This is a genomic window from Streptomyces sp. NPDC048521, from assembly GCF_043199855.1.
Lineage (GTDB): Bacteria > Actinomycetota > Actinomycetes > Streptomycetales > Streptomycetaceae > Streptomyces.
The window spans coordinates 1-57,671 of sequence record NZ_JBICWR010000015.1 but is presented as its reverse complement, the minus strand read 5'-3'; the positions used below and the strand labels follow the sequence as shown (position 1 = coordinate 57,671).

37 protein-coding genes and 2 pseudogenes (1 of these 39 running past the window's edge) are annotated in these 57,671 nt (G+C 71.5%); 25 read left to right on the top strand and 14 right to left on the bottom strand.

The features are described 5' to 3' along the window. The 6 genes from ACGFRF_RS29910 to ACGFRF_RS29885 all read left to right on the top strand — a co-directional run. Positions 1–330 carry the final stretch of an MFS transporter gene (locus tag ACGFRF_RS29910; RefSeq protein ID WP_393745206.1) on the top strand. 951 nt of this gene lie to the left of the window's left edge, so only the last 330 of its 1,281 coding nucleotides appear in the window; its start codon lies beyond the left edge, outside the window; its stop codon occupies positions 328–330. Then, a complete protein-coding gene (locus ACGFRF_RS29905; RefSeq protein WP_393745204.1) occupies positions 308–937 on the top strand; it encodes a hypothetical protein in 630 nt (209 codons plus the stop codon). Before ACGFRF_RS29910 ends, ACGFRF_RS29905 begins: the two co-directional genes overlap by 23 nt. Positions 938–975: 38 nt before the next feature. After that, positions 976–1,854, top strand: coding sequence for a hypothetical protein (locus tag ACGFRF_RS29900; protein WP_393745202.1), 879 nt, complete (start codon positions 976–978; stop codon positions 1,852–1,854). Between the two features lie 170 nt (positions 1,855–2,024). Next, positions 2,025–3,011 (top strand): S66 peptidase family protein, encoded by a 987-nt coding sequence (locus tag ACGFRF_RS29895; RefSeq protein ID WP_393745479.1) that lies wholly within the window; start codon positions 2,025–2,027, stop codon positions 3,009–3,011. A 143-nt stretch (positions 3,012–3,154) separates the two neighbouring features. Next, positions 3,155–4,408 (top strand): ParA family protein, encoded by a 1,254-nt coding sequence (locus ACGFRF_RS29890; protein WP_393745200.1) that lies wholly within the window; start codon positions 3,155–3,157, stop codon positions 4,406–4,408. Next, positions 4,405–5,700: a ParB/RepB/Spo0J family partition protein gene (locus ACGFRF_RS29885; RefSeq protein ID WP_393745198.1), complete on the top strand. Its 1,296-nt coding sequence runs from the start codon at positions 4,405–4,407 to the stop codon at positions 5,698–5,700. Before ACGFRF_RS29890 ends, ACGFRF_RS29885 begins: the two co-directional genes overlap by 4 nt. Positions 5,701–6,275: 575 nt before the next feature. Here ACGFRF_RS29885 and ACGFRF_RS29880 read toward each other — a convergent pair. The 5 genes from ACGFRF_RS29880 to ACGFRF_RS29860 are packed head-to-tail and all read right to left on the bottom strand — an operon-like array spanning position 6,276 to position 11,808. Continuing rightward, complete coding sequence (locus ACGFRF_RS29880; protein WP_393745196.1) at positions 6,276–7,310, bottom strand: ABC transporter ATP-binding protein; 1,035 nt, start codon at positions 7,308–7,310, stop codon at positions 6,276–6,278. Continuing rightward, positions 7,303–8,277, bottom strand: coding sequence for an ABC transporter ATP-binding protein (locus ACGFRF_RS29875; RefSeq protein ID WP_393745194.1), 975 nt, complete (start codon positions 8,275–8,277; stop codon positions 7,303–7,305). The genes ACGFRF_RS29880 and ACGFRF_RS29875 overlap by 8 nt, the downstream gene beginning before the upstream one ends. Positions 8,278–8,286: 9 nt before the next feature. After that, positions 8,287–9,255 (bottom strand): ABC transporter permease, encoded by a 969-nt coding sequence (locus ACGFRF_RS29870; protein WP_393745192.1) that lies wholly within the window; start codon positions 9,253–9,255, stop codon positions 8,287–8,289. Continuing rightward, positions 9,248–10,171 carry an ABC transporter permease gene (locus tag ACGFRF_RS29865; protein ID WP_393745190.1) on the bottom strand — a complete coding sequence of 308 codons (924 nt, stop codon included), beginning with the start codon at positions 10,169–10,171 and terminating at the stop codon, positions 9,248–9,250. The genes ACGFRF_RS29870 and ACGFRF_RS29865 overlap by 8 nt, the downstream gene beginning before the upstream one ends. A 5-nt stretch (positions 10,172–10,176) precedes the next feature. Further along, positions 10,177–11,808 carry an ABC transporter substrate-binding protein gene (locus tag ACGFRF_RS29860; RefSeq protein WP_393745188.1) on the bottom strand — a complete coding sequence of 544 codons (1,632 nt, stop codon included), beginning with the start codon at positions 11,806–11,808 and terminating at the stop codon, positions 10,177–10,179. 265 nt (positions 11,809–12,073) lie between these two features. Here ACGFRF_RS29860 and ACGFRF_RS29855 point away from each other — a divergent pair, with 265 nt between their 5' ends. Both ACGFRF_RS29855 and ACGFRF_RS29850 read left to right on the top strand, forming a co-directional pair. Next, positions 12,074–13,018: a phosphatase PAP2 family protein gene (locus ACGFRF_RS29855; protein WP_393745186.1), complete on the top strand. Its 945-nt coding sequence runs from the start codon at positions 12,074–12,076 to the stop codon at positions 13,016–13,018. Positions 13,019–13,185: 167 nt separating this feature from the next. Beyond that, positions 13,186–14,583 (top strand): CHASE3 domain-containing protein, encoded by a 1,398-nt coding sequence (locus ACGFRF_RS29850; protein WP_393745184.1) that lies wholly within the window; start codon positions 13,186–13,188, stop codon positions 14,581–14,583. 233 nt (positions 14,584–14,816) lie between these two features. Here ACGFRF_RS29850 and ACGFRF_RS29845 read toward each other — a convergent pair whose 3' ends face one another. From ACGFRF_RS29845 to ACGFRF_RS29835, 3 genes are all read right to left on the bottom strand, one after another. Next, positions 14,817–16,163, bottom strand: a complete 1,347-nt coding sequence (locus ACGFRF_RS29845; RefSeq protein WP_393745182.1) for a histidine kinase — start codon at positions 16,161–16,163, stop codon at positions 14,817–14,819. 302 nt (positions 16,164–16,465) lie between these two features. Next, positions 16,466–18,424 carry an ATP-dependent zinc metalloprotease FtsH gene (ftsH, locus tag ACGFRF_RS29840; RefSeq protein ID WP_393745180.1) on the bottom strand — a complete coding sequence of 653 codons (1,959 nt, stop codon included), beginning with the start codon at positions 18,422–18,424 and terminating at the stop codon, positions 16,466–16,468. A gap of 72 nt (positions 18,425–18,496) precedes the next feature. Beyond that, complete coding sequence (locus tag ACGFRF_RS29835; RefSeq protein ID WP_393745178.1) at positions 18,497–18,907, bottom strand: SPW repeat protein; 411 nt, start codon at positions 18,905–18,907, stop codon at positions 18,497–18,499. Between the two features lie 714 nt (positions 18,908–19,621). Here ACGFRF_RS29835 and ACGFRF_RS29830 point away from each other — a divergent pair. The 5 genes and pseudogenes from ACGFRF_RS29830 to ACGFRF_RS29810 all read left to right on the top strand — a co-directional run bounded on the left by ACGFRF_RS29830 (position 19,622) and on the right by ACGFRF_RS29810 (position 23,724). After that, a pseudogene (locus tag ACGFRF_RS29830) lies at positions 19,622–20,173 on the top strand (hypothetical protein). A gap of 607 nt (positions 20,174–20,780) precedes the next feature. Continuing rightward, entirely contained in the window at positions 20,781–21,125 is a 345-nt protein-coding gene (locus ACGFRF_RS29825) for a hypothetical protein (protein ID WP_393745176.1), read from the top strand. Between the two features lie 12 nt (positions 21,126–21,137). After that, positions 21,138–21,842 (top strand): alpha/beta hydrolase, encoded by a 705-nt coding sequence (locus tag ACGFRF_RS29820; RefSeq protein ID WP_393745175.1) that lies wholly within the window; start codon positions 21,138–21,140, stop codon positions 21,840–21,842. Between the two features lie 306 nt (positions 21,843–22,148). Next, positions 22,149–22,643: a hypothetical protein gene (locus ACGFRF_RS29815; RefSeq protein WP_393745173.1), complete on the top strand. Its 495-nt coding sequence runs from the start codon at positions 22,149–22,151 to the stop codon at positions 22,641–22,643. A gap of 304 nt (positions 22,644–22,947) precedes the next feature. Further along, a complete protein-coding gene (locus ACGFRF_RS29810) occupies positions 22,948–23,724 on the top strand; it encodes a GNAT family N-acetyltransferase (RefSeq protein ID WP_393745171.1) in 777 nt (258 codons plus the stop codon). A gap of 138 nt (positions 23,725–23,862) precedes the next feature. Here the strand turns inward: ACGFRF_RS29810 and ACGFRF_RS29805 are convergent, their stop codons facing one another. Then, positions 23,863–24,345 (bottom strand): SRPBCC family protein, encoded by a 483-nt coding sequence (locus ACGFRF_RS29805; RefSeq protein ID WP_393745169.1) that lies wholly within the window; start codon positions 24,343–24,345, stop codon positions 23,863–23,865. Positions 24,346–24,901: 556 nt separating this feature from the next. Between ACGFRF_RS29805 and ACGFRF_RS29800 the strand changes: the two genes are divergently transcribed. Next, positions 24,902–26,302, top strand: a complete 1,401-nt coding sequence (locus ACGFRF_RS29800; protein WP_393745167.1) for a hypothetical protein — start codon at positions 24,902–24,904, stop codon at positions 26,300–26,302. A gap of 567 nt (positions 26,303–26,869) precedes the next feature. Then, positions 26,870–29,659 carry an AAA family ATPase gene (locus tag ACGFRF_RS29795; RefSeq protein ID WP_393745165.1) on the top strand — a complete coding sequence of 930 codons (2,790 nt, stop codon included), beginning with the start codon at positions 26,870–26,872 and terminating at the stop codon, positions 29,657–29,659. 139 nt (positions 29,660–29,798) lie between these two features. Here ACGFRF_RS29795 and ACGFRF_RS29790 read toward each other — a convergent pair whose 3' ends face one another. The 3 genes from ACGFRF_RS29790 to ACGFRF_RS29780 form a co-directional block, all read right to left on the bottom strand. Then, on the bottom strand, positions 29,799–33,149 hold the full coding sequence (locus tag ACGFRF_RS29790) for a right-handed parallel beta-helix repeat-containing protein (RefSeq protein ID WP_393745163.1): 3,351 nt from the start codon (positions 33,147–33,149) through the stop codon (positions 29,799–29,801). A gap of 36 nt (positions 33,150–33,185) precedes the next feature. Next, on the bottom strand, positions 33,186–34,916 hold the full coding sequence (locus ACGFRF_RS29785) for a hypothetical protein (protein WP_393745161.1): 1,731 nt from the start codon (positions 34,914–34,916) through the stop codon (positions 33,186–33,188). Between the two features lie 71 nt (positions 34,917–34,987). Continuing rightward, positions 34,988–38,116 carry a hypothetical protein gene (locus ACGFRF_RS29780; RefSeq protein ID WP_393745159.1) on the bottom strand — a complete coding sequence of 1,043 codons (3,129 nt, stop codon included), beginning with the start codon at positions 38,114–38,116 and terminating at the stop codon, positions 34,988–34,990. A 722-nt stretch (positions 38,117–38,838) separates the two neighbouring features. Here ACGFRF_RS29780 and ACGFRF_RS29775 point away from each other — a divergent pair. Continuing rightward, positions 38,839–39,867 carry a S8 family serine peptidase gene (locus ACGFRF_RS29775; RefSeq protein ID WP_393745157.1) on the top strand — a complete coding sequence of 343 codons (1,029 nt, stop codon included), beginning with the start codon at positions 38,839–38,841 and terminating at the stop codon, positions 39,865–39,867. A 415-nt stretch (positions 39,868–40,282) separates the two neighbouring features. On the opposite strand, the gene eccCa is transcribed toward ACGFRF_RS29775, so the two are convergent. Further along, a complete protein-coding gene (eccCa, locus tag ACGFRF_RS29770) occupies positions 40,283–44,314 on the bottom strand; it encodes a type VII secretion protein EccCa (RefSeq protein WP_393745477.1) in 4,032 nt (1,343 codons plus the stop codon). A gap of 301 nt (positions 44,315–44,615) precedes the next feature. Between eccCa and eccD the strand changes: the two genes are divergently transcribed. From eccD to ACGFRF_RS29730, 8 genes are all read left to right on the top strand, one after another. Continuing rightward, positions 44,616–46,016 (top strand): type VII secretion integral membrane protein EccD, encoded by a 1,401-nt coding sequence (gene eccD, locus ACGFRF_RS29765; RefSeq protein ID WP_393745155.1) that lies wholly within the window; start codon positions 44,616–44,618, stop codon positions 46,014–46,016. A gap of 18 nt (positions 46,017–46,034) precedes the next feature. Beyond that, a complete protein-coding gene (gene eccB / locus ACGFRF_RS29760; protein ID WP_393745153.1) occupies positions 46,035–47,555 on the top strand; it encodes a type VII secretion protein EccB in 1,521 nt (506 codons plus the stop codon). 125 nt (positions 47,556–47,680) lie between these two features. Continuing rightward, complete coding sequence (locus ACGFRF_RS29755) at positions 47,681–48,082, top strand: hypothetical protein (RefSeq protein ID WP_393745151.1); 402 nt, start codon at positions 47,681–47,683, stop codon at positions 48,080–48,082. Positions 48,083–48,147: 65 nt separating this feature from the next. Further along, entirely contained in the window at positions 48,148–48,444 is a 297-nt protein-coding gene (locus ACGFRF_RS29750) for a WXG100 family type VII secretion target (RefSeq protein ID WP_393745149.1), read from the top strand. A gap of 42 nt (positions 48,445–48,486) precedes the next feature. After that, positions 48,487–48,954, top strand: a complete 468-nt coding sequence (locus ACGFRF_RS29745) for a type VII secretion system-associated protein (protein WP_393745147.1) — start codon at positions 48,487–48,489, stop codon at positions 48,952–48,954. Between the two features lie 31 nt (positions 48,955–48,985). Continuing rightward, positions 48,986–51,898: an AAWKG family protein gene (locus ACGFRF_RS29740; protein WP_393745145.1), complete on the top strand. Its 2,913-nt coding sequence runs from the start codon at positions 48,986–48,988 to the stop codon at positions 51,896–51,898. A 62-nt stretch (positions 51,899–51,960) separates the two neighbouring features. Continuing rightward, a complete protein-coding gene (locus tag ACGFRF_RS29735) occupies positions 51,961–52,383 on the top strand; it encodes a YbaB/EbfC family nucleoid-associated protein (RefSeq protein WP_393745143.1) in 423 nt (140 codons plus the stop codon). Beyond that, positions 52,376–52,720, top strand: coding sequence for a hypothetical protein (locus tag ACGFRF_RS29730; RefSeq protein ID WP_393745141.1), 345 nt, complete (start codon positions 52,376–52,378; stop codon positions 52,718–52,720). Before ACGFRF_RS29735 ends, ACGFRF_RS29730 begins: the two co-directional genes overlap by 8 nt. Positions 52,721–52,826: 106 nt before the next feature. Here the strand turns inward: ACGFRF_RS29730 and ACGFRF_RS29725 are convergent, their stop codons facing one another. Continuing rightward, on the bottom strand, positions 52,827–53,942 hold the full coding sequence (locus tag ACGFRF_RS29725; protein ID WP_393745139.1) for a ricin-type beta-trefoil lectin domain protein: 1,116 nt from the start codon (positions 53,940–53,942) through the stop codon (positions 52,827–52,829). 757 nt (positions 53,943–54,699) lie between these two features. Here ACGFRF_RS29725 and ACGFRF_RS29720 point away from each other — a divergent pair. Continuing rightward, a pseudogene (locus ACGFRF_RS29720) lies at positions 54,700–57,671 on the top strand (hypothetical protein); the annotation flags it as partial.

The window sequence follows — 57,671 nt, the reverse complement described above, 5'->3', positions numbered from 1 at the left end:
GTCACCAGCACCGCGCTGCTCACTGTGGCCATGACGACCTTCGCCGTCGGCGAGGTCCTGATCGGTGGGGCGTTGCCGGCCATCGTCAACAACCTCGCCGACGACACGAACCGGGGCCGGTACAACGGCGCCCTCTCCCTGGCCACCCAGACCGGTCAGGTCGTCGGCCCGCTGGCCGGTGGGGCACTGCTGGCGGGGGGCCGCGCGGGCGTGCTCGTGGCGCTGCTGGCCGCGGGGTGCCTGCTGTCCGCCCTCGCGGGATGGCGGATGGAGCGAGCCGATTCCACGATCCGCCGATGGGAAGCCCATGTCCCCGAACTCGTCAAGTAGGCGTCTGCTGCGAGCGGGCCGTGCCGCCGCCCGACTCCTGGAACCGTCGTCGGCCGCTGCGGCGCGGGCGGGGATCACACCGCAGTGGGCGGCTGTCGTCGCGAGCGGTCTGCTGTACCTCGGCATGCAGGTGGGGCACACCGTCCGCAATTCCAACCGCTGGCCGTGGTGCTCGTACAACATGTTCAGCTACCGGTCGCGCGACCGCGCCTACCAGGCACGGGTCCGTCTGTTCACCGACCGGTCGACGGTCGTCGGACCGGCGGACCCGTGGGGGCTGCTGCCCCTGGAGTTCTTCCGGGTCGTGTCCCTCGTCGACGATGTCTTCATCGAGATGCGCGAACAGGGCCGGCAGGAACAGTTCTGCCGGTCGGTGATCGAGTTGCTGAACACGTCGTCGTGGTCGAGGTTCGACGAGCGCCGCGCGTCGTTCACCCCACCGCCCGGGGAGAGGTTCGTGGCCATCGAGGTCTATCTCGTCGTCGTGGATTTCCGGGTGTGCGATCCCCAGGACAGGACCGACGTCGTCTCGGCGGAACTTCTCCACCGGCACGACCCCCTCGGCGTGGCGGCCATCGCCGAGGCGCCGAAGTGGACATTGCGTTGACATGCCGGAAGGACCGGCAGGAAAGAGGGCGAACGACGATGCGTTCGAGCAGGTTCCGTGGTGCCGGGCGGCTGCTTCGGCAGATCTTCGTGGAACAGCCGCAGGCGAGTTCCCAGTTGTCCCTCGCGCGGATCGTGACCGCGCTGTCCGCCCTGGAGACCGTGCGGCAGATGCCGCCCGGCAGGGTTGTGGAACAGCTCAGGGAGCCGGAGCCCGAGCAGCGTGCCGGTTCCCGCCCGCGGTTGCGGATGAGCCGGCGCGGATATGAGACGAGCCGGGTGGTGGCCGCGGTGAGCCTGGCGCTGTGGGGCGCCGGCGTCCGGAGCCTGCCCGTGACCGCGTGCGCGAACATCAGTTTCGGCCTGGCCCAGAAGCACGTGGTGGACTTCCACAAAAAGGCCTGGAACTACAACTCCCATCTCAACGCGTTCCTGGCCCTGTTGTCCGCCGTCGGTGAGAAGGGCCGCCGCCCCGACGGCACGCAGGCCGCCAGTACGGCCGACTCCGCCGCTCTGGCGGTGCTCCAGTTGTACTACGCCACCATGTACTTCCAGTCGGGCCTGGCCAAACTGCGCGTCGGGGGCCCCGGATGGGCGGACGGCCGGACCCTGCGCGCCGGCATGGCCGAGCACGGCAACGCGATCGGCAGGCGTATCAGCAGGGCCCCGCAACCGGTGCTCGCCGCCTGTGCCTCGGGAGCACTGGCGTTCGAACTCCTCTTCCCGCTGGCGCTGCTGCTGCTGTGGGACAAGAAGGCCGTGCTGGGCCTGACGTCCGTCGGATTCCACGGCGTCATCAAGGCCACCATGGGCATTTCCTTCTGGCACCACTCGGTCTTCGCGCTCCCGCTGTTCGCCGGCCCGGAGACTCTTCGTCGCCTCCCCGAGGGGCTCCGCAAGCACCTCCGCGCGCTGTGACCGGCACAAGCACCGACGGTGGCGCGGGCCGCACGGGACGGAGCACGGCCGGCCGCGGGTGGCTGCCCGGCGACGTGCCGTCCGCCGGGCCGTCCGGGCGGGACGCGGGCCCTGGGACCATCCGGCACACGCCGCTCCGCCTTCCCCGCGCCCTCCGCCCCGGCGACCGCATCGGCGTCACCGCGCCGTCGAGCGGCGTCGGTGAGCGGCTGGCCGAGCGGCTGCGCATCGCCGTCCGGGAACTCGAGGCGCGCGGGTACGAGGTCGTCGTCGGCCGGTGCATGGACGGCACCGGGCACGTCAGCGCACCCGCTGCCGACCGGGCCGAGGAGCTGATGCGGATGCTGGTCGACCCGGCCGTCCGGGCCGTGGTGCCGCCGTGGGGCGGCGAGACCGGGATCGACCTGCTGCCCCTGCTCGACTGGGACCGGCTCAGGGACGCCGAACCGACCTGGCTCGTCGGCTTCTCCGACATCTCGACCCTCACGGTGCCCCTGACCCTGCTCACCGGGACGGCGACCGTCCACGGCAACAACCTCATGGACACGCCCTACCACGTGCCCGCGGGGCTGGTGTCCTGGCTGGACATCGTCGCGGCGCCTCGGGGTCACCGGTTCACCCAGACCTCGCCCGGCCGTTACCGGTCGACGGGCTGGGACGACTACGCGGCTTTCCCCGAGGTACGGCAGTACAGTCTGGACCGCGCCGGTACGTGGACCCGCCTCGACTCCGACGCCGAAGTGGAAGTCGAGGGACGGCTGATCGGTGGGTGCATCGAGAGCCTGTGCAACCTGACCGGCACGCCCTTCCTCGACGTCTCCTCCTTGTGCCGCGACGAGTCACGCGGCGGCCTGATCGTGTACGTGGAGGCGGCTCGTGCCGACGCCTTCGCGGTCTGCAGGCACTTGCACGGCATGCGCCTCGCGGGCTTCTTCGACCGGGCGAGCGCCGTTCTCGTCGGACGCACCCGAGCGCCCGACGGCGCCTCGCTGACCCAGCACGAGGCGGTGCTCGATGCTCTCGGTCCTCTGGGTGTGCCCATCATCGCCGACGTCGAGTGCGGCCACGTGCCGCCGCACATGCCGATCGTCAACGGCGCTCACGGGCGCGTCGTGTACGCACGGGACCGGAAGGAGCTGACGCAGTTCATGGAGTGACGGCCCCCGGCCCTGCCGGGTACGGCGACGAGGGGTACGGGCGTTGCGTTCGTCGGCCGGCCGGCGCCCACCACGACACGGCAGTCGGCTTAACTAACGTGTCGACGACGCGAACGATCACGAGCGTTAGTAAGGTACCCCCCATGAGTTCTCCAGCCTCCTCCGGCGACCGCGACAAGGTCGTCTCCAAGCTGCCGGGCCAGCTTCGGCAAGACCTGAAGGTCAGAGCCGCCCAGCACGGCCTCGAGATCCAGGCCGCCGTCGAGCAGGGCATCAGGGACTGGTGCGCCCTCGCCTCGGCCACCGAAACCGTCGACACCGCGGGCGCCGACTCCTTCTCCACCTTCCTCCCGCCCGGGCAGTGGGAGACGTTCCGCAAGGTGGCGGCGGACCGCAGCGTCTCCCTCATCCAGGGACTCGCCCAGTCCGTCACGTTGTGGCTCGACTCCAATCCGGCGCCCGACGTCGAGCGGCCCAGCGTCACCCGCCGCGTCATCGTCTGCAACCAGAAGGGCGGGGTGGGCAAGACCGCCATCACGGCCGGCGTCGGCGAGGCGCTCGCCGAGTCCCCCAACGCCCTGCACGCCGTGCGGGTGTCGAAGGCGCTCGCCAAGGCCCTGCGGGCCGGCGACGCCGAGCAGGGCGAGGACGAGCCCCTGGAGATCGAGAACCTGCCCGGCCTCGGCATGCGGGTCCTGCTCGTGGACTTCGATCCCCAGTGCCACCTCACCAACCAGCTCGGCGCCGCTCCCCTGCCGATGAACGGTGACAGCCTCACCAACCACATGGCGGGCGACCCCAAGGGCGACCTGCGCGACCTCGTCGTGCCCATCGACCAGGAGACCTTCGGCGACCGTCTGCACCTGCTGCCCGCGTGCAACGACGCCTTCCTCCTCGACGTGCGGCTGTCCGCCGTACGGGCCCGCGAAGCCGCGCTCGAGCGCGCCCTCGCCCCGCTGGAGCCGGACTACGACGTCATCATCGTCGACTGCCCGCCCAGCCTCGGCCTCAGCATGGACGCCGCCGCCTACTACGGCAGGCGGCGCGACGGCGAGAAGCCCGGTCAGTCCGGTGCGCTCATCGTCGTGCAGGCCGAGGACAGTTCGGCCGACGCCTACGAACTGCTCACCACGCAGATCGACGACCTGCGCGACGACCTCCAGATCGACATCGACTATCTCGGTATCGTCGTCAACCTGTACGACTCGCGCCGCGGTTACATCGCCACCTCCTCGCTCCAGGGCTGGGTCGACATAAAGGATCCGAGGGTGGTGGGACTGATCGGCGACCTGAAGGAACAGAAGGAAGCGGTCCGAATGAAGCAGCCCCTGCTGTCCTACGCCCCCAAGTCGCAGCAGGCCATCGGGATGCGCGCACTGGCCCGGGAGATCTCATGAGCAAGGCCGACCAGCTGGGCGCCGGACGTTTCGGCGGCGCCCGGCCCGTCAGCGCACGCCGGCAGGCCGTGGCCGCCGCGACCGGTGTGCCGACCGAGGGCGTGGCTCCGCCCAGCGAGCTGCCCGTCCACCAGATCAGCCCCAACCCCGACAACCCCCGCTCGCAGCTGGGCGATCTGACCGACCTCGCGGGCAGCCTGAAGACCCACGGTCAGAAGCAGGCCATCACGGTCATGAACCGTGATGCCTATCTCGCGGCCAACCCGGACCGTGCGGGCGACCTCGAACCGAACACCACCCACGTCGTCATCGACGGCAGCAGCCGTCTGGCCGCCGCCCGCGAAGCCGGCCTGGCCACCGTCAAGGTCATGGTGAGCGACGAACAGGGCAGCACGTCTGAGGAGCTCCTCGAATCCGCGCTGGTCGCCAACATCCACCGGCAGGACCTGGAGGAACTCGACGAGGCCCGGGCTCTGCAGCGGCTGCTCGTCATCCACGGCAGCCAGACGGCCCTGGCCAAGCGGCTGCACCGCTCCCAGGGCTGGGTGTCGCAACGGCTGGCGCTGCTCACGCTCACCCCCGAACTGCAGGCGCGGATCGGCCAGGAACCCATCGACCTGCTGCGTGCCGTCGGCAACAAGCCGGCCGACCAGCAGATGGCGGCGCTCGAGGCTCTCAAGGCCGAACGCGCCCGCAGGGATGCGGAGAAGGCGGCCCGCAAGGCCGCTCGCCAGGCGGAACCCGCGGCCGACCCCGGCCCGGCCGAGGACGGCGACGCGGCCGGGACCGATGCCGGACAGGCCACCGTGACCGCGGCAGCGACGGTGCGCGCCGAACCGCCGACGGTACCGGCCCAGGCACCGCCGGCGCAGGCGGACACCACCGGCCCGGCCCAGACACCGCCCACCCCGGCGGACACCACGGACCCGGCCCAGACACCACCCGCCCAGGCGGACACTGCTGACGCGGGCCGGGAAGCGGCCCCGCCCGAGGCTTCACCCGCGGTTTCGCTCCCGGTGCCGCCGAAGCCGGCCCAGCCGATCGCCCCCCCGCGCACGGCCGCGGCCTCCTCCGGCGGCACCGCGCCGACGGCCGCCAACGGGCAGCCCCGGACCCTGCCGTACGACGAGCCCGGTTCCCTCGCGATGCTGCTGGACCGGAAGATCGAAAGCGACGACACGTTCTTCGCCCTCATCGACTTTCTGAGCGTCAGGGCACTGCAGCGCGACCCCGCCCGGCTGGGCGAACTCGCGCAGCGCCTCGTCGACCAGGCCACCGCTCAGATCGACTGAACCGGTGGGCCGAAGACGGCGTGGGGCTCGGGGGCGGCCCATCAGAGCCAGTGACATGGCCAGGGGCACGCCTGAGATGGTCACACGTGTGTCCTGACGGCACCGTACGGGCGGCCGGGGCGGGGGGGGGGGGGGGGGGGGGGCGGCCGGCGGGGCGGCGGCCGGGCGGGGGGGGGGGGGGGGGGGTGGGGGGGGGGGGGGGGGGGGGGGCGGCCGCCGGCCGGCGCCCCCCCCCCCCCCCCCGCCCCCCCCCCCCCCGCCCCCCCCCCCCCCCCCCCCCCCCCCCCCCCCCCCCCCCCCCCCCCCCCCCCCCCCCCCCCGCGGGGAGGGTGGCGCTCAGCCCCCGGGGGACGGGGCCGCTGCACCACGCGTGGTCCGAGGCGGTCAGGTGGTTCCGATCGCCGAGATCTCGCACGGCCCGGAGCATTTTCCGAACCGAACACCTCTACTCTCGCGCCGCACGGCCGCCACCGCCATGGGGCACACCCCATGATCGGGGCGGCGAGACGATGAGGAAGTCCCTACATGTGGGCCGGTGTTCGCGGTCAGGGAGGGCACGCTGGACAGCGTGCCGGTCACCTGGGTGTGTGTACTGGCTTGTCGCGCTCCTCGGCGAAGTGGCAGGCGGAGTCGTGGGCGGCGGGGCCGGCCGTGTGCCGGAACGCCTCCGGCACCGCGAGCACGGGGGCGTCGACGGCGCAGCGTTCGCGGGCCTTCCAGCAGCGGGTGCGGAAACGGCAGCCGGAGGGGATGTTCGTCGGGGAGGGCACGTCTCCGGTGAGGATGATCCGCTCCCGGTGGTCTCTGGCCTCCGGGTCCGGGACGGGCACGGCGGACAGCAGCGCCTGGGTGTAGGGGTGGGTGGGGTGGTCGTAGATCTCCGCGTCGGTGCCGGTCTCCACGATCCGCCCGAGGTACATCACCGCGACCCGGTCGGAGATGTGCCGCACGATCGACAGGTCGTGCGCGATGAAGAGGTACGACAGGTCGAACTCGCTCTGCAACCGGTCGAGGAGGTTGATGACCTGCGCCTGGACGGAGACGTCTAGCGCCGAGACCGGCTCGTCGGCCACGATGACCTCCGGGCGCAGCGCCAGGCCGCGGGCGATGCCGATGCGCTGGCGCTGGCCGCCGGAGAACTGGTGCGGATAGCGGTTGATGTACTCCGGGTTGAGGCCGACGACGTCCAGCAGCTCCTGGACCTTCCGGCGCCGGTCGCCCTTCGGCGCCGCCTCGGGGTGGATCTCGTACGGCTCCCCGATGATGTCGCCCACCGTCATGCGGGGGTTGAGGGAGGTGTACGGGTCCTGGAACACCATCTGGATGTTGCGGCGTACGGCCTTCAGGGCTCGGCCCGAGAGCCTGGTGATGTCCTCGCCCTTGTACCTGATGGCGCCGGCCGTCGGCCGCTCCAGGCTGACCAGCATCTTGGCGACCGTCGACTTGCCGCAGCCCGACTCCCCCACGATGCCGAGGGTCTCCCCCTTGTCGAGGGTGAAGTCGACGCCGTCGACGGCCCTGACGGCACCGACCTGCTTCCTGACCAGGATGCCCTGGGTGAGCGGATAGTGCTTGACGAGCCCGCTGACTTCCAGGATCGGCTCAGACATCGAGGCACTCCCTCCAGAAGTGGCAGGCGCTCACCCGGTGGTCGGCCACCTGGTGCGGGGCGGGTGTGTCGGTGCGGCAGACGTCCCGGGCCATCAGGCACCTCGGGTGGAAGGCGCAGCCCGGCGGGATGTCCATGAGGTTGGGTGGCAGGCCCTTGATGGCGTACAGTTCCCGGCCCTTGGCGTCCAGGCGCGGGATCGATTCCAGCAGGCCCCTGGTGTAGGGGTGGGCGGGCGATGTGTAGATGTCGCGCACCGGTGCCTGCTCCACGATCCGGCCCGCGTACATCACCGCGATCCGGTCCGCCACGTCCGCCACCACCCCCAGGTCGTGCGTGATGAGGATCAGCCCCATCCGGTATTCGCGCTGCAGCTCCGCGAGCAGGTCCATCACCTGGGCCTGCACCGTCACGTCCAGCGCGGTGGTGGGCTCGTCGGCGATGATCAGGGCCGGTTCCAGCGCGAGCGCCATCGCGATCATGATGCGCTGGCGCATGCCGCCGGAGAACTGGTGCGGGTACTGCCTGACCCGCTCCTTCGCCGCCGGGATGCGCACCCGGTCCATCAGCTCGACGGCCTTGGCCCGCGCGTCCTTCTTCGACATCCCCCGGTGCACCACGAACATCTCGCCGAGCTGGTCCCCCACCGGCAGCACCGGGTTGAGGGCCGACAGCGCGTCCTGGAAGATCATCGCCACCTGCGCGCCGCGCACCCGGCGCCGTTCGCTCTCCTTCAGCCGCAGCAGGTCCTTGCCCTGGAAGAGGATCTGGCCGCCGGTGATCCGGCCCGGCGGCGTGTCGAGGATGCCCATCACGGCCTGGGCGGTGACCGACTTGCCCGAACCCGATTCGCCGAGCACCGCCAGGGTCTCGCCCGCGTCGACGCCGTAGGAGACGCCGTTGACCGCCTTGGCGACCCCGTCCCGGGTCCGGAACTCCACGTGCAGGTCACGCACTTCGAGCAGCATGACGACGACTCACCTCAGTTTCGGGTCGAGGGCGTCGCGCACCGCGTCGCCGAGCATGATGAAGGCCAGCACCGTGATCGCCAGCGCGCCCGCCGGCCACAGGAGCATGTGCGGGGCGTCGCGGATGTAGGGCGAGGCCGCGGAGATGTCGATGCCCCAGCTCACGGTCGGTGGCTTGAGCCCCACTCCGAGGTAGGACAAGGTCGCCTCCAGGGAGATGTAGGTGCCCAGGGCGATGGTCGACACGACGATCACCGGGGCCACGGCGTTCGGCGCGATGTGCCGCAGCAGCAGGCGGGAGTTGGAGGCGCCCAGGGCGCGGGCGGCCTGGACGTAGTCGTTCTGTTTGGCGGTGATGACCGAGCCGCGCGCGATCCGGGACACCTGCGGCCAGCCGAGCAGCACCATGAACCCGATCACCGGCCAGACGGTGTTGCTGGTCACCACCGACAGCAGCACCAGACCGCCGAGGATCACCGGGATCGCGAAGAAGACGTCGGTGATCCGGGACAGGATCGCGTCCCCCAGGCCACCGAAGAAGCCCGCGAGGCCGCCGAGCACGGAGCCGAGGACCGCGACTCCGAGGGTGGCCAGGACGCCCACGGTGACCGAGGTGCGGGCGCCGTACACGGTGCGCGTGAAGACGTCGCAGCCCTGGCCGTCGTACCCGAACGGGTGCCCCGGCTGTGAGCCCTGCTGCGCCTTGGCCAGGTCGCACGCGAGGGGGTTGCCCGACGCGATCAGCGACGGCCGGACCGAGATGACCAGGAGGAAGAGGATCACCAGGCCGGAGACGATGAACACCGGGTTGCGGCGCAGGTCGCGCCAGGCGTCCGACCAGAGGCCGCGCGGCTTGCCCTGTGGGTCGGCGGGCGCCGGCTCCAGGGAGCGGGCCTCGCTCGCCGCGAGGTCCATCGCGCCGCCCGTGCCGGTCCCGGCGACGGCGGCCTCGGGTTCGTACGGCGACTGCTCAGGCATAGCGGATCCTCGGGTCGAGAACGGCGTACAGGAGGTCGACGAGCAGGTTGGCCGCCAGGAAGACGAGGACCAGGACGGTGACGAAACCGACCACGGTCTGGGTGTTCTGCCGCAGGATGCCCTGGTAGAGCTGGTAGCCGACGCCGTGGATGTTGAAGATCCGCTCGGTCACGATCGCCCCGCCCATCAGCGCCCCGATGTCCGTGCCTATGAACGTCACCACCGGGATCAGGGAGTTGCGCAGCAGGTGCCGGACGATGACCCGGCGCCGGGGCAGTCCCTTGGCTATCGCGGTCCGCACGTAGTCGGCGCGCAGGTTCTCCGCGAGGGAGGTCCGGGTCAGCCGGGTGACGTAGGCCAGCGACACCGAGGCGAGCACCAGGCCGGGCACGATCAGCTCGCCGAAGGCCGCCTGCGGGGACACCGACGGGGAGATCCAGCGCCACTCGACGCCGAACAGCAGCTGGAGCAGCAGGCCGGTGACGAACGTCGGCACGGAGATGACGATCAGGGTGAGCAGCAGCACGGCCGTGTCGAGCAGGCGGCCCCGGCGCAGACCGGTGAGGACGCCGAGGCCGAGGCCGAGGACGATCTCGAAGAGGATCGCCACGATCGTCAGCCGGACGGTGACCGGGAAGGCGCTGCCCATCAGGTCGATGACCTTCTCGCCGTCGAAGGCGGTGCCGAAGTCACCGGTGAAGACGTGGCCCATGTAGGTCACGTATTGCTCCAGCACCGGCCTGTCGAGGCCGAACTCGCGCTTGAGCCGGGCGGCGGTGGCCGGGTCGCAGGCCTTGTCGCCGCACAGGCCCGCGACCGGGTCGCCCAGCACGTTCACCATCAGGAAGATCAGCAGCGTGGCCCCGATGAACACCGGGATCATCTGGAGCAGCCGCCGGATCACATACCGCCCCACGTGGATCAGCCGACCTTGATCTCGTTGTAGACGGGGACGCTGAACGGGTCGAGCGCCACGTGCGAGAGCCGGTCGGACCAGCCGGCGCTGCCGTTCTGGTACCACAGCGGGACGGCCGCCATGTTGTCCCGCACGACGCCCTCGGCCTGCTGGAACAGTTGGACGGCACGGTGCGGGTCGGTCTGCGCGTTGGCCTCGTCGACGAGCTTGTCGAACTGCTTGTTCGACCACTTGCCGTCGTTGGAGGAGGCGTCCGTGTAGTACAGCGGCTGGAGGAAGTCCTGGATCAGCGGGTAGTCCATCTGCCAGCCGGCCCGGAACGGCCCGGTGAGCTTGTCCTGGCCGATCAGGTTGCGGAAGTCGGCGAAGGTGCCGACCGGGGAGCCGACGCAGGCCTTGTCGTCGCCGAGGACGTTGTTGATGGAGTTGCACACCGCGTCCACCCACTCCTTGTGGGAGCCGGTGTCCGCGTTGTACGTGATCTTGAGCTGGCCGCCGGGGATGCCGCCGCCCTCCTGGATGAGCTTCTTGGCCTCGGCCGGGTTGTAGTCGCAGGCGGCGCCGCAGAGCCCCTTCTGGTAGCCGCCGCTCGCGCCGAGGACCGGGGAGGTCCAGTCGGTGGCGGGGGTGCGGGTGTTGTGGAAGATCGTCTTGGTGATCTGTGCGCGGTTGATCGCCATCGACAGGCCCTTGCGGACCTTCGCGGCGCCGGGGGTGTTCCAGCCCTTGTCGTAGAACGGGAAGGCGAGGGTCTGGATGATGCCGGCGGGGGTGTTCAGGTAGCGGTTGCCCAGGTCCCGGTGCACGTTGCTCAGCTGCTGGGCGGGGACGTCGTCTACGAGGTCGAGGTTGCCGGCCAGCAGGTCGGTGTAGGCCGTGTTGTTGTCGGTGTACACCTTCAGGTCCACACCGTCGTTGCGGGCCTTGTCGGCGCCGGGGTAGGCGTCCCACTTGCGCAGCTGCATCTCGGAGCCCTTGGTGTACGACGTGATGGTGTACGGGCCGTCACCGATCGGCTTGGCCAGCCAGGCGGCGTGGTCGGTGAAGAACGCCTTCGGCAGGGGCGAGAACGCCGCGTAGCCGAGGGTGTCGGGGAACGTCGAGAACCTCTGGCTGAGCCGGACGGTGAAGGTGTGGTCGTCGACGACCTTCAGGCCGCTGAGCGTGTCGGCGGTCTGCTTCCCGCTGTCGGGGTGGACCTTGTCGTAGCCGTCGATGTAGCCGAAGAAGTAGGCGTTCTTCTGGTTGTTCTTCAGGCTCGCGCCGTAATTCCACGCGTCGACGAAGGACTTGGCGGTGACGGGCTCGCCGTTGCTGAACGTCCAGCCCTTCTTGACCTTGATGGTGAAGGTCCGCGAGTCCTTGGTGGTGATGCTCTCGGCCAGCGCGTTCTCGGCCTTGCCGGTCCTGGGGTCGTACTGCTTCAGCCCCCGGAAGATCATGCCGAGCACCTTGCCGCCCTCCACCTCGTTGGTGTCGGCCGGTTCCAGCGGGTTCTGCGGATCGCCCCAGACGGCGCTGAGGACGGCGTCGCCGCTGCCGCCGCCGTCGGATCCGCCACCGCCGCCGCACGCGGTGAGGGCGAGGGCCATGGCTGCGGCGAGGGCGGGCCAGGTGGCATAGGTGACTGCGCGCATGGTTCTCTCCTCGGGGACGGACCGTGGCCGCGAACAGGTATCGGTAGGAAAAGGTAGGCATCGACCGAGTCGTCCGACATCACACGTTTGCGCGATGAGTGGCCCCGGACACCCTGGGCGGCGGGCCGGCCACCGGGTGAGGTGTGCGGCGGACCAGTTCCGACGTGTGCGGCGTGCGCGTCTCGCCGTGTGCGGTAGACGACTCCCCCGTAGCATCACGAAGGTGTCGCGAACCGGAGGAAGTGGTGTCGATCGGAGCTTCGGCGTGCGTGTGTCGGCCCGGCTGGCGACGGCCGGAGGCCTCGCGGCAGGGCTGGGCCTGGTGGTCTACGCCGGGTTCGTACGCACGGCGGCGGGCCAGCGCTGGGAGAACGCGGTGCTGGCGGGGCGGGCGCAGGACGAGACGCCGACCGCCGTCCATCGAGCGGACGGGGTCCTGGCCCACATCACCGTGATGTCCCTGGGCGCCGCCGTGGGTGTGCTCGTCGTGATCGGGGTGGTACGGCGGTGCCCCGCCCTGACCGCGGTCGCCGTCGGCACCGTGGCCGGCTCGCTCGCCCTGAGCGAGGTGCTCAAGCGCCGGGTGCTCGACCGGCCGGACCTCGTCGGTGCCCCGCCGAAACTGCTGGACAACAGCTTTCCCAGCGGGCACACCACCATCGCGATGAGCGTGTTGTTCGGGCTGGCCCTGGTCGTGCCCTACCGGATGCGCGGCGGCGTCGTGGGCGTCTGCTCACTGTGGGCCGCCGGCGTGGGCGCCTACACGGTGGCGGCCGGGTGGCACCGTCCCAGCGACACGATCGGCGCCGACCTGCTGGTCCTCACCGTCGCCTGTGGCCTCACCGCGGTCCTGGCCCGCACCGGCCGGGTCCGGCCCGCCCCGGGGAACCGGCATCCGCTGGGGTCGCTGCTGGTGGTCGGACCGCTGGTGGGCCTGGCGGTGCTGGGGCTCGGCATCGGCGGGCTGCTGGCCGCGGGTTCCCTGTCCCGTGCCGTGCCCGGCTGGTCGGCGCCTGGCGTCGCCTACACGGCCGGACACGCGCTGGCCGCGGGCTGCAGCGCCGCGACCACCCTCGTCCTGCTCGCCCTGCTGCGCCACTGCGACCTGGGGCGTTCACGCAGGTCGCCGGAGCGCCGGAGCGCCGAGCCGGTGCACCGCCGGCCGATACGGCACGAGGCTGACGGCAGCGGGGTGAGCGGTATGGGCTGAGCGGTATGGGCTGAGCGGCACCGGGGTGAGCGGCACCGGGCCGGGCGGCAGCAGGCCGCACACCTCGCGGGCGTACACCCGTGCCTGCCATGTGGACATGTCTTCTGCTCGCCTGCGGATACATTGCAGACTCTAGGGGTCTCAATCCATCCACGGGCAGGCGGAACATGGGCGCACGACAGGAGAACACGGGCCGGCGGCTGGGGCTGACGAGCCTCACGATCGCGGCGAGCGGCCTGCTCGCCTTGTTGATCGGTGTGGCGTTCACCGTCCTGCTGTTCGCGATCTCCGACGCGAACAGCTCCGTCTCGGCCCGACGCGCCTCCCGGACGGCCCTGGTCGAAGCCGGCAGCATGGAGCAGCTGGTCCTCGACCTGGAGACAGGACAGCGCGGTTACGTGATCACGAAGCGGGAGGAGTTCCTCCAGCCGTGGCAGGCGGCGCGCAAGGCGTTGCCCGCGGAGGAGCGGCGGTTCACCGACAGCACCACCTCCCCGGGACAGCGGCGCGCCGCCGAGCGGATCACGCGCGGCGTCAAGTCCTTCCTGAACGACTACTCGGTCCCGCTGGTCGAGATGGTCAGGCGAGGTGATCCCGCAGCGTCCGCCCTGAAAGAGACGGCCGAGGGCAAACAGCGCGTCGATGCCCTGCGGGCCCAGTTCAACGACTACATGACGGACGAACGCGCACAGCTCGCGGAGCGCACGGACGCGGCGGGCACCAACAGCCACCAGGCGGTGCTCGCCGCCGCCGTGGGACTCGCGGCGTCGACCGCGCTCGTGGCCGTCTTCACGGTGCTCCAGCACCGTGCGGTGGTACGGCCGGTGCGCGGGGCGGCGGCCGCGGCGGAGGAGCTCGCGGGCGGGGACCTGAGTGTGCGGGTGCCGCCCAGCAGGGTGGCCGAGATCGGGGCACTGGGCACCTCCTTCAACACCATGGCGGCATCGCTGCAGGACAGCCGCAGACGCATCATGGAGAGCACCGAGGCCGTGCACCGGCGTACGGCCCGGGATCTGCACGACGGGGCACAGCAGCGTCTGGTCAGCCTGATGATCGGCCTCCGGCTGGCACGGGAGCTGATACCGGACACGGAGACGGCCGCGATCGATCTGCTGGACCAGTCGATCGACAACGCGCAGACGGCGATCAACGAGCTGAGGGAACTCGCCTCGGGCATCTATCCGCTCGTGCTGACGGTGAAGGGGCTGGTGGCGGCGGTGCAGGACCTGGCGTCCCGGTGCCCGGTGCCCACCGTCGTCGAGAGCAGGGACGAGCGGCGGATCTCCTCCACCGTCGAGTCGAACGCGTACTTCGTCGTGGCCGAGGCCGTGACGAACGCGGTCAAGCACGCCCAGGCGTCCCGGATCGACGTCACACTCGAATTCGGGGACGTGCTGCGGATCAAGGTCGCCGACGACGGGGTCGGCGGCGTCGGCAAGGCCACCGCCGGCAGCGGGATGACCGGGCTGGCGGACCGTGTGGCGGCCTTCGACGGGAAGCTGGCCATCGACTCCCCGGCCGGCGGCGGCACCACCATCCTGATCCAGATCCCGATACCGGCCTGAACCGACAGACATGTGTGCCGTGCCCGCGCTTTCACACGTGCGTCGCCGGCGGGCGGCGGCGCGGGCCCGCACGGTGCCCCGGGTGCCAGACGCGGGCCCGCACGGTGCCCGGGTGCCAGACGCGGCCCGCACGGTGCCCCGGGTGCCAGACGCGGGACGGCACCGGCCGAGTGACCGTCTTCGTGCGGGACCCGACCGATGCGCGGGTGTGGCTCGAGGGTGCGGCCGCCCGGTCAGAGCGGGACGACCGCCGTGACGGTGGTGCCGGTGCCGGGCGTGTGACGCACCTTCAGCGTGCCGTCCAGGGCCGCGGCCCGCTCGGTCAGGGCGGCCAGCGCCGCCAGGTCCGCTGCCTCGACGGGCGGCGCCCCGTCGTCCACGACGGTGACCACGAGGCTCGCCCCGAGGTCGGCGGTCACCCGGACGCGGCCGGCGCGGCCGTTGTCCACGGCTCGCTCGACGGCCTCCGCGACGAGGAGATACAGGTGCGACTCGACCAGCCGGGGCAGCCGTCCGGCCAGGGTGCCCGAGACGGTCATCGGCACCGGGCAGCGCCGGGCGAGGGCGGCGAGCGCGGCGGGCAGGCCTCCGGCGCGCAGGGCTCCGGGGCTCAGGGCGTCGGTGACCTCCCGGACCCCGGCCAGGGCCTCCTCGGTGTCGCGCGCCACGTCGTGGAGCAGGCCGATCGCCCGCGCGGGCGCCGTGCCCAGTTCCTGCCGCGCGAGGCTCAGACCGAGCAGGGCTCCTACGATGCGTTCCTGGACCGTGTGCTGGAGGGTCCGGGCGTACTGGCGCTGACGTTCCACCTGCCGGTGCGCGAGGAGCGGAAACGGCGCCCCCTCGTCCCGGACGCCGCGCGGTTCGGCGGGCGCCGGGTCGGCGGGCGCCGGTTCGGCTGGGGCCGGATCGGCTAGGGCCGGCTCGGCGGGCGCCGGGTCGGCAAACACCGGTTCCGCGAGCACCGGCTCGGCGGACGCCGGATCGGCAAGCACCGACTCGGCGAGCACCGGTTCCGCAAGCGCCGACTCGGCTGGGGCCGGCTCGGCTAGGGGCAGGAAGACGTAAAGGGCCGCGCCGCCGCCCGGCCGGGACAGCGGCACCCGGGTCCACTCGACCGGGAGGAGCGAGCCGTCGACCCGCGTGAGCGTGCCCCGGCCCCGTAGGGGGCCGGCCTGCCCGGCGGTCTCCGGCACCCCGGCGGTCTCCGACTGCCCGGAGGTCCCCGGCACCCCGGCGGTCTCCGACTGCCCGGAGGTCCCCGGCACCCCGGCGGTCTCCGGCACCCCGGCGGTCTCCGACTGCCCGGAGGTCCCCGGCACCCCGGCGGTCTCCGACTGCCCGGAGGTCCCCGGCACCCCGGCGGTCTCCGACTGCCCGGAGGCGGTGGCCGGACGGCCGTCGGTGCCCAGCAGGTCGGACGGACGGCCATCCGTGCCCAGCAGGTCGGACGGACAGCCGTATCCCATCGCCTCGGCGGCGGCGGGGTTCGCGTAGCGCACCGAATGATCGGCGCCCACGGCCCAGACCGGCTGCCGTATGACGTCAAAGACGCTTTCCAGCTCGTCGGCGATCGACGTCATCGCGCTCTTTCCTTCCCCCAGGGCTCGGCACCCTGCCCTCCCGGCGCCGCAGAGCGGCGCCGGCGGACAGTGACCGCCGCACGTCCCCACGCGAGGCGGACCCGCGCACCTGACTGCGCCGGCGCCGCTGGCAATGACTCTCACAGCCGCACCCGACCGACGCATCCGTCATTTGACTTGAAATAGCCGCTCGGCGTGAGGACGTGGCGCCTGCACGTCGCGGCGACGACGTCGATGGGGGCATACGGCGGCGCCGTACGGCGCGGTGCCGGAGGGAACGGCCCGCCGAAGCGCGCGGCCGGTCAGCCGGTTGCCGCCGGGCGCGTGCCCGCTTCATCCTCCCGTCCCTTGGCGGCGGGCGTGATGCCCGCGACACGGTACGCCTCCACCTCTTCCAGCGTCTCGTGCTCCAGCAGGGCGGTGGCCAGATCGTCCAGGCGGTGGCGGTTCTCCTCCAGGGTGCGGCACGCCTCGGCGTAGCACTCCTCGACGATCCGGCGCATCTCGCCGTCGACCAGGTCCAGGGTGCGCGGGGCGGCGGACATCCCGTAGGGCTGCTGGCTGTCGGCGGGCAGCACCGACAGCTGTCCCACCCGGTCGCTCATCCCCCACCGCGCCACCATCCCGCGCGCGATGTTGGTGACCTGTTCCAGGTCGCTCTCGGCGCCGGTGGTGATCACCCCGAACACGACCCGCTCGGCCGCCATGCCGCCGAGGGCGCCGATGATCCGGCCACGCAGGTACTCCTCGGTGTACGCGTACTTGTCGGCGTCCGGTGTCGACAGGGTCACGCCGAGGGCCCGGCCGCGCGGCACGATGGTGATCTTGCGGACGGGGTCGGCGCCGGGCTGGAGCATGCCCAGCAGGGCGTGGCCGCTCTCGTGGTACGCGGTGCGCCTGCGCTCCTCCTCGGGCATCACCAGCGGGCGCTGCGCACCGAGTTGCACCTTCTCCAGGGCGTCGGACAGATCGTGCCCGGTGACGCGGTCCCGGCCGCGCTTGACCGCGAGCAGCGCCGCCTCGTTGGCGACGTTGGCCAGCTGGGCGCCGGTCATGCCCGGGGTCGTACGGGCGACCTGGGCCAGGTCGACGTCCCCGGCGAGCGGCATGGACCGGGTGTGGATGCGCAAGATGGCCTCCCGGCCCTCGCGGTCCGGCGGGGAGACCGTCACCACGCGGTCGAACCGGCCGGGCCGGGTCAGCGCCGGGTCCAGGATCTCGGCCCGGTTGGTCGCGGCGACCACGACGACGCCGTCGGAGGCGGAGAAGCCGTCCATCTCCGTGAGGATCTGGTTGAGCGTCTGCTCGCGTTCGTCGTGGCCGCCCACCGCCGAACCGGTGCGCGCCCGGCCGATGGTGTCGACCTCGTCGATGAAGACGATCGACGGGGCCACCTTGCGGGCCTCCGCGAACAGCTCCCGCACCCGGGAGGCGCCCACGCCGACGATCATCTCGATGAACTCGGACGCCGAGGCGGAGAAGAAGGGCACCCCGGCCTCGCCGGCCACCGCGCGCGCGAGCAGCGTCTTGCCGGTGCCGGGAGGACCGGCGAGCAGCACGCCCCGGGGCATCTTCGCGCCCATGCGGCGGTACGCCTCGGGCCGCTTGAGGAAGTCGACGACGTCGTTGAGTTCGCCCTCGACCTCGTCGATCCCGGCCACGTCGGCGAAGGTGGTGCGCCCCTGCTCCGCCTCGACCGGCTTCGGCGGCTTGCGGCCCAGGATTCCGCTCATGCCGCCGAGGCCGCCCCCCGCCTTGCGGGCGACGAACACCCATACGGCGATCAGCAGCGCGGTGGGCAGCAGCGACACCAGCAACGACTGGCCGAGGCCAGGTCCCTGCGCCACCGGCGAGGCGGAGACCGAGACCTTCTCCCGCGTGATCTCCCGCCACAGCCCGTCGTTGTCGGCGAAGGCGGGCTTGTACGTCTTGAACCGGACGTAGGTGGCGCCGTCGTCACCGGGCACCTTGCCGGCCTTCTTCAGCGTTCCCTGGATCTGCGAGCCCCGCGAGTAGACGGTCTTGACGTTGCCCGAGTCCAGCTGCGCGGTGAAGGCGGTGTAGTCGATGGACGTGGTGCCGTCGCCGTGCATGTTGTTGTAGAGCAGGCCGGTCGCCAGGTAGATGGCGAGGAAGATCACGACCTGTACCAGGCAGCCGTTGCGGGCGCGCCGGCCGTCCGGCGTCGGCGGCCCGCCCGGCACCCCCTCGGAGCGCCACGGGGCCCGCGGGTCGTGTCGGGGCGGTACGGGTGCGGCCATCTGACTTCTCCTTGCGGGGACGCGGTGCCCGTCAGCGGACGGGGCGGTACGGGTGCGTACGGGGGCGGCGGGTCACGGGACGCGGTTGGCGCACCGGACCAGGGCGGTGGACAGCAGGCCGAGGACCAGGGCGAGCACGCCGAGGATCAGGCCGTCGACGGCGGCGGCGCGTCCCGGGTGCCGGACCACCACCCAGGGCGAGCACGCCATCCACAGGCCGGTCACCCCCAGAGCGGCGCTCAGCCCGGTCATGCGCTCGGGGGCCACCGTGAAGCCGACGGCCAGGAGGCAGATGGCGCAGCCCACGACCAGGTCGTGCACGGCGAGGTCGTGGTGTGCGGCGGCGAAGCCCAGCACCCACGGGGACACGGCGTAGAACAGGCCGACCAGGAAGACCGGGCCGTTGACCAGTGCAACCTCGTGGCCGCCGAGGACCCGGACGCGGCGCGCCCGCGTCTCGAAGGCATCCGGACGCCACGCCATGTCGTCCCTTCCACGGGTGAAGCCAGGCACCTGAGGTCTCCTCACTCGCCGCTCCAGTCGACACCTCATGGCGCCGGCGCTGCGTACGACATGGTGTTGTCGGCCCCTGGGGGGGCACATCACACATGTGAGTGATTGGCCGGTGGTTCGCGAGCGGGCGTCGGGCAGAAACCGCGCTCGACCAGCCGCTACGCGGCCAGGGAGATCGAGCTGGGCTGGGGCGCCGGCCCCGCCGCGCCCGGCGTGATCCCGTCGGGCGCCAGCCTCTCGCCTCTTGGGGCACGGCATCCAGTACTGCCCGGGTGGCCCGCAGACCGGTCCTCGGGGTGACGGCTCTTGACGGTGCCGGCCGGCACACCCGGCATGCGGGCGGTCTCCTGGGCGCTCCGGCGACCTCGGCGGTGGCGACCGCTCCCGGTCACGGTCCCGTGCACCACGGTTCGGTGCGGGAGGCCGCCCTGCCCTGTCCCCGAGAGGCGAGACACCCGTCCGCACAGTATTACCGGGCACGGTTCGTCGGCACACTTACCGGGCACTCTCTCCGGGACGCGACTCGTGTGGGTGGTGGACGTCGACATCCCCTGCGAAGCCACATCAGGACTTATCGTGAACAGTGAGCATGCCCGATGGACTGTCCGGCGTCGCCACTTTTCCGCACGGGGCCCTCGGCGTGGGTACCATGCGCAACTCATCCATATCGAGGAGTGAATGGTCGTGACCGCACAGTCAGCCGCCACACTCCGATCGTGGTACGTGGAACAAGCCGCATCGGACCTGGAGAAAGACCGCCGAAGACAGCAGGAGCTGGCGTCACGGATCGAGGTGTTGAAGCAGGAGGAGGCACTCCTGGCCGACATTCTGAACCTCGCCGAGCGGTACGAGGCCTCCGCGGACGCATGGCGTCTGCCGGAGCAGTTGTAGGACGAGCCGACCGTCGCCAGGGCGAAGCGCGCTCCGGGTGGAGGCGGGTCACGGCGATCGGCATCGGCCAGGCCCGCCACCGCAGGCGACGCGGCGCAGGCGGGCGCGAAGGGGAAGTCGCGCCGGCCCCTGCTCGGTGACCTGCTCACGGATCTGCTCAGCCACCACGACGAGCCGCGGCCGGCGAAGGAACTGCGGGACGAGCTGATGGCGAAGTACCCCGACCGCGCCCCCACCCCGCAGGTGGTGCGCAACACTCTTGAGTCGCTGGTCGCCAAGGGCCGCGTCCAGCGTCACAAGCAGCAGCGTTCGGTCATGTACACGCTGCTGAGGCGCGGCGCCTGACAGTCGCCGAAACAGGGAACACCGAGGCCGTCGCCCCCACAGCGGTGCCGAGCACGAGCAGCCGCCGGGTCTAGGTAACTCCCCATCAGGGGTCGTACGAGCAGCGCGTCGGGACTCTGACAACGGGATGTTGCGCGATCTGACGCACCTGATGACGCGGAAATCACCGCAGACCGAGTGCAGTGAGGTGTCAGGTGCTCCGGGGACCGCAGCTCGGCGGCACGACTTGGTCGATATATGACGAGGGACGACGGAAGGCGGCGGGGTCGTACCGCACATGTGTCTCGGCTGGGCCTGCGCGGCGAGAAGCTATGTATGAACACCCTGTATGGTTGTTCCATGGCGTCCAGGTGGACCCGGATTCTGAGGTGTCTTCCGGCCAGGACGTGACCATCCCCCACCGGTCGAGGCAGGCGCACCATGACGTTGACAGCCACTCCCTTCGGGCCGCTGCGACCGCCGCGGAGACATTCGCCGGAGTCGATCTGAGCGGACGCCGGGTGATCGTCACCGGGGGCTCCTCCGGCCTGGGGATCGAGACGGTGCGCGCGCTCGCCGGCGCCGGGGCCCAGGTGCGTCCCCTCGATCCGTTCCTCGCCCACGCGCAGTGCAAGACCTCCGACGGGCTGCTCGCGGCCGGGACAGCCGACGCTGGGCCGAGCACGGCATCACCGCCAACGCCTGCGCGCCCGGGTTCATCCACACCAACCTGGTCCGTCACCTCGGCGACGCGACCATGCGGGCCATGGGGTCCATGGACGCCGACGGCAACCTGATCACCCCGGACTACTGCAAGACCCCCGCGCCGGGCGCGGCCACCACGGTCCTGCCGGCCGCGTCACCGCCCCTGGCGGGCGTGACGGGACGGTGCGCTGAGTCCGCGTTCCGGCCCGCCTGCGCCGGTTCGGACCTCACGGCCCCTTCCGCCCCTTACACATCCGTTCGGATCTAGACAAGGACGAAGATGAACGACACCGAGCGACGCCCCGAGTTCCTCCTGGTGCACGGGGCATGGCACGGCTCCTGGTGCTGGCGCGAGTTCCAGAACGTGCTCACCGCGCGGGGCTGGACCAGCCACACGGTGGACCTGCCCAGCGTCGTCGCCGAGGGCTCCGAGGGCAAGCTCCCCGGCCTCCTCGACGATGCCCGGGTGATTCGCGAGAAGATCGACTCCCTCCAGGGCCCCCTGATCGTCGTCGGGCATTCCTACGGCGGCGCGCCGGTCACCCAGGCCACGCCGGGCGCCGCCAACGTGGCCCACATCGTCTACGTCTCCGCCTTCGTCCTGGACAAGGGGGAGAGTCTGATGACGTGCTTCGGCGGCGAGCAGCCGGACCTGTCGACGGTGGAAGGCACCATCCCGGTCCGGGAGAACCCGCTGGAAACGCTCTACAACGACGTGCCGCAGGACAAGCGCGAGGCCGCCCTCCCCCGGCTGAGGCCCCAGACCGCGTTGTCCTTCGCCGAGCCGGTGAGCGAGACCGGATGGAAGACCGTGCCCACCACCTACGTCCTGTGCGACAACGACCAGAGCCTTCCGGCGTCCTACCAGGAGCCGTTCGCCGCCCGGACCGGTACCACGCACCACCTGCCCAGCGGCCACACCCCGCTGCTCTCCATGCCCGACAGGCTCGCGGACATCCTGGAGGAGGCCGCGCGGGGCCTCTGAGGCTCGTCGACAGTTCCCGTGTGCCGGAGGACGCGCCACGTCCGAACCCACCGGTCCACGGACCGCGGGACTGTTCGAAACCGGAAGGTGCCCGATGAGACCTGGGCCCCGACGCCTGTCCGACCACCATGCGGCCCGCGCGGCCGCGACCCGGGACCTGGTGTCGTCCACCGTGGAGCGGCTGCCGGCCGCGGGTGAGCCGTTCTCCGAGATCAGCGTCCAGCGGATCATCGAGGAGGCCGGCGTCTCTACGCGCACTTCCACGGCAAGGCGGACGTACCCGTCCGCCTTGCCGACGCACTGTGGGTGTCGCTGCTGGCGCCGGCCCGGCGGTGGGACCCGGGCACCGGGGGCGACGGAGCCGACCGGCTCGCCCGGTTCCTCGCCGGCGTGATCGCCGTGCATCGCGCCCATCAGGGCATTCCCGGCGCGGTGCGCGAGGCGGCCCACGACTCCGGCGTGAGCGACTTCTACACAGCCGACCTCGAGGGATTCGACGAGGTGGTGCGCAGGACCCTGCGGTCCCGGCGGGCCTCCGGCTCGACGGCGGCCCGCCGGGACGTCACCGCCGCGAGCCGGGTCATCGTCTGGGGAGGAAGCCAGGCCCTCACCCGACACCTCGTGGTCGACGACGGCAGCGGCGACGCGGCCCTCGCGCGGGAACCCGCCGCTGTCCGGTGGTACGGCACCTCGGCCGCCGCCTCCGGGCACGCGCTGGCGGACGTCGGATGTGTCGTGGCCCTGGTCTGTGCCGCGGCGGCTCTCTTCGCCCATCTCGCACGACGCTCCGCGGGACGATGACACCTTCCCCGTACCGGGCAGGCCGTCCGCGCCGCCCCGCTGTGGAAGAACCCGGACCACGTCGACGTGGTGATCCACGGCTACCGGAATGCCGCCTGTCGTCCCGTGCGCAAAGCCCCTGCCGGACCGCCCGGCTCGGCACGGAGACCGGCTTGTGGGGGACGCCGCACGCCCACCGGTGAAGAACGGAGCGTCGACGCGTTCATCCGGTACCGCAGCGATCGCGGGCCAGGACATGTGTTCATTGATCGACCCCTCTCTGGTCACACGTATCACGTACGGCGCAACGCGTACAATCACACGTATGACCAACGACGATGCGGTTACCCAGGCCGCAGAGGCCTTCCAGGAGGCGACGGAGCGGCTCGCCGATGTCCTCCCGAACGGCCTGCACGAGCGCGGTCCCGGCGGCGCCCTGCTGGCCGTCACCGGCTCGCTGATCCCCCTGCTCAACAGCATCATGAGTGTGAGCGACGTGCCGGACGCGGCGGAGATCGAGCTGCTCTGCGAGAAGGCCGCACCCCATGTCGCCCAGCTTCCCTGGAGCATCCGGCTGCGGGGCGAGCCCGGTGCGGAGATCGCCGGCATCGCCGCCGCTCACGGACTCCGCACGCTCACTCAGCAGCCCTTCATGCTGCTTTCGCTGGAGGAGGACCGCGACAGCCGGGAGTCCGGCCAGGGGCCCGTGACCGTGCGTCCGCTCGGCGACGACGAGCACCAGACCTTCGCCACCGTCCTCGGCGCCGCCTTCGGGGCTCCGCCGATGATCGTCAGCAGCCTGTACACGCCCCTCGTCCTCGGGCAGCCCTTCGTCCAGGCCTACCTCGCCGAGGTGGACGGGGTGCCGGCCGGAGCGGGGCTGGCGATCCTCACCGAACGGCATGTGGGGCTCGCCAACATCGGTACCCTGCGCGACCACCGGCGGCGCGGGGTCGGCCGCGCGGTGACCGAGGCGATCCTGCGGGACGGCCGGGCCGCCGGGGCGCACACGGCGTATCTGCACTCCAGCGACGAGGCACTGCCGCTGTTCGAGCGGGCTGGCTTCCGCACCGAGGAGTCTTGGGCAGTTTTCACGGCCTGAACGAGAAGGTGATGGCGGCGCTGCCGGTGGGCCGCTGTGCCGGGCCCACGCCGCCCGGGGCTGATCACCTGCGCCTGCGTACGACGACCGCGCGGCCGGGCGGGGCAGGGCCCGCGGCGGGGCGGGCGGGGGAACGGCTCACACGCTCGGCGGCGGATCGTCCGACAGCCGCTTGAGCTGGGCGTGCCACAGTTCGTCCAGGCGCTCCACCCATGTGGGCGACAACGTGTCGAACGCCTTGGGGAGGGAGGCGCGGACGGCGCTCTCGGCGACGATCTCCGTGCCGTCCCCGACCTCGGTGAGCAGATACGCCTGATACAGCCGGACACCGGTACCGACACCCATCCAGCCGAGCCGACGGGGCGGTACGTGCTCTCCCACGTAGACCTCGAACCGATGACCGGACCAGAGCACCTCGAAGGTCTGGGTGAAGGTCTGAGTGCTGACCGCCTCGCACCCCGGAACCCAGCTGGTCCAGCCCGCCGCATCGGTGAGCAGGCGGAAGACCCGCTCGGGCGGGCCGGGTACGACGGCCTGGACGTGATGGAAGCAGTGGGCTTCGGCAGGTGAGAATCCGGACGGCCAGTGGATGTCCGGGTGGCTGTCTGCGGGGACGTGCATCCGACTCTCTCTCACGCTGCTTGTGACGTCAGGTCACGCTCCGGCGGCCCTGGCGCTGGTGGCGCGAGCCTGGGGGCATACCCCTGCCCACGATGTGGCATCGCCCGTGGAGGTACATACGTCATCTGACTGGCCGCTCACCGGCGCGGCACGTCAGCTCCCGCCGCTTCCGGTCCGCTCGGCCACCAGGTACGCGGCGTACCGCTCGGCCCAGCCGGTGTCCGCGTCGCCGGTGCTCTTCGACCCGACGTCGCGACGCGTCGCCGAGGAAACCGGTGGAACAGGCACGTGTCAACGGCCCCGGCCCGGCGCACCGTGCGGCGATCTGCACGTCGCACATGCCCGGAACTGCGGCCACAGCACCGTCACTGCCGGAGGAAGCGGCTCACCGCGCCGGAGTCCCGTTCGCGGTAGACTCCGGCCCGGACGATACGTGTGCCGGGAGCGGAGCCCGGCAGGCATATGTGAGCACAGGGACGGCAACGAGTTCCCCGATGCGTGTCCGTGTCGTGCCATCCGTGTCTCTTTCCGTCGTGACCATGGACTGTGAGGCCGCATGACCGTCATCCCCGCGGGAGACCCGGACCGCGCTCGATACGACACGGCGACGGCATCCACGGTCACCCCCGTCGGCGAGCACCTGTATCTGGTGCACTCGGGGAGCAGGCCACCGGTGTGGCTCACCCGGCTCGCCGACCGGCTCGGCCCCACCCGGCCGAACGAGGCGGTCGTCGTGGTCGGCGTGCCCTCGGTCGAGGACGGCGCGGAGGGGCTGGGCCGGCTGCTGGCGCCCGCGCTGGAAGCGAGCCGGGACGCGCGGGTGCGCCTGCTGACACTGGTGATGTCCGAGGGCGCCCACGAGGCCGGCGACAGCCCGTCGGCGGCCCGGCTGATCAGCGAACGCTGGGGCATGGACGTCCTGGCCACTGCCGGGTCCGCACTGGTGACGGCGGCGGGTTGTCTCTTCGCACCCGGCCACCCAGGGGGTTCCGGCGGCTGGTGGCACTTCTCGCCCGGCTCGGCCGCCCGGCACGTGAGCAGTCATCTGCCCATTCCGGACTGGGAGATGGTGATGCGGCGGGTGGGCCGCCAGGTACTGGCCGGGCACATCGTCGAACCCGTACCGGCCGGGCTGGCCGTACGGCCCGCGGGACCGGTGTCCCCCGCCACCCACGCCCGGCTGCACGCCGTACCGCCGGAGTACGGCCGGCCGCAGCTGATCGTCACCTCGCCGCAGACTCCCGCCGCCGTCCTCGCGGTGGTCCTGGGGGCGCTCCCCGAGCAGGTCCGCGGCTCGCTGCGGCTGGTTTCGCCGGCGGGACGGCCGATGTCACGGACCGCTCAGGAGGTGTCGGACCTCCTGGGCCGCGAAGTCGGCGTGGCGGTGGGAGTGCCCGTCATGAACGGCAGGGCCGTCCCGGAGGGCGTCTCGGCCGGCGACGCCGCCGCGGACCAGTACCTGCTCGACCTGGAGGGCCGGCCCGCCTGGCGGCCGTTCGCCCGGACCCTGGCCCACGGGCCGGCGATGGGCGGGGGCGGCCGGCCGGCCCGCGTGACGCAGTGGCGGGTCCCTGCGGTACTGAGCGGCACCGAGCCCGACGCGCTGTCGCTGGGCCGGGACTGGAAGGCGGGCGTGACCCCGTCGGGCCTGTGGATCGGACCGCGTGACGCCGAACCGCCGTTCCTCGTCACCACCCGCCCCGCCCGCGCCGACGCCGTCGCGATCGACCTCGGGCCCTGGGAGCCGCACCGGCCGCTCGACGACTCCCTGTGGCCGGGGCTGGAGACGCTGTTCGGGCAGTTGGAGCCCGAGGTCTGTGTCCGGGCCGTGGTGCACGTCCACGGCGTTCTCGACGCACGGGACGGTGAGCGGCTGCGCAGGCTGACCGTCCGTCATGGACTGCGGCACGCCGACTCCGTGACGTCGCACCGGCCGGAGCCTGTCGGAAGTCCCTGAACCAGTGAGCGGTCCGTAAGCCGTACGACGCCGGAAGAGGCTCGATCCGACCTCACACGCCGTTGGTGATACGTGGGGCATACATGTTGCAGCGTGCCGTCGGAGGCGTGGTCGCGTCAGCGCTGCGCAGAGCAGGCCACGATTGCCACGGTCTGCGTACGTACCGGTTCCGACGCAGTTCTTCTCTCTCCGCTCGCGCGGCGCCGCGACGGCGGTCCCACGGCTCCGGGAAGCCCGCACCGTCGGCCTCGCCCACCGGGGGGCGTCGGGGACGACCGCACGGCCGCGGACTGATCGGACCTCCTCGCACCCCGCACCACGGCGCCCATGGGCCGACGCCTCGTCCCGGCGAAGGGCGGGCGCACGGACCGAAGGCGTCGTAGGTGCGGCGAAGCCGACGCGGGCCACGAACAAACGCGCAGGTCACTGCCTGGCATCGGGTGGTGACGCCGAGCGGCAAGGTGCGCGGAGCACGATCACGCGCTCCTACAATGGCCGGGCACAGAAGGTACACACATCGCACGGTCCCGCGAGGCCGAGGCCGAGGCCGGGAGGAGGCGGTGGCCGGTGGCGCACGCTGACGTGCCGCAGATCGGGCACGCCGAGCTCCTGGTGGGACGCGAGCGCGATCTGGACCACGTCTCCGAGCTGTTCGAGCGGCACGCGGGCGGTTTCCTGCTGCTGTCCGGGGAGCCCGGGGTCGGCAAGTCCGCCCTGCTGGACGCCGTGGCCAAGGCCGCCGTGCAGCAGGGGACCCGCGTCCTGCGGGCGGCCGGCGCCGAGTTCGAGGCCGATGTCGGCTATGCGGCGCTCAACCAGATCCTGCTGCCGTTGCACGGCATCCTCGACCGGCTCGACTCCCCCAGTCGCGAGGCCATGCGGATCGCCCTGGGATTCGGCGCCGGCCCGCTCCCCGAGCGCATGGTCGTCTGCAACGCCGCGCTGGCCCTGCTGCGGTCGGCGGCCCAGGACACCCCCGTCCTGCTGATCGTGGACGACCTGCCCTGGGTCGACCGGGCGAGCGCCGCGGTCTTCGGCTTCCTCGCCCGACGGCTGTCCGGCACTCCCGTCCGCTTCCTCGCGGCCTCCCGGACGGGCGTGCCCAGCTTCTTCGACGGCGGTGAGCTCCCCGCCCACCAGTTGCCCGCCCTGGACGCGGACGCCGCCGCCCGCCTGGTCGACCTGCGCTTCCCGGACCTGGCGCACCCGGTGCGCCGACGGCTGCTGGACACCGCGCAGGGCAACCCGCTGGCCCTGCTCGAACTCCCCGACGCGCTGCGCGCCGACCAGCGCCGGGCCCGGGAGGTGCTGCCGGCCGTCCTGCCGCTGGGGGAGCGTCTGCAGTCCGTGTTCGTCTCCCGGGTGCGCTCCCTGCCCGCCACGACCCGCACCCTGCTGCTGCTCGCCACCCTGGACGGCACCGGCGACCTCGGTGTGCTGTCCGCCGCCGCGCGGGAGACCGACGCCGACCCAGACCTGCACGACCTGGACCCGGCCGAGCAGGACGGGCTGGTACGCGTGGCCGAGTCACCGCGCCGCCTGGTGTTCAGGCACCCCCTGATCATGTCGGCCGTGGTGGCGGCGTCCACCAGCAGCGCCCGCCGTGCGGCGCACCGTGCCCTGGCCCAGGTGCTGGCCGGCAAGCCGGAGCGACGGGCCTGGCACCTGGGAGAGGCGACCCTGCAGCCCGACGAGGAGGTGGCCCTCCTGCTGGAGCGCACCGCCCGGCGCATCCTGGACCGCGGGGACGCGGTGGCCGCGATCGCCGCCCTCACCCGGTCCGCCGATCTCAGCCCGCTGGACACCGACCGCGCGCGCCGCCTCTCGGAGGCCGCTTACGTGGGCGCCGAGGCGATCGGCGCGCTGAGCAGCGCATCGGCCCTGCTGGAGGACGCCTCCCGGGCGGATCCCGGACACGGCGCGTCCCTGCGCTCCGCGACCGCCGCCGTCCAGCTCGTGCTGAACAGCGACGGCGACCTCACGACGGCCCACCGGCTGCTGGTCGGCGCCATCGAGGAGGGCGGCCACGGCTACGACGCCGAGGACCCGGCGCTCATCGACGCGCTGCACTTCCTGCTGCTGCTGTGCAGCTACGGCGCGCGTGAGGACCTGTGGACGCCCTACTACACGGCCGTCTCCCGGTTGCGCCCCACTCCCCCGCGGCTGCTGTCCGTGGCCGCGCGGACATGGGGCGACCCGGCCCACGCCGACGCGGAGACGCTGCGGGAGCTGGACGAGATCATCGAAGGTACGACGCGGGAGACGGACCCCGCGCGGGTCGTCCGGGTGGGAACCGCCGCGGTGTACCCGGACCGGCTGGCGGCGGTGCGGGACGCGGCCTGGCGGCTGGTCGGGCAAGGGCGCGAGGGGGGTCCGGTACGGCGGCACATCGGCGCTCTGCTGCACCTGTGCCTGGACGACTACCACCGCGGCGAGTGGGCCGAGGTGCTGGAGCTGTCGGAGGAGGGTCTGACCCTGTGCGAACGCTCGGGGTACTCCGTCTGCACCTGGTTCTTCCAGTACACCAAGGGGCTCGTCACAGCGTCGCGGGGCGAGACCGGGACCGCGCACGCGCTCGCCGAGGCGATGACGAACTGGGCGGCGCCGCGCGGCATCCGGGAGGCCGTCCACTGCGCGTTGCACGTGCACGCGCTCGCGGACATCGCCGACGGCGACTTCGACGGGGCGTTCGGGCGCGTCGACGCCATCAGCCCGGCCGGGAGCTTCCCGCCGTACGTCGCCCACGCGGCCTGGGTGTTCTTCGAACTGGTGGAAGCGGCCGTGCGCACCGACCGGCGGGCACAGGCGGTCGCGCATGTGCGGGCCCTGCGCGAGACGAATGTCGCCGGGCTCTCGCCACGGCTCGCCATGCTGGCCACCGGCGCCGAGGCCCTCGTCGCGGAAGACGACGCGGAGGCGGCCCGGCTGTTCGCCGCGGCGCTGGCCGTCCCGGACGCGGAGCGGTGGCCCTTCGCCCTGGCCAGGGTGCGCCTCGCCCAGGGCGAGCGGCTGCGCAGGTCCCGGGCGCTGTCCGACTCCAAGGCTCCGCTGACGGCCGCGCTGGAGACCTTCCGGCATCTGCGCGCCACGGCCTGGACGGAGCGGGCGCGCAAGGAACTGCGGGCGGCCGGACGGGCGGTCGGCGCCCCCGACGGCAGGGACGTGACGGCGCTCACCGCGCAGGAACGCGAGATCGCGGAACTGGCCGCGACCGGGCTGACGAACAAGCAGATCGCCGAGCGGCTGTTCATCTCGCACCGTACCGTCGGCGCACACCTGTACCAGATCTATCCGAAGCTCGGCATCGCCTCCCGGGTGGCGCTGCGGGACGCCCTGCGCCCACCGGACAGGAACTGACGGTCCTCGGGCCGGGCGGACCGGGCGCAGGCCTCGTACCGCCCGGCCGGCGGACCGGGTGGCGCGGTCATCGCACCCGGTCCGCGCACCGCCCGTCCGGCGCCCGGCCGGCACCGCTCGCCATGGGCGTCACCGCGCCTCATCCTTCCGTGCCCGGCAGCGCCACGAGCGCCGCCTCGGGCAGGTCCTCCGGGAGCAACGTGGTGAGCGCCTCCAGGTCGGGTGCGGGCAGGGAGGCCAGTCGGCCCGCCTGCCGCGTCATCATGGTCTCCAGCAGCTGTCGGGCGAGTCGCGCGTTGCCGAAGCTCTTGGTGCGCGGCAGGCCGTCGAGGTGGAGGCGCAGGGCCTCCTTGGTCTGCGGCGCGCACACGTAGCCCGCCGTCGACGCCTGTTCCTCCATGATCGAGAGCAGCTCGTCGGTGGAGTAGTCCTCGAAGGTGACGTGCCGGGAGAAACGGGAGGCCAGGCCCGGGTTGGACTCCAGGAACCGGGCCATCTCCGCCGGATATCCGGCGACGATCACCACGACCTCGTCACGGCGGTCCTCCATCAGCTTCAGCAAGGTGTCCACGGCCTCGCGGCCGAAGTCCTGCGGCGAGTTCTCGGGCGTCAGCGTGTACGCCTCGTCGATGAAGAGCACACCGCCGACGGCCTCCTCGAACTTCTCGGTGGTCAGCTGCGCGGTGTGACCGATGTAGCGTCCGACCAGGTCGGCCCTGGCGACCTCGACGAGCTGGCCCTGGCGGAGCACTCCGAAGGACTTGAGCAGGTCGGCGTAGAGCCGGGCCACGGTGGTCTTACCGGTGCCGGGCGGACCGGAGAACACCGCGTGGTGGCTGACCGAGGGGGTCGGCAGTCCCAGCGCGGCGCGCTGCTGGTAGTTGGTGAGCAGGTTCACGATGCCGCCGACCTCGCGCTTGACCGCCCCCAGACCGGTCATGGCGCGCAGCCGGGCCAGCACGTCGGACTCGCCGGGCTCCTTCTTCTTGACCTCCGTGCGCAGTTCCTGGGCGAGGTCGGCGCCGACGTCCTCGGGCAGCATCAGCATCAGGTCCGCCTCGCTGGCCTCGGGCAGGGTGGCCAGCCGCAGCGACTGCCGGTCGACCATCTCCTCGAAGACCTGGCGGGCGGCACGGCCGTTGCCGAAGGTCGCGTCCCGCCGCATCCGGGAGAACCGCAGCCCCAGCGCCTCCCTGGTCAGCGGGTCCAGTACATAGCGGTGGCCCGCGCACATGGACTCGGTGATGGTGACGAGTTCCTCCACCGAGTAGTTCTCGAACTCGATGGTCCGGGTGAAACGCGAGGCCAGGCCCGGGTTGGCGGCGAGGAAGTCCTCCATCTCCTTCGGATAGCCCGCGACGATCACGACGGTGTCGTCACGGTGGTCCTCGATCAGCTTCACCAGGGTGTCGATGGCCTCCTGGCCGAAGTCGACGCTGGAACCCTTGCTGTCGGACAGCAGGGTGTAGGCCTCGTCGATGAACAGGACACCGCCCTGCGCCTGTTCGAACACCTCGGTGGTCTTGATCGCGGTGCCGCCGATCACCTGGGCGACCAGGTCGGCGCGGGCCACCTCGACGATATGGCCGGACGACAGCATCCCGAGGCTCGCCAGGATGCCGCCGTAGAGCCGGGCCACCGTGGTCTTGCCGGTGCCGGGCGGGCCCGCGAAGACCAGGTGACGGCTCATCGGCGGGGCGGGGATCCCCAGTTGGGCCCGTCGCTGGGCGAGTTTGCCCAGACTGACGAGCATGTTGACCTGCTCCTTGACGTTGGTGAGGCCGACGAGGTCGTTCAACTCGGCGACCAGGGCGTTCTCCGGCACCCCGCCCTCCGTGCCGCCGGCGGCGCCGGTCCCGGCGTGCTCGGGTACGACCGGATCGGCGGCCGGGTCGGTGCCCTCGTCCGGCGACTTGTTGTCGACGCTGGTGAGACCGGAGAGCGTGAACTCGCCCCGGGACGGCGCGCGTTTGATCCCGGCGCCACGGTTGGAGCGTGCGGTGCAGTCGGTGACCTCGACGGAGCGGTCGGTGTCGATCCGGATGCCGTCACCGGCGTTCCCGCTGAACTCACAGGACTTGAGCGCGGCTCGGCCGCCCGCGCCGACGAGGGCGCCGTGGCCGCCGCTGCCCAGCACCCGGGTGCGGACGAGCGACAGGTCGCCGTCCTCCTCGACCGCGGCTCCCGAGGCGGAACAGCCGGAGATCTCGCAGTCCCGCAGCGTGACCCGCCCGTTGCCGCCGACACAGACACCGGACCTGCCCGCGCCGCGCAGGGCGGAGGTTCCCATGTGCGGATTGCCGCCGCCCTCCACGCGCAGGGCGTGCCCGGCGCAGTCGCCCACCTCGCAGTCCTCGAACCGGCCGCGGCTGTTCCCGGCGACCAGGATGCCCGCGCCGCGCGCCTCCGTGATCCGGGCCCGGCGCAGCAGCGGATTGGCCCCGGTCGACAGCGACACCCCGTTCCCGCCGGCCCGTACGACGTCCAGCTGGTCGAACTCCGCGACGGACTCGCCCTCCAGCAGCACGCCCACGGTCTTGCTGTTCGTCACCCGGGTCCCGGTCAGGGACGGGGTGCTGGACTCGTCGACGTACACGGCGGCCTCTTCGGCGGCGTCGAACGCGCAGTTCACGAAGTAGCCGCGGGAGCGGCCGGTGACGTACAGGCCACTGCCCCGGGTGCGGGAGGTCTCGCAGTACGACAGCTGCGGGTCGGAGCGCTCCGCGACCACGAAGCCGTGACTGGTGGAGTCGTACACCTGCACATGGGACAGCTCGGTGCGCGCGGAACTCGCGAGATGCACGCCCACCGAGCACTCGCGCAGCGTCGTGCGCACCACCCGCAGCGACGTACCGCCCTCCAGAGCGAGTCCGGGCTTCTCCACGGCGGTGATCTCGCAGTCCTCCACGACACCCCGGGACTGGCCGTTGGCCAGCACGCCGTTGCCGCGCGCGTCCCGGATACGGCAGTTGCGCACATCGACGCGGCCCTGCTCACTGATCACCACACCGGAGGTGCCCAGGTTCTCGATCAGGCAGTCCGCGATGACGCTGCCGGTCGTGCCGGCCTCCACCACTCCCGCTCCGACGGGGTTGGTGATCCGGCAGGACCGCACGGCGAGGGAGCCACTGCCGCGGCTGAGCAGGGCCGTCCAGCCCGCTCCGAGGACCTCGCAGCCGTCCAGGGCGACCTGGCCGCGGACCGCGTCGATCACCGGCAGCTCGCCCTCACCGCCCCGCAGGAGCAGGTCGGTCAGCATCACGGCGTCGGCGGCGAGCGTGACGGCGGCGCCCTTGTCCGGGGCGATCTCGACGCTGCCGCGCGGGCCTTCGGCGACGATGGTCACCCGGTTGTTCACCACCAGGGTCTCCCGGTAGCTGCCCGGCCGGACGCTGATGACGGCCCCCGGCCGGGCGTTGGCGAGTGCCGCGCCGATGGTGGTGTGGTCGCACCCGTTCTCCTGGCCGACGGTGATCAGATGGCGGGCCACGCCTGCTCCTTCGTGTTCGCGGTGTTCGCGGTGGGCTCAGTGCTGGGTGCCGGCGGCCCAGAGGGTCTGATCGCCGGCGCTCAGGATCGTGACGTTGCCGTCGTTCTGGATGACCAGCTTGGCGCCGGATTGGCCGCCCGTCCGGGAGGACCACAGGGTGTGCTGGTAGGCGGACCGGACGACGAGTTCGCCGTCCGCCTTGAAGGTGGCGTAGTTGTTCTGCCCGGTGGTGTGCGACGACCAGCGGACGGTGCCGTTCTCGTCGGAGATGACGAGGTCACCACTGGCTCGCATGGTGATGCGCATCCGGTTGGAATGCACCGACTCGCCGGAGCGCAGGGTCAGCGTGGAGGTGATGACCTTGGTGCTCCACTGCGGGGCGGGGGCCGCCTCGGCGGGGGCCGGGTCAACGGCCTGGCCGGTGGCGGTGCCCGCGGCCTTGGTGGTGTCGGTCGCCGTGTCCGAGGTGCCGGTGTGCGAGGTGCCGGTGGCGGTGTCCGTGCTCTTGGTGCCGGTCGCCGTGTCCGTGGCCTTGGTGGTGTCGGTCGCCGTGTCCGTGGCCTTGGTGGTGTCGGTCGCCGTGTCCGTGGCCTGCTGACGGGCCTCGGCCGTGGTCTCGTCCGTCGTCGTCCGGGTGTCCTGGGGCTTCGCCGTGGTGGCGGCGCCGGCACCGGCCGAGGCCGTCGCGGCCACCCGTGCGGCGACGGGAGCAGTGCCGGTGCCGGACTTCACCGTGGTGCCGGTGCCGGACTTCACCGTGGTGCCGGTGCCGGACTTCACCGTGGTGCCGGTGCCGGACTTCACCGTGGTGCCGGTGGCGGGCTTGGCGGCGGCCATGACCGTCGTCTTCGCCGGGGTCTGAGTGCCGGTCGTCTTGGCGGGCGCGGACGCGCCACTGTGCTTGGCGGGGGTGTCCTTGGCGCCGGTGTCCTTGGCGGGGGCGCCCTTCGCGGGGGCGGCGGCCGCCGGGGACCCCGGCGTGTCGCCGGCGGCCGAGGTCAGGGCGTGCGCGCCCGGCCCCTGCTGCGCGGGTGCGACCACCGCACCGGAGGTGGGCGTGCCGGCGCCGGAGCCGTCCGCGGCCAGGACACCGGGCACCACCGGGGCGTCCGCCGCCGTCTGCTCGTCACCGGCCGCTGAGGTGCCGCCCGAGCCGTGCCAGGCTCCGGCGTCGGAGTCCAGCAGGTTGTCGGCGGACGGCGCCTCGCCGCCGGTGCCCGGCTCCTGGAGGGGCAGCTGGCTGAGGTAGGCGTCGGGGCGCTGGTCGGCGCTGCCGCCCTCCACGGCGATCGGGTCGGCCTTGCCGGAGCCCTCGTAGGCCGTGGTGTGGCTCTTGCCGTTGGTCGCCAGGAAGGGGGTGGCCGCGACGACCGCGCCGGCCACGGCGGCGGCGACCAGGAAGGGCCGTTCGGTGACCTTCGACGCCAGCCGGCCACCGCCGGGACGGCGCGGGGGCCCACCGGCCGTGGCCGCCGCGCCGCCCGCCACGGACTCCTGACCCGCCTCCTCGGTCCCCTGGGGACGCCATGCGGCCGGGTCGGGCTCCGGCTCGCTCTCCGCCGTACGGGACGCGGCCAGCACCGAGGAGAGGGACCGCAGCGTGCTCTCGTCCTGCCCGGTGCCCAGCGGGTCCGCCGGGGCGAGAGGGGTCATGCTCGCTCCGTCGGGCATGGGCAGCGCCGCGGCGCGGCGGAAGCGCCGTGCGGACTGGACGGTGCCAATCGTCGCTATCGGCTCGGCGGTGGACCTCGGCGTTCGGGGGGTCATGACGCTCCTCGTGGCGGGACGTGGACGTGAAGCTCGGTCGGTACTGACTGGTGCTGAGGGGATACGGCCCGCTAGGTGCTCGTCGTCGGGAACGGCACCGCGCGGGACGGTGTGTCCGGCGGATCGCCCTCCCCGGGGGACGGGGCGGCGGGCAGGTCGAGCACGGCCCGCAGGCGTTTGAGCAGAGCCGCGTCCAGGTGCGGGGTGGAGGTGTGCGCCTGCAGCGGCATCTCCTGGAGGAGACCGACGGTGGCCGGTCCGTGCCAGGTGACGCCCAGGACCCGGAACCGGGACTCCCGGGCGAAGAGGATGTCCTGGGTGTCGTCGTCGGCGCGGGTGCCGGTGCGGCGGCCGGTGACCGACCAGATGAGGAGGTGATCGGCGGCCGGCCCCGGGTACGTGCGTCCGACGGACACCCCGCGAACCGGAACGGTGCCTTCCCATTCCTCGCCCACCGCGTCCGGGGTGAGGCGCTGGACGAGTTCCCCGGCGGTGCTCATCGCGGCGCCCCGGTAGGAGGGCAGGCGGCGCGTGCCGGACCGCAGACACCGCAGCAGGGTCCGGCTCTGCTCGTCGCCGTCCGCCAGCGCGGCCCGCAGCTGTGCGTCGTCGACCGCCGTCATGTAGACGTGCACGGCGACGAGTTCGGCGATGGCGGCGTCGGACTGGTCACGCGGCTGCGTCTTGAACAGCCGCCCGGTGATCTCCGCCACGGCGGCGCGGTGCTGCTCCCAGAAGGGGCCCAGTTGGGCGCGGAGCCTCGCGTGGTCGGTGTCCGGCGTGCCGCGCTCCGCCGGCGTGTCGGTACCGCGGGCGCGGCTGACCGCGCCCGGAACCGGATCGGGCCGGGCACCGGGGGCCGGGGGCACGGCGCCGTCCCCGGCCGTCCCCGACGCCGCGGCCTCGAAGGCTCCGCCCCGAGGCGCCGCAGGCCCGCCCGCCATGGACGCGGTCGTGTCCCCGCCTGGTGCGGCGGACCCGCTCGCCGCGGGCGAAAACGCCTTGCTCTCCCGCGTCACGGACCCGCCCACCAGGGAAGCGGCCACATTCCCGACCGCCGCCGCGGGCACGCTCTCCGCGGGCACGGGCGACGCGGGCACAGGCGACGCAGGCACGCTCTCCGCGGGCACGGACGACGCGGGCACAGGCGACGCAGGCACGCTCTCCGCGGGCACGGGCGACGCGGGCACAGGCGACGCGGGCACAGGCGACGCAGGCACGCCCTCCGCGGGCACAGGCGACGCAGGCACGCCCTCCGCGGGCACGGACGACGCAGGCACGCCCTCCGCGGGCACGGACGACGCGGGCACGGACGACGCAGGCACGCTCTCCGCGGGCACGGGCGACGCAGGCACGGACGACGCGGGCACAGGCGAAGCGGGCGCGGACGACGCAGGCACGCCCTCCGCGGGTACGGGCGACGCGGGCACGGGCGACGCCTCGACGTCCCGTGTCGCGGCCTCGTCCGTCGACGGCACGGACGGTTTGCCCGTCGGTGTCCCGGACGGGCCGAGGGGTGCCCGCTCGGCCGGTACGGGTGCCGGTATCGCGGAGGGGCCGGGAACGGGAGATGGACGGGCAGCGGCCGACGGCCGTACCCGTTCCCGCGTTCCGCCCGGTGCCTGCCCGGGAACCGGCTCGGGAACGGGTGCCGGGTCGGGGTCCGAGGACCTGGTCTCGGTCACCAGTTCCCCAGCACCCGCCGGCACCTCCGGTCCCGGCTCGCGGTCCGGGAGATCGGATTCCGCCTCCGCCGCCTGCGCTGCCTCGGTCCGCCGCACGGACCTCCCCAGCGAAGGGAAGACCTCGGCGGCGGGCGGCTCGGCCTCCCCCGGTGCTTGTGGCATCAAGGAGAAGTTGTGCCGGATCGTCAGCCGCCGCAGGTTCTCCATGCCCTTGCTGCCGAGGACGCCGTGGACATGGACGACGGCCCGCTCCCGTACCTCTGGGCTGAGCTCGCCGAACAACCGGTCGAGTCCGGGCCAGAGCGAGTCGTCGATCGCCCGGCGCGGTGCGCCGAGTTCGATGGCGACGCTGTCCGGCTCCGCCGTGCGGGTCGCGGCGACGAGCGGGGGCTCGCTGCCGCGCGGGCCGGCCCACAGTCCGGCGGGGGTGAGCGCGACTTTCCAGGTCTGATCGAACGGCAGGCCACGGGGGTCGGTGCCCTCCAGCAGCGCGGCGGGAGCCCGCCACTCGGTGACCCGGGCGCTCCCCTCCCGTCCTTCGCCCCCGGGCTCGCAGACGAACGCCTGCGCGAACGGCCGCCAGGTCGGCGTGCCGTCAGCGTCCACCATGTACAGCTCCGTCGAGGACTCGCCCGCGGCGTCGTCACCCGCGTCGTCGCCGTCGACCACCACCGGTACCCCGTTGGCCACCTGCACCCCGGTCCCGAGCAGGTCCGCCACGGCCTGCCCGGTCTCCAGCACGGAGCGGCCGTCCAGGGACACCAGCCGGATGTCCTTGCGCACGCGGCCCGGCAGCGCGGCGATCATGGTCGCCAGTCCGGCGGCGGGCACGTTCGGCGCGTCGATCAGCAGATGGGGCCGGTCCGGGTCGGGCGCGACGGCGTACGGCAGGGTGTCCACGGCGGCGGAGGCGGCGCCCGCCGGACGGATCATCAGGCCGGCCGGGACCGGCTCCACGACATGCCCGGGGACCGGGCTGTGCTCCAGCCGCCGCAGCGCGGACTCCCAGTCGGGAATCGGCAGCCGGCTGCCCACGGACCGCGGCACCTGGCCGACGGAGAAGTGCCACCAGCCGCCGGGCGCGTCCGGGAGGTCGGGCGAGAAGAGGGTGCCGTCCGGGACGACGACCGCGGGGCCCGCGGTCGCCAGTACGTCGAGTTCCCACCGTTCGCAGATGAGCCTGGCCGTGGAAGGGCGGCCCTCGGCCTCGTCGGCGCCCGCCGACATCACCAGCCGCAGCAGCCGTACGTCCTGTTCCTTGGACTCCTGCAACACCGGGGCGAGCCGTTCGCACAGTCCCTCGACGCCGTCCTCACCGAGTGCCGTGCCGACCAGGACGACCGCTTCGTTGGGGCGAGCGGGGCCGAGCCACTCAGAGATGTCCGTGAGCCGCCCTGGCGGGGTGCCGCCCGAGTGGACCAGGTGAACGTGGTCGCGGGCACGCGAGACCGTCAGACGGGTGGCCGCGTGCCGGTTGGAGTGTCCGCCCCGCCGACCAGTGCCGCGCCGGATCATCGCACGCTCCTCACGAGGACGGCGGTCATCCGGTCCTCACAGTCTTCTGGTCACATCCCGCTCAAGCGGCGTTGGCACACTCCCGAAGCGGCAAGTGTCACACACTGCCCGGGACTGCCGAGCCAGCACCGAACGGTAAACAGGTGTTTTGCGTACGGTCGCACGCGGCTGGGAAAGGCCCGTCCGCTGCCACACGTATCTCTTGTGCGCAGCTTACCCGCTGGCAATGGCCGGCGAACGAAGGTGTCCTGGTTGGGACACGATCGTCACATCTCCCACCGAGCGGCCGCCGTTGACTGACTAGCATGTCCTTGCGTCCCCGCCCAGCGGGACACCGCAGCCGCGAAGAAGGACCGGTCGGCTTCCGCCCGTGTCCTTGCTCCCGCCCCGCCTCCGCCTGCCCCACGGCACGCCAACCGGTCACCACGGCCAGGGAATTCGACGACATGACCGACGACAGCCCCTCCCTCCTGCGTCTTCCTCCCAGCAAGCGCGGAGGACGCATGCACCGGCCACGGCCCGGTACGCCACGCCTGACGGTGCTGGCCCCGCTCCTCGGGGCGGCGCTCACCGTGATCCCCACGGTGAGCGCCGCGGCCGCGGACGCGGCGCCCACACCTTCCGCGGCAGCCTCGGCCGGACCGAAGCTGCCGTTGATACCCTCATCCTTCAGCTCCAGCTCCGACACATGCACCAAGGCCTCACCGACACAGGTGAGTGCCGTGCCCTGGGCACAGCTGTCGCTGAACCTGGCACAGGCCGGCCGCTACACCCAGGGCGCCGGCGTGCTGGTCGGCGTGGTGGACACGGGTGTGTCGCCCCAGGCCGCCGGGCTCACCGGACGGGTCCAGGCGAGCGGTGCCGCAGCGCAGGACTGTGTGGGGCACGGGACGTTCCTGGCCGGGGTGATCGCCGCGTCGGCCGTACCGGGCAGCGGGTTCGCGGGGGTGGCGCCCCAGGCGCGTGTCATCGCCGAACGGGGCACGGACGAGCGGGGCCAGGCGAGCGCCGGACAGGTCGCCCAGGGAATCGAGGCGGCCGTCACGGCCGGCGCGCAGGTGGTGCTCGTCTCCGCGGCCCTGCCCAAGAACACCCCTTCGCTCCAGGCGGCCGTCAAGCACGCGGCGGCCGAGGACGTTCTGGTGGTGGCCGCGGCCGCGCCGGACACCGTTCCCAAGAGCACCACCGGACAGGCCTCCGCCCCTCCGCCTTCCTCGTACTGGCCGGCCTCCGCGAACGGGGTGCTGTCGGTGATGGACGTGGACATCACCGGGGAACGCCCCGACGGCGTCCCCGAACCGGTGCACGCCGACCTCGCGGCGCCCGGCGACGGGATCACCGGCATCGGACCGAAGGGCACGGGCAATTACGTCTCCGGGGGCGCCTCCGTGGCGGCCGCGTTCGTGGCCGGCACCGCCGCCCTGGTGCGGGCCCACCTGCCGCATCTGACCGCGGCCCAGACCGCCGCCCGGCTCAAGGCGACCGCCTCGCACGCCTCGGTGCCGCTGCTGGACCCCATCAGCGCGCTCAGCTCGGTGCTGCCCACGGCCGCCCCGGCGCCCTCACCGGAGCAGGACGTCGTACACCTCGCGGACGCCGCGCCCAAGAGCGCCGCCGTTCCCCGGGCGTGGGCGGTGACCGGAGCATGCCTGCTGCTGGGCGTGCTGGCGATCGGCGCGATGACGCTGGCCCGGATCCGGGCCTCCCGCCGGACAGCCGGAGACGGGTCGGTCCGACGAGTCGGTGCGTGACAGTGCGTGGGGCGTGTGCCGTCTGGTCGTGGAGTGTTCTCAACTGCTCATGACGCGGCGCGGGAAAGGTCTGCGACGGCCCGGTACGTGCCGGGCGTCGCGTCCCGCGCCGAGGCAGCCGTCGTCCACGAGGACCTCCGCGCACGTGCCGGACGCGGACTCCGAGGCGGCCCTTGTCGCCGGCGGCGGTGGGGTCGCGCAAACGGCCGGGTCACCGGGCATCGGCCCCTGACGTGCGCCGTCCGGCCATAGCTCGACGGCTTCGCCCCGGGCCGAGCGAACACGGCCGTGAGGGAACGCGGCCGCGAGGGAACGCGGCCGCGAGGGAACGCGGCCGCGAGGGAACGCGGCCGCGGGCCGGGCGTGCGACGACCGCACGACCCGGCACGCGGTGACGACACGGGTGGGGGACCGGTCACCGGCCCGTGGACGCCTCCGCCGGCACGTCGTCGAGGAAGGCGGTCTGGATCTGCGTCACGCTGCGGCGCGTGATGTAGCTGCCACGGCCGGCCGGCAGCAGACGCGGCTTGACGTTGCCGAACACATAACCCTCGGAGGGCGGGCAGGACAGCAGCAGACCTGGCGAGTTGACCTCCAGCAGGCGCCGGACGAGCGAGTCGTTGAGTCCACGCATGGAGTTCGCCGCGGAGCGGGTGACGATCACGTGCAGGCCCACCTCGTAGCCCAGCGGCAGGTGTGGCAGCAGCGGGTCCAGCGGGCTGCGGCCCGGGGAGGCCACCAGGTCGTAGTCGTCGACGAGGACGAACAGCCGTGGCCCGACCCACCAGTCGGCCAGACGCATCCGGGCGGGTGTGATGTCCGCGCCGGGCGCCCGGGTCGTCATGGCCCGGGCCGCGCCCTGCACGTACTCGTCCAGTTGGTCCACCGACACCGCGTGTCCGAGCCGGTACTCCTCGGGCACCCATTCCACCAGTTCGCGACGGAAGTCGACCGCGAGAATGCGGGCCTCCGCCGGACTGAACCGGTCGGTCACCCCCTTCGCGATCAACCGCAGCAGGTTCGTCTTGCCCGACTCGGTGTCGCCGAAGGCCACCAGGTGCGGTGTCTCGACGAAGTTGTGCCAGGCCGGGGCGAGTTCCGTCTCCTCGACACCCAGCGCGAACTGGAGCCGGCGTTCCGCGGGCGCGGGGGCGAGATCGCGGGCGCTGAGCATGGTCGGCAGCATCCGCACGGGCGGCGCGGCGGGGCCGGGCCAGCCCTCGGCCACGGCCGCGACCAGGTCGGCGACGCCGTCGCTGAGATCGGCGGGGTCGTCGACGCCGTCGATGCGCGGCAGGGCGGTGAGGAAGTGAAGCTTCGAACCGACCGTCAGGCCGCGCCCGGGAAGCCGCGGGACGTTCTTGGAGAGCCGGACGTCGATCATGGAGTCGAGGGGGTCACCCATCCGCAGTTCCAGCTTCGTGGCCGACTGGTCGCGGACGGCGGCGGTCAGTTCCACCCAGCGGGTGGTGGTGGTCACCAGGTGGATGCCGTAGTTCAGGCCGTTCGTGGCGAACTGGCCGAGCAGCGGTACGACGTCCTGGAACTCCTGCCGTACCGTCTGCCATCCGTCGATCACCAGGAACACATCGCCGTGCTGCTCCTCGGGGAACTCGCCCGCCGCGCGGCGCCGGCGCAGCGTGGCCATCGAATCGATGCCGTGTTCCTGGAAAAACCGCTCCCGGTGCGCGAGCAGCGTCGAGATCTCGGCGATCGTCCGCCCCACCCGTTCGCCGTCCAGTCGGCCCGCGACGCCGCCGACATGCGGCAGGCCGGAGAGCGAGCTGAGCGAGCCACCGCCGAAGTCCAGGCAGTAGAACTGCACTTCGCGCGGCGTGTGGGTGAGGGCCAGCGCAGTGATCAGATCGCGCAGCAGGGTGGATTTGCCGCTCTGCGGACCGCCGCCGATGGACACATGACCACCGGCACCTCCGAGGTCCACCATCAGCAGGTCGCGGATCTGCTCGAACGGCTTGTCCACGATACCGAGCGGGACCCTCAGCTTGCCACGCCCCTCCCAGTCGGCGGTGGTGAGCCCCAGTTCGGGATCGGGGACCAACGGCGGCAGCAGCGCGTCGAGGGTCGGCGGCGCGCCCAGCGGCGGCAGCCAGACCTGATAGGCCGGCGGTCCGGCGTCCCGGAGCCGGTCGATGGCCACGGCCATCAGGCTGGTGTCGTCCGCGTCGTCGCCCTCCGCCCCGGCGGCGGTCTCCGGTTCCTGGGCCGGTTCGTCCCGCGCGTTCACCCAGTCGCCGGTCCACGGCATCACCTGATTGGCGATCTTCTCCTGGGCCAGCGCGCCGACCCGCTGCCGGTAGGCGCCCGACACATAGGCGGCGCGGAAGCGGGTGAGCGGCTCGACACCGCTCTTGAGGTAGCCGGCACCCGGCTGGGAGGGCAGCTCGTAGGCGTCCGGCACACCGAGCACACCCCGGCTCTCCATCGCGGAGAACGTCCGCAGACCGATCCGGTACGACAGGTGGCTCTCCAGCTGGTGCATGCGCCCCTCGTCGAGGCGCTGCGAGGCGAGCAGCAGGTGCACGCCGAGTGACCGGCCGAGCCGGCCGATGGCGACGAAGAGGTCCATGAACTCGCGGTGCGCGGACAGCAGCTCGCTGAACTCGTCGACGACGACGAGCAGGCTGGGCAGCGGCTCCAGCGGGACGCCCGAGGCACGTGCCTTCTCGTAGTCCAGCGCGGAGGTGTAGTTGCCGGCGGCGCGCAGCAGTTCCTGGCGCCGCTGCATCTCGCCCCGCAGGGCGTCCTGCATGCGGTCGACCAGCGCCGCCTCGTCGGCCAGGTTGGTGATGACGGCCGAGGTGTGCGGCAGCGCGTCGAAGCCGAGGAAGGTGGCACCACCCTTGAAGTCGACGAGGACGAAGTTCAGCGTCTCGGACGAGTGGGCCAGGGCCAGTCCCAGGACCAGGGTGCGCAGCAGCTCGCTCTTGCCGGAACCGGTGGCGCCGATGAGCATGCCGTGCGGGCCCATGCCGTCCTGCGCCGACTCCTTGATGTCGAGTTCGACCGGGCGGCCGTCGGCGCCGACCGCGATGGGCACCCGCAGCCGCTTGTTCCCGGCGGCGCGGCGGTCCCAGAACTCCTGGGGGGAGTACCGGTACAGGTCGGTGATGCCGAGCAGGGTGGTGAGCTGGATGTCGGTGGACAGCGGTTGCGCGACCTCCGCGGTGGCTCCGGTACGCATCGGGGCGAGCTGGGCGGCGAGCGCCCTCGCGGCGGCCGGGCCGAGCCGGTCGGCACGGCCCAGCGGGATGGAGATCTCCTTGCGGTTGCGGTCGGTGCGGACGACCTTCACCTCGTCGTACGTCTCGGTCGCGGCGGCATCACCGGCGTTCTCGGCCTCCTCCACCAGAAGCCGCAGCACGGTGCGCCCGGGCTTCCAGGCCAGGGTGCCGGAAACGTCCAGGACCACGGAGTTGCGGTAACCGGCGCGCTCGAAGCGGTGCTCGGAGGGCACCTGGCCGCCGTCCAGGACGACGACCACGTACGGCTCGTCCTTGTGCGGCGAGGCGCCCGCCTCGAAGAGCCCGCGGTCGGTCAGCTCCTCGCCCAGCAGGTCCTCCAGTTCCGCGACCGTGGAGGTGATCAGCCGGGCCGGTCCCGCGCCGTCGGTCTCCTGGGCGTGCAGCGCGTGCGGGAGCCATTTGGCCCACTCCCACTCGGCGCGGTTCTCCGGGGCCACACAGAACGTGATCAGCAGGCTCTGCGGAGTGTGCAGCGCCGCGAGTTGCGCGAGCAGCGCCCGGACGGTCCCCAGCACCTTCTCCCGCTCGCCTCGGAACAGGACCCGGGACCACGCCCGCAGGAAGACGGCGATGGGCTGATCGGGCACGGTGGAGTAGGCGTTGATGAAGGAGCGCAGCGCGTGCGCGGTGAGCGGGTCGAGGTCCTCGACCGGCTTCTCCGCCTTGTTCACCAGCTGCATCGCGAGTCGCTGCTCACCGACCGCGACGCGTACCTCAGCGAAGTCGTCGTCGGAGGTACGGCGTTCCCACAGCCGGGTCGTCTTCACGAACGATGACAGGGCGGTGGGCTCGGGATGCTTCCAGGCCAGCGCTCGCTGCTGTTCGACGACGGCCGCCCGGACCCTGTGCCGGACACCGCCGAGGTAGCGCAGGTAGTCCCGGCGTACGCCCTGCATCTTCTGCTTGCGCTCGGAGCCGGACTTCACCAGCTGCCCGACCAGCATCATGATCATCGACAGCAGCATCAGACCGACCACCAGGTAGATGGTCGGTCCCGTTCCACTGCCGATGCGTGTGTAGAGCAGCACCATGCCGACGGACATGCCCGCCATCGGAAGATACGTGAGCATGTTGGCCGCGGAGGAGGACGGCGCCTCGGCGAGCGTCGGTGGTTCCTGCAGCGTCAGCTCACCGTCCGGCAGCTCCGGGCCCCGGCGGCGGGCCGGCCTGCGGAAGAACACCACACTCAACTGGCTCTCCTTCAATGTGCACAGGGAGGTTCGACAGGGCCCCGCCCCGAGGGTGACAGGAAGATACGTGTGACCTCGGGGCTCCGGTGAAGAGACGCTTGTGGACATGAGAGTATCTGCTGCCAGGTGCTTCTGGCGAAGGCAGCGGAAGCCACGAACACCACGCGCCACCCGGCAGATCGGTGTCCGCGCCCGTGCGGACAAACGTCCTCGACCGTCTCGCCGTCCCACGTCGTGGTCCTCGGACCACGACGTGGGACGGCCGTACAACTTCCTCCGGAAGGCTGTTGCCCCCATGAGCGATGGCTCGCTGAACGGCCTGTGCCGTCTCACGGTGCGCGCCCCTGACAAGGTGCTGGACCTCGCCGTCCCGGCTGACGTCCCGATCGCCGACCTGATGCCCGTGATCGTGGAGCACGCGGGCGAGGACCTGGCCGAACACGGCCTGGAACACGGCGGTTGGGTCCTGCAGCGTCTCGGCGGGCACCCTCTGGACATCGAGGGCACACCCGAGTCCCTCGACCTGCGCGAGGGCGAGACACTGGTGTTGCGCCCCCACACCGAGGCGCTTCCCCCGGTGCGCTACGACAGCCTGCTCGAGGCCGTGTCGGCAGTGGTTCAGGGGTTGCCGCACGCGTGGAGCCCGCAGGTCAGCCGATGGGTGCTGCGTCTGGTCACGGCCTCGGCCCTGCTGGGCTGCCTGGCACTGCTCGTCGTGTCCGACGGCGACCTGGGCGACCGGGTGATCCTCGCGGCGGGCGCGGCCCTGCTCGCGCTGTCCGGGGCGGGTTCCGCCGCCCGGGTGCTGGACGACCCGCAAGGCGGCGTCCTGCTGGGCCTGTTCGGCGCGGCCTTCCTGGCGGCGTCCGGCCTGCTGCTGGTGGGCGGCGGACAGGCCGGGGACGGCTCGGCCCGGACCGTGGGCGCCCATCTGCTCGCCGCGGGTGCGGCGGGCACCGTCGGGCTGGTCCTGGCCACCGCGATGGTCTCCGGCTACCCCGTGGTCTTCGCGTCCTGCGGGGTGCTGTCGCTGGCGGCGGTGCTCGGCGGCGCACTCATGGTGGCGCTGGACGTCTCGGCCCACCAGGCCGCCGCCGCGGTCGCCTGTGCGGCCGTGCTCCTGGGCGCCTTCATCCCGATTATGTCCTTCTCGCTCTCCGGTCTGCGCCTGCCCCCGCTGCCCACCAACCCCGGCCAGCTCCAGGAGGGCATCGAGCCCCGCACCGAGAACGACGTCGCCGACGGCGGCCGCGCGGTCGACCACTGGATGACCGGTCTGTACGGCGCGGTGGGCGTGGTCTGCCTCGCCGCCCTCGCGGCCATGGCCCGCCACCCCGGCTGGCCCGAGACGGTCACCGTGCTCGTCCTCGCCATGCTGCTCGCCCTGCACGGCCGCAGCCTGGGGACGTCCTGGCAGCGGATCGCCCTGAGCCTGCCGGCGGGCATCGGCACGGTGCTGCTGATCCTCGAGCTCGCCGTTCAGCACGGCGAGAGAGGGGAACTCCTCGGCACCGCCACGCTGCTTCTGGGCGCGGCGCTCACCGCGGTCGTCTCCTGGACGGTGCCCGGACGGCGGCTGCTGCCCTACTGGGGAAGGGCCGGCGATCTGCTCCAGTCGGGTGCCGCCCTCGCCCTGCTCCCCCTGGCCCTGTGGGTCCTCGACATCTACCAGCGCCTGCGCAGCATGTTCGGCTGAAACTGAGGAGGTGTCATCATGCAGTCCCGACGCGACCAGGTCGTGGCGCACCAGTTCCTGGTGTCCCGGCTGACCTCGGGTCTCCTGCGCGCGGACCCCGACGTGGTGGAGCCGCCCACCCGGCGGACCAACCGCGGAATGACCTACGGACTCATCATCGCCGGCGTCGTATCCGCCGGGTTTCTGGTGTTCGGCCTGGTCAAGCCGGGCGGCAACACGACCTGGCAGAGCGGCAAGGCACTCATCGTCGAGAAGGAGACCGGCACCCGGTACGTCTATGACGGCCGGCTGCACACAGTGCTGAACTACCCTTCCGCGCGGCTGCTGCTGGGTGCCGACATGTCGACCGTGTCGGTGTCCGCCAATTCCCTCAGCTCGGCCCGGCACGGCACCGAGGTCGGCATACCCGGCGCTCCCGACTCGCTGCCCACCCAGGACAACCTCAACGCCCACCCCTGGCAGGTCTGCGCGACCACCACGGCGACCGACTCGGGGTCACACAAGCCGCTGACCGTGCTCGCCGTCGACACCGAGCAGGACGGCTCGGGCGTACGGACGGACCAGGCCGTCCTGGTCAAGGGGCCGGACGGCGACACGTACCTGCTGTGGCAGGACAACCGGTTCAAGGTGGCCGGCGGCAAGACGGCGCTGGCGGCGCTGGGTTACGGAGGCGTCAGCCCGACCACCGTGTCCGCCGCGTTCCTCGACGCCGTGCCCGCCGGCCCTGACCTCGCGGCTCCGCCGGTGACAGGGCTCGGCGACAGCGGCCCGAAGCTGGACGGGCAGACCACCCGTGTCGGCCAGGTGTTCACCGTCGAGACGCCCGGGTCCGCGAAGCGCTACTACGTACTCGGTGAAGACGGTCTCACCCCGATCACCCCGACCCAGGCCGCGCTCGCCCTCAGCGACCCCGACACGAAGCAGAAGGCCTATCAGGGCGGGGCGCCCAAGGAGTTGGTCCTGTCGGCGCAGGCGCTCAGCGGTGCTCTGGCTCCCACCGGTTCGGCAACCGGCTCCGCCGTACGGCAGTCCGGGGCACAGCTTCCGTCGGCGCCGCCCACGCTCCTGAGCGTGCCCGGCTCCACCGGGGTGTGTGTCGGCCTGGACCCGCAGGGCACCAAGAGCATCAAGGTGACTCTGTCGCTGGTGTCGGCGAAGACGGTCATCGAGGAGGCTCTGCCGCCGCTGAAGGCGCTGGCACCCGCCTGTCTGCCGGTCGACGGCATCGCGGTGGCACCGGGGAGCGGAAGCCTGGTGCGCGCGCTGAGCAGCTCCGGGAACGGCACGGGCACCACCACGTACCTCGTGACGGACAACGGCGTGAAGTACCGTGTACCAACAGCCGGCGCGGCCAAGGACCTGGGGTACGACCTGTCGGCGGCGGAGGGCCTGCCCGCCTCCCTGCTGAACATGCTGCCCACTGGCCCTGATCTGTCGCCCGAGGCGGCGGCAAGCGGCCGGGCGGCTGTCACCGGCACACCTGTGTGCGGATCCAGCAACAAACACACACCGAAGACAGGCTCGTCGCCCACGGGTTAGTGTGAACCACGCAGGCGCGTATCTCGTCCTTAAGTGATGGCGAGGGTTACGGCATCACGCAACCCCGTCGCCCAGCACACCCCGGCTCCGGCTGCCGGAGCCCTCACGACACCAGGAGAGACACCATGGCAGACACTGGCCAGCAGAAGTCATCAAAAGAGGCGTACATCAAGTCCATCGGCTTCCTGGAGCAGGCCCGGCAGGGTCTGACGAACACCCAGGACGTCGTCAGGCAGCACCGCCAGGCGCTCGCCACCCACTACCAGGGCGAGGACGGCAACACGATGGGCCAGGTGATCGACACCTGGCTGGGCGAGGTCGACCGCATCAAGAACACCTGCATCGCGATGGAGAACACGCTCGGTGAGAGCATGCAGCGCGACGAGCACGTGCAGCAGGCCAACCTCCAGGCGGTGGTGAACAGTGGCGGTGGCCTGACCGGTTACGGCCAGGGCGTCATGAGCACAGCCACCAGCATGGGCACCACCGCGGACGCCACCTTCGGGGCGCTGCACCCGGCCGGCTGACCCAGCCGCACCGCCCCTTCACGGGGCGCCGCCTCGCAGAACAACCAGACTTCCAAGGAGACATCATGATCGACATCGATCACCTCCAGGTGGGCCAGTCGGCTCAGGCCATGGAGGAGCAGACCCGGGCGATCGCGCAGACCATGAGCGAGCTGGAGCAGAACATCCAGCAGGTGATCGACGCCTGGCAGGGTGAAGACAAGAACGTCTACTACCAGAAGGTCCTGCCCACCTGGCACTCCGAGGTGAACAACCTGTCAGTCATTCTGCAGAGGTTCTTCACGACGCTGAACGACGTCTCGGACAACTACAAGAAGGTGGTCCAGACGAACGCCGAGGGGTTCATGGACATCAAGATGTAACCCCCTTTCACCACGACACGTCGAAGCGGGAGGAAGACGCCCATGCCTGGTAACGATAACCATCACCTGGATCAACTCGATTTTGCGGCTCTGCAGAGCTTCATCGACACCGACGTCAGCGGCTTCCTCCGCAAATTGGACGACATTCGGTCGCCCGACGCGCACCCGACCTCGCTCTACGACGTCAGCAAGAAGCCTCAGATCCTGGCCATCGGCCCCATGGCCGGTGACGACCAGACCGGCGGAAAGAGCATCTGCGGGAACGCCCAGAAGGCCGCCACCGCGATCGACACCGTGTTCAGCCGTCACAAAGCCGCCTTCACGAAGCTCCAGGCCAATCTGGAGAGTGTGATCAAGGACATGAAGCAGGCTCAGGATCACAACCTCACACAGGTCAAGTCGCAGAAGTTCATGCACGCGATAACCGACTATCAGACAGCACTTGGCGGCGGCACCGGCTCCGGCTCCGGATCGGGTACCGGTAACGGCCAGAACTCCCTGGGGCTCTGACAGCCCATGACTTTCCCGGAGCAGTAGGACGATGGCCGCACAGAGCTGGGAAGACATCCTGCACCTGTTGACCGGCTGGCCGCCGGTCGCACGCGCCGACGTCACAAAAGTCGCCGGTGACAGTGGTATCCCCTGGATCAATTACTCGTTCAAGGCAGGGGGGAAGACGTTCGACAGCGACGACGACTTTTTCGCCTGGGTTGTGCCGAAGGAGCCCAACAAAGGCTGGCACTTCGAGTTCTTCACGAGTGGCGGCGGCAAGGCGGGACGCAAGTGCCGGGTCGATATCACCTACCTGGACGATCCCTCGTTCCACGGGTACTGGGGGCGATCGGACGCTGCTCTCACCAACCTGCTGACGAACTACTCCTCGGTGAAGGGCGATCTCGGCGCCGGGGCAGACGGTGCGCCCTCGCCGGCGGACGGTGTGCAGCTCAAGTCGTTCGCCGCGCTGGCCTGGTCGTTCGACGCGGCAGGGGATTTCTTCAGGCAGCAGGCCGCGGTCCTCGCGGACTGGAAGCACCAACTCGGCAGTGAGCGGGCGGCCTGGAAGGGAAACGCGGCAGGCGCGTTCTGGCTCCTGATCGACGACCTCCACAAGAAGTACGAGAACTACACCTCGCAACTCCAGCCGCCGGGGTTCAGTCCGCAGCACCGCTCCCCTTCCACGGGATTCGTCAGCAAGACGCTGCACGGGGACGACCTGATCGGGGCCGAACAGTCCCTGTACAAGGCGTACACGGACCTGCACAAGATCTACTCCGATTTCTACTGGCAGCAGGCAAAGCCCATCACCACCACGCTGCCTGACGGTTCGAAGACGGAGCAGCATATCCCCGCCGATCCGCAGGATGTGCTCAACCAGGTATTCATGGAGCTCAGGGCCTGGATCTTCGATCACAATTCCTCCCAGATCCTGGAGAGAGTCAACACAACGACCGGCCAGATCGTCGGCGCGGCGTTCAAGTCGAGCTTTTCGGAGGACACCGCGTTCGGCGGACTGACCTCCACGTCCACCTGGCACGCGATAGCCCAGGAAGCCCAGAACCGCTGGACCACCAACGTCGAGACCAATCTGGACGCACCTGCCCGGCAGGTGCTGGAGACCCTCCAGAAGGACTGGTCACGTGTGCTTGACTCGTCGTGGAACCCGGCGTACTCCTTCAGCGACACGAGTTCCACACTGACCTCGGATGTCCAGGAGGAGAGCACCGAGTCGAGCAAGAACAGTCTGGACGACAACCTCAAGAAGCTCGGCGACGGTATCAACAACCTGGGTGGCGGCCTGAACCACCTCGGTGACGGTCTGAACGACGGCTTCAAGAACCTGGACAACGGTCTCAACGACAGCTTCCAGGGCCTGGGCAACGGCCTCAGCGACAGCTTCCAGGGCCTGGGCAACGGCCTCAGCAACATGGGCAACGGCCTCGGCAACACCCTGGCGAACCTCACCGGCAACGGTGCCGCCTCGCACGGGCTGGGCAACGGGCTGGGCGATCAGTTCACGACCAAGGCACCGGACTTCAGCGGCAACGGCGGCTTCGGCGCCGACATACCGGACGTCACCATGCCGGCGAACGGCGGCGGCCTCACGAACTTCGGCTCCGGACTGCCCATCAGCAACATCGACGGCAGCACCACCACCCGTACCCCCACCGGCGTGACGACCACCTACCCGAACGGCAACAAGGTCACCCGCAACGCCGACGGCAGCATCACCTCGGTGTTCCCCGACGGAACCAGCCGCACGGTCTCACCCGACGGCGACGTGACCACCGTGGACCCGCAGGGGCACTCCACCACCAGCCACCTCGGCGTCGGTGAGTCGCTCAGCAACCCGGACGGCACCAGCATCACCCGCAACGCAGACGGCAGTCTGACCCAGACTGCACCCGACGGCACCAAGACGACCACGTTCGACAACGGTGCGTCGGAGATCGTCAAACCTGGCGGCGAGACACAGCTGACCTCGCCCGACGGCACCGTCTCCCACATCAACCCCGACGGCAGCCTCACCACCGACAACCTGGACGGCTCCAAGGTCACCGTGCACCCCAACGGGGACGTGACCAGCGTGGACGCGCAGGGGCACACCACCACCAGTCACCTCGAGCCCGGAAAGAGCATCACCACGGGCGACGGCAGCACCATCTCCGTCGACGGCAAGGGCGACATCATCACCCACAACCCGGACGGCAGTACCACCACGCTGCACCCGAACGGGAAGATCACCACCACCGAGGCCACGGGGTACGGCACGAGTCTGCGCCCCGGCGGCGGCAAGCTGCACATACCGTCCGTCGACATCCCCACCTACAGCGGCGGCGGGGTCACCATGCACACGCCGGACGGCACCGCCGTCACCAGGCACCCCAACGGCGTCACCGAGTTCAAGCACACGGACGGCAGCGGGCTGGTGACCACCTCGGACGGGCGGTACCAGACGGTCCCGAGCCCGCTGAGCGCGGCGGCGACGGAGGCCAACAAGGCGCTCGCGGCAGAGGCGGGGAGCATCGGCGCGGGTGCGGGTACGGGCGTGGGTGCGGGGGCCGGCGGAGTCTCGGACAGCCAGAACGCCATGGGCCTGCTCTCGCCCATGATGATGATGGCCGGCATGAACCGCATGGGCGGCCAGCAGGGGAACCAGCAGGGCGGCGGCGACCGGGAACGCCAGCTCTACGACGGCAACGACATGGACGGCGCCGTCTACGCGCACGGCGGGCCCGCGTTCGCCCAGCAGGGTGCCCCCGCCGAGGATCCCGAGGAATGGGAGGAGGAGGAGACCGACTCCGACGAACTCCTCGGCCCTCGCCGGCCCTCCACCGAGTCCGCCTACGGTCCCGGCGGCCCCCGGCAGGCGACCAAGTCCTCCACCTGGTCGGGCAACGGCAAGGACGTGTGGGGCACGGAGGAAGGCGGCCTCCCCGCGTCGATCGGCCACTGACCCCGGCATCCGGATCGTCATACCGTTTCCCCGCAATCGGCCGCACCGGCACAGGAGCACTCATGAGTTCATCGCTGGAAGAACAGCAGCAGCAAGCACTCGCCCAGTTCATGAAGAAGCGCGAAGCCCTCATCGAGGCCAGGCAGCAGATCAAGTCGATCTCCGTCACGGCACGGTCCCGGGACGGCGCCGTCGAGATCACTATCGGCACCGACGGGACGCCGTCGGGGCTGCGCTTCCCCAACAACAAGTTCAAGGAGATGACCGGGCAGGCGCTCGCGGCCAGTGTGCTGGAGGCCATGGCGGCCTCCCGGGCCCAGGTGACCTCGCGGGCCACGGCCATCATGGAATCCGTGGGCGGCACCGCTCCGAGCGCCGCGGGCGGCGGCGTCCTCGACCGCCTCAACCTGGACAGGCTCCTCGACGGCGGAACGCTGGAAGAAGTGCTCGCCCCGCCGGCCACCGGGGGTGACAAGCGTGGCTGACGAAGCCGTCTTCGCCGCCGACCCGCGACGCATCCAGGTCGGCGGCGACGCCACCGGCCAGGTCGCGGAGAACACGAACAAGGCGGCGGAACAGTTCGCGGACGCCACCGCGTTCGACCCGGCCGATCCCCCGTGGGGCAATGACTCCTACGGGAACCAGTACGTCCCGAACTACGTTCAGTACCACACCCCGCTCCGTGAGGGCATACGCATGCTGGCCCAGGCCATGCAGAACGCCGGCGACATGACGTACAACGCCGGCCGGAACTTCGAGAAGACCCAGAGCGACAACACCGAGGCCATCAAGGACTCGTCGCACTTCCGCCCGCACATCTGAGTCGACTTGGGAACCGGTCCGGAAGGGCGTCACACACGAGAAGGACCTCACCACGCGCCGATGACAAGGGCGCGAGGTGAGGTCCTTCCCGTTCTGTTCCGCTCCGCTACCTCTTGGACCACTTCTGGTTGTCGTGACCGTTGCAGTTCCACAGTTGCAGGCGGGTGCCGTTGGCCGTCTGCGCGTCGGTCACGTCCACGCACTTGTCCGCCGGGACGTTGACCAGGTCGTGCCTGAAGTTGAGGTCGAACCGCTGAGCGGGACCTCCGTTGCAGTAGGCGAGCTGGATGACCGTGCCGTTGGCGGTCGACGCGCCCGCCAAGTCCATGCACAGCCCGAAGGCGCGGATCGTTCCGTCGGAACGGATGGTCCACTTCTGCGCCGCCGAGCCGGTGCAGTCCCGGATCTCCAGCGGCGAGCCGTCCTTGCCCTGACCGCCGACCACGGTGATGCAGCGGTTGGAGTCGTGGCTGTACACCTCCACACCCGAAACGCTCGGTGCGCTCGAACCTGCGGGGGCGGCCGGAGCCGTCGAGTGGGTCGTGCTGTGTGCAGCCTGAGTTTGCTGGGCGGCGGGCTGGTCACCGGCCGACGAGGACGAGGTGCTGTCGCCCTTGCCGTCGTCGTGCGAGCCTGAGGAGGCGCCGTGCGAGCCCGAGGGGGCGCCGTGCGAGTCCGCCTTGCCCGAGCCGGATCCCGTGTCCTTGCCGCCTGCCGAGTCGCCCTTGCCGACGTGTCCGGCCGAGGTGCCGTCGGGAGTGGGGCCGGACGTGTGACCGGACGGAAGTGGCAGCGCGCCGGGCAGCCCCCCTCGGGAACCAGAGCCCGATTCCGGGTCGAGCACCGAGGCGGCGGCATCCGGCGTGGCGGTGTCGTGGGCGGCGCCGCCGCCCCGCAGGCCCACGAGAACGCCGGCCACGAGGACGACACCCGTGACCGCCGCCACGGTGAGCACGGTGCGGTGGCTGCCGCGCAGAAAGGCACGGGCGCCGCGACGCCCCACCGCTGCCTCGGCTCCGGCGGAACCGGTGCCGGCCGCCGCGTCGTGGGCCGAGGTCACGCCCGTCAGTATGTCGGGGTCACGGCCGGTTCCCGGGGATGCCTCCTCGGCCTCCAGGACCGTGGTGACGGCCGGCGTGCCGGGCATCTTGGCCTCGTCGGTCTCGGCGGCCTCGACGGCCTCGGCCCGTCGCCGGGAGCCTCGCGGCGAGAGCAGCGACAAAGGAGAGGGAGGGGTGCCGCGCTCCGCCGACAGCGCCGTGTGGGGAACCTCGGCCTTGGGCTGCGGACCGCTCTCCTTCCTCTCCTTCCCCTCCTCGCCCGGCTTCTGCTCGAGCTTCTCCTTCGCGCCCGGCTTCTGCTCGTGCTTCTCCTCTGCGCCCTCCTCGCGTCCGCCTTTCTCCTCTTTGCCCTTGTCTTCGGCCGCCCGAGGCCCGTTGACGGGCTGGACCGCTGGTCCCGTCCGCCCGTCCGACCGCGTGGCAGACGTCCGCGACGCGGCCCCGGACTCCGTGGGCAGCGGAGGAACTCGTTCTTGGCCGGCGAGGCTTGGACTGGGTGCCGCGCCGGCAGCGACAGGTGTACTTGCTGGAGCCGCGCGGGCGGGCCGCGGCGGATCTGGAGACTTCATGTGCTTCCTTCCGAGGGAGCCCAGGCCGGATCCGATGCACCAGGTTTTCGGCACACCTTGCCTACTCCCACACCTGCATAACGGATTCGAGTACCGCAGGGTACAGCACGTGTGAGTTGCGACTCATCAGGCGGCAGCGCACCAAGAGTTGTCCGTATATGAACGCGTTTTTGCGTATCATCGCCAGACCGTGAGCGGAGTCCCGGTAGGGCGGACGAACCTGACACACACGTCCACGCGTATAACAGGTGGTAGGTAGGTCCCCGTCCTGCGCGAGGTGTCGCGTGTGTCGGGTCCGCGACCGGCGCAGGCGAGCGCCGATCGGCGAGTGTGCACACATGGGGATGTTGTGACTGAGGAGCCCTGGTACAACCCGATCGTGGTCTTCGTGGCTGGTATGTCCGTGCCGCTGGGCTCGTCGCAGCGTATGCGTGATGAGGTGGAGCAACCTCATCTGGAGCTGGTCCAGTATCTGGACGGTTTCCAGAGTCTGGTGGCGGAGATCACCGGGGGGACCGCGCAGGGCGCGAGTGGCGACTGGCCTCAGGCGTACGTGGACGCGATGAAGACGTTCATGTCGGGGGACGGGGCGGACTACATCTCGGGGCTGCGGGACACGGCCGCCCAGCTGGCCGACGGCGCGCGGGAGTTCGCCTATCAGCTCGACTACACCAACATGATGATCGTCCTTCAGGTGCTGGCGTTCCTGCTTGAGTGGGCGATCACCCTGATGATGTGGGAGTGGAACCCGATCGGGGCGGCGATCGAGCAGGGCATCCTGCTGGATATCTTCGAGTTCCTGTTCGGCAGTACGCTGCGACGCTTCCTGACGCATGCCGCGATCAACATGGTCACCAACCTGACGCTGTCCACGGCGCTGGACGGGCTGGCCCAGTGGATCCTGGCGTTGAAGGGCGAGCACACCAACTACGCGTCGCAGTACCACCACAGCGCGGTGCTGTCGGGCGCGATCCAGGGCGCGATCGGGTCCGTGGTCCCGGCGATCACGGGTTCGATCAACAAGCTGATCTCCAAGGGATTCGGGCCCGCCGCGATCAAGTCGATGCAGGAGTCGATCGAGAACTCCCTGAAGCATCCCGCTCCTTCGGCCCCGGGCAAGTCCGCCTCGTCCGTTCCGGACGGTGCGCCGGCGCCGGGGGTCAAGACAGGCAGTGGGCTCGCCGACGCTCCGCTGGACAAGGATCTCGCCGACCTCTCCGGCTGGTTCGGGCCCGAGCTGGCGAAGCTGTCCGTGCCGATGCGAGTCGATCTCGCGCACAGCGTGGTCGGCAAGGACACCCAGCAGGCGTTCCGCACGGCGGTCGGCGACCAGTTCGAGCGTGCGTTCGGCTCTCGGCTGGGTTCGGACCTCGCGCGTGAGATGGGCACCGACTGGGCGAGTGCCTTCCTGGCTCACGCCAACAGCGGCACTCTCTCCAAGGCCCTCAAGGCGTCGCTGGAGCCGATGGAGAAGCTGGGGGCGAAGTACGAGCCGCTGCGTTCGGCCCTGTCCACCGGCGTCGGCAAGGCGATGCCGTCGCTGTGGAAGCAGAAGCCGGCGCACCTGCTCGTCGAGCTCGGTTTCGGCGCGGGGTATCAGAACCTGGCCGAGGGCATCGTCAACTACATCGAGCAGGGCCAGTTCACCACCAGCAAGGAAACCACCATCGGCGCCCTGGGCGGCGAGATCCTCGGCCGCGCCAAGCATCCCATCCTGGGCGCCGTGCACAGCGGGATCAAGGGCGCCCTCCACCTGAACGTCAAACTCCCCCAACTCCTGCTGCCGGGACAGGCCAACACCCACACCGCCGACGACCCCGCCTTCACCACCCCGCCCCAGTACACGCAGTCGCCGGGCCCGAACGAGGTCACCCTCGCCGGTGGTCCGAACGCGGGAGGCTTCACAGCGCCGCCCGCCTACGACACGTCCACCGGCACCCCGTTCACGGCACCGACCGTCAACACGCCGTCGCTCAACGTACCGACGCTGAACGCCCCCACCGTCAACATCCCGACCGTCAACGCCCCTACGGTCAACACGCCGACGCTCGGTGCGCCGTCACGCGGCGGCCCCGAGGCCACAGCACCCCAGACGTCGCCCGGCTCTCCCGTCTCCTCCCCCGCCGCTCGGCCGACGGCGACGGGCACGCCCCTGCCGACGAGTTCGAACGCCGGTTCCACCCCGGCAACCGGCTCCGGTGTTCCCGTGGCCGGCGCGGGAACACAGAACGCCGCCGCGGCGGCCACACCACCCACGACCGGCGGGGCCCCGGCACGCCCCGGCGGCGCACTGCCGTCGGCGGGCCAGACGCCGCCGTCCACCCCGCCCCGGATCAGCACCACGAGCACGGCCGGCGGGGAACCTGGGCCCCGCCCCGGCACGGAGCCGACCACCCAGCGGCCGTCGTCTGATGCGTCGCGTCCGGAGAACCGCGCCCCGCAGCCGGGCTCGACGTCACCCGACCGCATATCCACCGTTTCGTCGGGCGGCAACAACAGGCCTGGGAGCCAGGAACCGGAGGTCTCGGGGACGCAGACGAGCCGTGTCCACCAGGACGTGGAGCGGGCGGTCCGCGACTGGCAGATACCCCCGGCCGTGCACGATGCCGGCGCCCAGAGTCCCGACGGCGACGTGCCGTCGCCGCACGAGGTCTCGGCCGCGGTCCACGAGGCCGCGCAGCACCTCGACGGACTGGCACAACGCGCGAACATTCCCGAACCCGTACGGCACGACTTCGTGCGGGACGTGGACGACGCCGTGGCCTCCGGCGACTGGCGGGGCGCCACCCGGAGCCTGAACGACTTCCACACCCACCTCATGTCCACGCTGGCTACCGGCCCACAGGCCGCGGCGGAGGAAGCCCACCGAGTCCTGACCGGGGACCAGGTGCAGGTGACTGTCGAACCGACGCGCACCCTGCCGAATGGCGCGGAGAACACCGCGTCGTCCTTGTCCACCGCGGACGCCCACCGTCCCAGCACCACCGGCGGGGCTTCGCCGAGTCGTGCGGACAAGGGCAAGGGCCGGTCGACCGACTCCGACACACCGGCCGGCGAAACCCACTCGCCGTCCGGGGACACGCGACTGCAGTCACCGCCAGAGACAGAGGCCATCCACGACCAGCTGCGGGCAGACCTCGGTGACACCGCCTACCAGCGGATCATCACCCAGGCCTCGAGCATCACCGGCTCGGTCATCGACATGCCGCCGCACCTGGCCGGGGGCCTCGCCGACACCCACCCGGCCGCCTACTCCGTCCTCACCGACGTCGCGAACATCCTCGCCGCCCACCAGAACGAGCCCACCACCGGCGCCGAACT

Coding starts and splice junctions, on each gene's coding strand:
- ACGFRF_RS29820 (WP_393745175.1), top strand. CDS start 21,138: ATGAACGACACCGAGCGACGCCCCGAGTTCCTCCTGGTGCACGGGGCA.
- ACGFRF_RS29880 (WP_393745196.1), bottom strand. CDS start 7,310: ATGTCTGAGCCGATCCTGGAAGTCAGCGGGCTCGTCAAGCACTATCCG.
- ACGFRF_RS29835 (WP_393745178.1), bottom strand. CDS start 18,907: ATGGCGTGGCGTCCGGATGCCTTCGAGACGCGGGCGCGCCGCGTCCGG.
- ACGFRF_RS29870 (WP_393745192.1), bottom strand. CDS start 9,255: ATGCCTGAGCAGTCGCCGTACGAACCCGAGGCCGCCGTCGCCGGGACC.
- eccB (WP_393745153.1), top strand. CDS start 46,035: ATGCAGTCCCGACGCGACCAGGTCGTGGCGCACCAGTTCCTGGTGTCC.
- ACGFRF_RS29890 (WP_393745200.1), top strand. CDS start 3,155: ATGAGTTCTCCAGCCTCCTCCGGCGACCGCGACAAGGTCGTCTCCAAG.
- ACGFRF_RS29905 (WP_393745204.1), top strand. CDS start 308: ATGTCCCCGAACTCGTCAAGTAGGCGTCTGCTGCGAGCGGGCCGTGCC.
- ACGFRF_RS29800 (WP_393745167.1), top strand. CDS start 24,902: ATGACCGTCATCCCCGCGGGAGACCCGGACCGCGCTCGATACGACACG.
- ftsH (WP_393745180.1), bottom strand. CDS start 18,424: ATGGCCGCACCCGTACCGCCCCGACACGACCCGCGGGCCCCGTGGCGC.
- ACGFRF_RS29805 (WP_393745169.1), bottom strand. CDS start 24,345: ATGCACGTCCCCGCAGACAGCCACCCGGACATCCACTGGCCGTCCGGA.
- ACGFRF_RS29885 (WP_393745198.1), top strand. CDS start 4,405: ATGAGCAAGGCCGACCAGCTGGGCGCCGGACGTTTCGGCGGCGCCCGG.
- eccD (WP_393745155.1), top strand. CDS start 44,616: ATGAGCGATGGCTCGCTGAACGGCCTGTGCCGTCTCACGGTGCGCGCC.
- ACGFRF_RS29785 (WP_393745161.1), bottom strand. CDS start 34,916: ATGACCCCCCGAACGCCGAGGTCCACCGCCGAGCCGATAGCGACGATT.
- ACGFRF_RS29875 (WP_393745194.1), bottom strand. CDS start 8,277: ATGCTGCTCGAAGTGCGTGACCTGCACGTGGAGTTCCGGACCCGGGAC.
- ACGFRF_RS29780 (WP_393745159.1), bottom strand. CDS start 38,116: ATGATCCGGCGCGGCACTGGTCGGCGGGGCGGACACTCCAACCGGCAC.
- ACGFRF_RS29900 (WP_393745202.1), top strand. CDS start 976: ATGCGTTCGAGCAGGTTCCGTGGTGCCGGGCGGCTGCTTCGGCAGATC.
- ACGFRF_RS29845 (WP_393745182.1), bottom strand. CDS start 16,163: ATGACGTCGATCGCCGACGAGCTGGAAAGCGTCTTTGACGTCATACGG.
- ACGFRF_RS29735 (WP_393745143.1), top strand. CDS start 51,961: ATGAGTTCATCGCTGGAAGAACAGCAGCAGCAAGCACTCGCCCAGTTC.
- ACGFRF_RS29810 (WP_393745171.1), top strand. CDS start 22,948: ATGACCAACGACGATGCGGTTACCCAGGCCGCAGAGGCCTTCCAGGAG.
- ACGFRF_RS29850 (WP_393745184.1), top strand. CDS start 13,186: ATGGGCGCACGACAGGAGAACACGGGCCGGCGGCTGGGGCTGACGAGC.
- ACGFRF_RS29740 (WP_393745145.1), top strand. CDS start 48,986: ATGGCCGCACAGAGCTGGGAAGACATCCTGCACCTGTTGACCGGCTGG.
- ACGFRF_RS29860 (WP_393745188.1), bottom strand. CDS start 11,808: ATGCGCGCAGTCACCTATGCCACCTGGCCCGCCCTCGCCGCAGCCATG.
- ACGFRF_RS29755 (WP_393745151.1), top strand. CDS start 47,681: ATGGCAGACACTGGCCAGCAGAAGTCATCAAAAGAGGCGTACATCAAG.
- ACGFRF_RS29745 (WP_393745147.1), top strand. CDS start 48,487: ATGCCTGGTAACGATAACCATCACCTGGATCAACTCGATTTTGCGGCT.
- ACGFRF_RS29750 (WP_393745149.1), top strand. CDS start 48,148: ATGATCGACATCGATCACCTCCAGGTGGGCCAGTCGGCTCAGGCCATG.